The following is a 54,203-nucleotide window of genomic DNA, read 5'->3' as shown; positions in this document are numbered from 1 at the left end:
TTCAGCAGCGCGTTGGCGGCATTCGGATTGAGCTCGTCGACGGTGTCGACGATGCAGACGCGCCAGCCTTCGGCTGTCGCGGTCGAGCCGAAGAAACCGATCGTCTCGCGCGTTTCGTCCACGGTGATCACGGTGCGCATTACGCCGCGGTCGTTGGCGGTGCGCTCCAGCGTCAGCAGGCCACCGTGCGAACTCGCAGCAACCTGCCGTGCCACGGCGTGATCGGGATTGATGGCGAGGTCTTCGGCGCGCTGCACGGAAGGCGCCAGCGGCTGGCCGTGAGCGAGCACGAAGCGCGCCATCCGATACGCCAGCGTCGCCTTGCCGATGCCTTGCGGCCCGCCGATCAGCCAGGCGTGCGGGATGCGCCCGCTGCCATAGGCGGCGAGCAGCGCGGTCTCGGCCTCGCGATGGCCGAACAGAACGCTCGTCTCGCGCGGATGAGACATGGCAGTTTCGCGCTCGGTCTGACGCGGGCTCATATGGACACCACCGTTGCCGGCGTCGGGAGCAGGCGATCACGCATCGCGATCCAGATGCGTCCGGCAACCGTGTCGGGATCGGAATTGGCGTCGATCAGCACGCAGCGCGCGGGATCGTCCGACGCGATCTTGCGATAGGCTTCGCGCAGGCCCTGATGGAAACCGAGCTTCTCGGCCTCGAACCTGTCCGGCGTGCCGCTGCCGCGGCGCGCGGCCGCGCGCTGCAGGCCGATCTCGACCGGCAGGTCGAGGATGATGGTGAGGTCCGGCTTGAGATCGCCGATCGTGACCCGCTCCATCGCGTTGATCAGCGCGGCCGGCACGCGGCCGAGGCTGCCCTGATAGGCCCGCGTCGAGTCGGCGAAGCGGTCGCACAGCACCCACGTGCCCTGGTTGAGCGCTGGCTGGATCACGGTGTGGACATGATCGTCGCGGGCGGCCGCGAACAGCAGCGTCTCGGCTTCGGGTCCGAGCAGCTTGCCCATGCCTGACAGCACCAGATGGCGCATGATCTCGGCGCCCGGCGAGCCGCCCGGCTCGCGCGTGACGAGGATACGCATCCTGGCGGCCTTGAGACGGTCGGCGAGCTTCTTGATCTGGGTCGACTTGCCCGTCCCCTCGCCGCCTTCAAAGGTGACGAAACGCCCGCGTCCGGACGGCCACTTTACCGCGCTTTCACTCATGATCAGAGCTTCTCGGCGCCCGCACGGAACATGCCGATCACCAGCTCGCTGGCGCCGTCGATCGCGCGGCGCACGGTCGAGCCGGTGCCGATCGCGTCAGCGGCATAGACCGGCGTCTCCACTGCGATGTTGCCGCTGCGCCAGACCCTGACCAGCCCGACCTTCTGCCCGGCCTCGACCGGCGCGCGCACCGGGCCGTTATAGACGACGCGCGCGATCAGCTTGTCGCTGCCGTTCTTGTGCACCATCACCTTCACGGGCGTCTTGGCGACCAGTTTGACCGAGCGGCTCTCGCCGCCGAACACCTTGGCGTAGCCGACCGGCTGATCGGCCGCGATCAGGGTGCGGGTCTCGAAATTGCGAAAACCCCATTCAAGCATCTTCTTGGCTTCGGTCGCGCGATCGTCGGGGTCTTCCAGCCCGTTAATGACGACGATCAGCCGCGTGCCGTTCTGCACCGCCGAGCCGACCATGCCGTAGCCGCCTTCCTTGGTGTAGCCGGTCTTCAGACCGTCGGCGCCTTCCATCGAATTGAGCAGCGGATTGCGGTTGGGCTGGCGGATCTTGTTCCAGGTGTATTCCTTCTCGCCGAACAGTTTGTAGAATTCGGGGAAGTCGAGAATGATGTGCCGGGCGAGAATGCCGAGCTCGCGCACCGTCATCTTGTTGGCGGGGTCCGGCAGGCCGTTGGAATTGCCGAAGGTCGATTTCGTGAGGCCAAGCTCGCGAGCTCGCTTGGTCATGAAGTCGGCGGCGAAAATCCGCTCGCTGCCCGCCATGGCCTCGGCCAGCGCAATGCAGGCGTCGTTGCCGCTCTGGATGATCGCCCCGTGCAGGAGATCGTCGACCGTGACCTTGCTGTTGATGGCGGCGAACATGGTCGAGCCGCCGGAGGGTGCGCCGCCCTTGCGCCAGGCGTTCTCGCTGATCCGGTATTCGTCGGTCAGCTTGATGTCGCCCTTCTTGATGGCGTTGAAGACGACCTCGGCGGTCATCAGCTTCATCATGCTCGAGGGCGCGCGGAGCTCGTCGGCGTTCTTCTCGAACAGCACACTGCCGCTGGAGGCCTCGATCAGGATCGCGGTCGGGGCGTCGCCGTCGAAGCCGGAATCATCTGTTTTCTTGGCGCCCTGGACGCTCTGGTTGGCGGCGTAGAGCGCCCCGCTCCAGCCAATGGCCGCCACCAGAGCCGTCGCGATCAGCCCGCGCGCCAGCGCTCCGGCGGTAAACCGGGTGCGCCTAAACGAGGAAAGATGAAATTCCATGGCCAAGCCCTGAGAGCGGCGTTCTAACAGTTGGAGCCGGTGCAAACAACACGGGGTGGCCGCTTGTCCCGAGATTGCACGATTCTCGTCCCGCCCCTATCGTGGCACCTCAGATTTTCTGACCAAACCCCTGAAACAAGGCGGAAAAGCGATGTCATCCACCCGCGTGATCAAGGCCAACGGGATCGACCTGTTCATCCGCGAAGCCGGTCAGGGGCCGCTGGTGGTGCTGTGCCACGGCTGGCCGGAACTCTCCTACTCCTGGCGCCACCAGATCCCGGCGCTGGCGCAGGCCGGGTTTCGCGTCGTCGCCCCCGACATGCGCGGCTATGGCCAGAGCTCAGCGCCGCCCGAGGCGACGGCCTATTCGATCTTCGACACGGTCGGCGATATCGTCGGCCTCGTGCAGGCGCTTGGCGAGACCAAGGCCATGGTGGTCGGCCACGACTGGGGTGCACCGGTGGCTTGGCACGCGGCGCTGTTCCGGCCCGACATCTTCACGGCGGTCGCCGGCCTGAGCGTGCCACCGCCGTTCCGCGGCCGCGGCAAGCCGCTCGAACTCCTGCGCCACGGCGGCATCACCAATTTCTATTGGCAGTACTTCCAGGCGCCCGGCGTTGCCGAAGCCGAGTTCGAGCGCGACGTCGCGCGCACCATGCGCATCGTGCTCGGCGGGCGCGGCCTTGCCGATCCCTCCGCAGCCATGTTCGTGCTGGAGGGCAAGGGATTCCTCGGCCACGGCAACCCGGAGGAGCCTCTGCCGGCCTGGCTCACCGAGACTGACCTTGCCTATTTCACCGAAACCTTCCGCAAGTCCGGCTTCCGCGGCGGGCTGAACTGGTATCGCAACCTCGATCGCAATTGGGAGCTGACGGCGCCCTGGCAGGACGCGCAAATCCATCAGCCGTCGCTCTTCATTGCCGGTTCGAACGACGCCGTCATCACCGGCCTGATCGGAGCCAAGCGCGTCAACGAACTCGAGCGCGTGCTGCCCAATCTGAAGCGAAAGCTGATCATCGAGGGCGCCGGCCATTGGGTCCAGCAGGAGCGGCCCGACGAGGTGAATGCGGCGCTGATGAGTTTCCTGAAGGAAAGCGCGGCTCAGTAGAGGCCGCGGCCGCTCAGGATGCCGCGGGCCTCGGCAGCGCCGTCCGAGGCGTAGGCGCCGGACGGAGCGCTCTCGGTCGCATAGCGGCCGTCCCCGTCATAGGACACGGCGCGCGCGTTCTGGAGCGCCCGGCCCCGGTTGCGGCTCGAGGCCGACATTTCCGAGGTCGCACTGAGTGAAGCCATGTCGGCGGAGGTGTTGCCGAGATTGTAGGGCCGTCCCTCCGGCGTCGGAACTTCGCCGCGCATGGCGCCGCGGTTCGACGATGGCAGCTCCGGCACGAAGGGTCTCGCGGAGGCGACCCGGACCATCGACGGCGATGGCGCCGGGGTCCCGGTGCGCAAGGTGGCCATCAGCTGGCGGTCGTCGGAGCCTTCCAGCGGCGCCCGGCCAACATACTCGACACGGACCTTGGCGATCCCATTGCCTTTGAATTCAAGCAGTTCGGCGGCCTTGTTCGAGACGTCGATGAGCCGGTTGCCGTGATAGGGCCCGCGGTCATTGACGCGGACGATCAGCGACTTGCCGTTCGAGACGTTGGTCACCCGCGCATAGGACGGCATCGGCAGGGTCGGATGCGCCGCGGTCAGCGAGCCCATGTCGAACACTTCGCCATTGGCGGTCAGGCGGCCATGGAAATCGTCGCCGTACCAGGACGCCATGCCCTCGGCGCGGTAGTTGACGTCCTCTTCGGGCACATAGGTCCGGCCACCCACCACATAGGGCTTGCCGACGCGATAGGCGCCGCCGCCCTTCGGGACCGGATCGCCCAAAGCCACGACCCGGGGGCTCGAGGACACGCCGTATTTCGGATCGACCCGGCTGGCGAATTTGTTGGAGGAGGCGCAATTGGCGAGCGCAAGGCAGGTCGCGGCCATCGCAGCAGCGCGCGCGGCCCGCAAAACCGAATCTGACCGTCGGATCCCCATTCGCCCCAAATACCACTTTGCCGGAGGCGTACCTAACCCGCTTTGGCTACGGGTAGCGCTGTCCGGTCCTTTGCTCCGAGGCGGCCCACCACCGCGTCGGAAGTGGTAACGATAACGCAACCCGAACACGGCGGAAATGGGGAGCGCACGGCGTTCACGCCGGGATGGTAAACAGGGCGTATGCGCTCGCCCCGTTGAACTACGGGGCGCCGGTGCCCTGCTCTGTGCCACGCCTGGACATTCTGTTGCGCCAAATCCTCACTCCACCCCCATTGTCGCGCCGCTCACTGGAATTCTTTTGACTGTGCAAGGCCGCCCGCGTTTTCTCGCGTGCAGGGCGGAATGGAATGAGACGATGATCGAGACGGTTTCGGCACTGATGGGTTTGGTAAGCGCGGGGATCTTCCTGGCCCATGCGTTTGAAGGTTACCGCACGAGGGCCTGAGGCACTCGCGCGGACGGCAAGCATCACCCTTTCAAGACGGCGCGTTCGGACATTTTTAATCGATCCGATCGAGCATCGCAGACGAGAGCGGCAGGTGTCCCATGCGCAACCATGACCTCGTATCCGATGGCTTCCTGGCATTGACCGCCGGTGGTCTGGTCCTGCTGTGCTCCAGCCTCGTGGCATTGGCCTTCGCCTGAGCACCCAGCACTTCCCGAACAATACGCTTACCGCAGTCCAAGCAGCGAACGCCGATAGAGACTGTCACGGGCTTCGCTCAGGCAGACGAAGCTGCCGTCAAAACCCTGGCCGTACCGCTTCTGGCCTTTGCCGTAATAGACACCTTTGCTGAAATCGAGCCAGACAACCCGGTCGTGCGGGCAGTGACGCTGCGCCTGCGCCTCGTAGCGAAATGGCGTCAGCGGCGTGGCCGATACCTCAGCGCCGCAGCAGCCGACCAGGATCGTAGCAGCGAGTGCGATCGCGCCGGCCCATTTGCGGAAGCTGCTCCAAGATACTCCGCAAGATATTCCGCAAGACACCACCCGCCTCCCGATCCCAGCCGTCGAGGGCCGGCCTGCTTTCACTTGTCCGCTTCGAGTTGCTGCAACGCCTGGTGCATGCATTCCTGAAGCCTGGCTGCGACCTGTTCGCGCGCGACGCCTTTGGCGGCAAGATCGCCTGCCACCTTGTCGAGGATCTCGTCCATCGAGTGGTTCTCCAGATGGTCCGTCACCAACGCCGTCGCATAGCCGGCCGCGGCATCGCCGCTGAGGCCGAGCTGGGTTGCGGCCCAGAGCCCGAGCAGCTTGTTGGACCGGGCCGTGGCCTTGAACATGAGCTCCTCGTCGTGGACGAATTTGGCCTCAAAGCCCTGCTCGCGCTTGTCGAACGTGGTCATGGTCAGCTCCATTTCGTTTTTCGCTGATCGGGATCGGACTGGCTGGAAGCGAACGTCTCCGTGGTTCAAATCAGGGTCGTTGGAAGCTTCCGGCGGAAGCCAAACGCCGTCAAGCCCGCTGGGCGTGCCCAAGGCACCCACCAGCTCTACGCCAGCCAACCCGGCTAGGCAGAGATGTTTACTGTTCATTAAGCAGACTCAGCGCCGCATGGCCGGGGACATCGAGAGCTGACGCATGAACAAAGAACTGCGGGAGTTTCGACGGCTTGAACGGGTCTGCCTGGAGCAGGCAGCCCTCTCCACCATGGACCTCGCGCGAGGCGGGTTGCTCAAGGTCGCTGACGATTGTCGCGTCGCAGCCGAAGCGATCGAGGCGCAATCGCCTCGCAGACCTTTCGCAAGTGCCGTTCAGGCGCTGAAGCAGGCGTTGAGCGTGACCCGCATCCCTCACCGGCACTGAGACCGGCGCTCGCGGGCAAGGACATCCTTGACGGGGCGACCGCGTACGGTCAGCCCTTCGCCTCCGTCTGTTCACGTGCCAACCGTTCGGCCCTCAGCCGTTCCTTGTTGGCATAAAACGCCTTCTGCGCAGCTTCATGATCGCGCATGGCTTTTTCGGCTTCGACACGGCGCGTCGCATCGCGCGCCTGCCGCTGCTCGGGAGTCAAGGGCTTGCGCCGGTAGGAAATGTCTTCCGTCATGGCCAGATAATGCTGAGGTGAGGAAAGAGTTCCTCGTGGTCCCGCTGAGCGGCACTGCGGGCCGACTGCATAATGTGCGAAAACAACCCCATGCACAGTAGCCAAGTCCTTCTGCAGACAGCACTTTTTTTATCGCACTTTCGATGCGTTTGACCCCGCAGGGATCTCGATGTCTGCAATAACAGGCAAATGGTCTGAATAGGCCCTCGCGCCTTCGTCGGTCCAAACCTTCCCGATCGGGCTGTCGGACGTCGCATAGATCCGGTCAAGCCGCAGCAGGGGCAAATGCGACGGGAAAGTTCGCAGCCGCGTACGGTTTGGGCAGACCTGCGCGAGCACGCGCCGCACCGATTTGATCCAGAACCAGTCGTTGAAATCCCCGAGGACGACGGTCCTTCCAGGTTTCACCAGGCTCACCAGCGCCTGAGCCTGCGCGTGGCGCTCGTGGATGCTCAGGCCGAGATGCGTGGCCACCACGCGAACATCGCCAACCGGTGTCAGCAGTCCCGCGGCGATCGCTCGGCGCGGCTCCCGCTCACGATACGACACGTCGACGATCTCGGGCGGGCCGGAGAATGGAAAGCGGCTCAGGAGCGTCTGGCCGTAGTCGCCATCGGCCGTGACGATCGACTTGGCGTGAACACCGTGATCGCCGACGACGCTCGCCAGCTTCGCAAACGGATCGTCCGATCGCGATCGCGAATCCACCTCCTGAAGCGCGACGACATCGGGAGCCCATTTGCGAATGATGGAACAGATCCCTTCCAGATCGAACTTCGGATTGAGATTGAAGGTGCCATGCACATTCCACGTCATGAAGCGCATCAGCGCCTCCCGGCGAGCCACGTCGCGACGAATTGCGCGCCGGCGCAGATCGCGAGCCAGCCCAGGAACGCCAGTGCGAGCAGCAACATGTTGACCCAGGACGCGTTCCTGGCGAGATCAGCGATCTGAGCCCCCAAAACTGCCATGGCGAGAATGCCGGGCGTCATGCCGAGCAGCGTTCCGACCAGGAAGTCACGCAGAGGCAGCGTGCTCGCGCCAGCCACGACATTCACCACTGAGAACGGCGCGATCGGGATCATCCGGATGACGACGACAGCCAGAATGCCCTTGCCGACAACACGTTCCTGGATGCGCGCGGTACGTCGTCCGAGCAAACGCTGGAGGCGTTCGCGCCCGAGTGCCCGTCCGATCGCAAACAGGATAAAGGCGCTGAGCACGACCCCCGTCATGGCGGTGACGAAGCCTAGCCATGGTCCCAGTGCGGCAGCAGTCGCCGCAATGAGCACGAGAACCGGAAACACGACCAACCCGCCGACGACGAAAGCTGCAATCGCGAATGGCGGACCCCAGACGGACTGCGAATAGGCAGACAGAAGCGTCGACATCCGGCCCGCGTCGGCGAAATCGCTCAACGACGTGTAGGACCAGGCCATCGCCAGTCCAAAAAGCGCCACGGCGATCGAGACCATCCCGATGATCGTCTTCGTGCTCCACATCCGCGATGCCGCCCGCTCCAGATGAAGAGGCGCCTCAGGGTCTGCCACCGGCTGAACCATCGTGGCCAGAGCGCTGGTCAGGACCGAGGATTCAACGTCCCGCAGCGCCTTCGTCCCGCTTGCGACGTCGTCCAGGAGCGCAAAAAGACGATCTTCGTTTTGCGCGACGGTCTGTTCATCGAGACCGCAGAAATGGGCGATCAGGCGACGGCGGACCGAGGCGATGAACTCCCGATGCTCGTCTGATGCGGCTTCGAAGATCAGGTCACATTCGCTATCGGCACCCATCGATCGATTGTTCAAATTGGCCGAACCGATCCTCAAGATCCGATCGTCGACGATCATGAGCTTGCTGTGCACCATCACGGCCGCTTCCGTATCCCCGTTCCCCGAGACCGGGTAGACGAAGCGGATGCGATCGGCGACGCCGGCCGAACTGAAGCAATCGATGAAAGCGCCCCGGCCGTTCTGCATCGCTTGGGATTCCAGCCATGAGGAGTGCAGTTTTGGGGTGACGATCAGAACCCGAAGCGAAGGCACGCGCAGCATCTGCTCCGCCAATTCGCGCGCGATCTTGGTGGCGCTGGTGAACTGGTTCTCGATGTACACGAATTTCGTCGCGGACCGCATCGCTGCAATCAGCGAGCGTTCGACCTCCCGGAGCGTCGAACCTGCCGGACAGACCACCTCGGTCCTGGCGATACCCACCGGAATATGTTCAGCCTCGACCGGCACAATCGCCGGCCAGCGCAAGCTTTTCAGCGGGCGCCGATCATCAATCTGTTGGCCCGCCGCGCGCCAGCGTTGCTCCACGAGGTCGAACAACTGCGCCGCCGCATCCCCATCGACCACGCATTGAACGTCATGAAACGGCAGGTATGGCTTGCCCTGGGGATCACAGCGCGATGCGTGATCGGCGCGATGATCACTCGTGTCCCAGCGCCTGATCGTCAGATCGAGCCCGCCGACGAACCCCAGTGAACCATCGACACAGACAATCTTCTGGTGTTGGGCCGACCCAAAGGGAAGCGTGGCATCCAGGTGAAACCGGACGCGGCCATCTGTGTCGGCGGTAAATTTGGCCGCGGAATTCCATTCCCTCTCGGAGGCGTAGAACGAGACGAAGTCCCAGACGAGAATGTTGATGTGCAAGGTGGGACGGCGGTGGACCAGCGCGCGCAAGAATGGGCCGAGTTGCTCCGGCAAGCCATCATCCGCTCGCCCGGACTCGCCGACCAGCCTGGTCTCACTATGGATATCCCACCCGACGATATAGACGAGGTCCTGCGCCTGCAGCAGGGTCTGCCGCAGGGCCGCGAAATAAGCGGCAGCATCGTTCAGAACCGCCACACGCCGCGCCTCGCACCGCCGCCAGACGGTGTCGCCGGGGATCAGGGTCGATGAGCTCTGAAGCAGGGAGACCTCGCAATCTGCGTTCGCGTTGAAACGCACTGACCGCGCAACGGGTTCCCCGACTCAGAACCAGAGTGGCCGTTCAGCGTGCGCGGATTCCGGCGCCACAGTCGCCCATTGCCGCTACTTGGTTCGGACAGTCTTCGCACCTGCGCCTTTCAAGGCGTCCGCGATCTTCTCAGGCGCATCGCCGTGAAAATCCACGGAGACCTCGATCCGGCCTTCCAGCTTCTGGTGTCCCTCCGGCGCAGGCGCGGCCTTGGCGTCAGGACCGGCCGCGCGTGTCCCCGACGTGTTCGCGCCACCGACGGGCTGGACGAAGACGTCGCTTCGCGGCACGCCGCATTCCTGCACGACATGCTCAACCGCAAGCTCGGCGCCGCGGCGCGTGTCGAATTCTCCGATGATCGTACTTTCCAAGGGCGCCCTCCATGGCTGGACGAGAGTGCCAACAACGGGTCAGCGAGGGCCAGGTTCCTGAACGCGCGGGCGGTTAGAACCGAACGATCCCGAACAGGACAAGCAGCGCGAGAGTGACCAGCCCGGAGACCAGCAGCGAGCCGAGACATCCCAGCCGGTTCGAGAACAAGAAGAACATGCCTCGCCGATCCTGAAGGTTCGTGCCGGGCTAAGTTCTCCCATTCGACAGCGTTCCTGGAGGCGCTTTGGGGCGCGCGAACGAGGACCAATCCAAGAACCAATCGTTTCGCGGGACGTTAAGTCCACGATGTCAGACGCTTTTGATTATTTCCGAGCGCATGCGGTCCGAGCGCTTTGCAAGGCCAGGGCGATGCCGCGCGGACGAATGAAACATCTGCAAACGGTCGTGGCCCGGATCTATCACCTGCTGACCAAGGAGGCTGCGTATGGGCCCAACCTGCAGCACATGGACGACTTCCGGGCAGCCCAGAAGCTCGAGAAGTCGATCGACTGAACTGCAATGACGGTGACGCTGCACGCCCTCCCCCGACGCGCTCAGCTCCCTTTGGGAGCGGTCCTTGACTGCGACCCTGCAAGCCCGGGATTGATGGCCAGCGACGCGCCGGCGGCGCCGCCGGCTTCATAGGCCGTCATCGACACCATCCGGCTGCTGCTGCGCTGGGTCCGCATCTTCAGGTCGAGCTTGTCGAACTCCGCATCGACCACCGACGTCTTGAGAACCACCAGCCCGCGGCCGGTGCTTTCGTTGATCTGATCGCGACTGGCCTTGATCGCCACCAGCCTGTCCGCGATGGACCCCACCATCCCGAGCGCGAAGGAGGCATTGGCCAGATGCCGCTCCTGGTGCCGGAACCTGCTGTAGTCGACCGAGGTCTTGAAGCGGCCGAGCTCGGCGCGGACGGCGCCGTCGATCAATTCGGCCAGATAATGCGCGACCTCGATGTCCGCGCCGAGGCCGAAGAACACATAGCTGCTCTCGCCGGCCGTGTTCTTCTCGCGCCAGACCCGACAATCGCAGAAACGAGCGATCGCCCCGATGCAGTCGTCCAGGGGAATTCGCTTCTTGCGAAAAGTCTCGTAGACCTTCCGCTCGCACGGCGACGCCCGCAGTTCGACGTCGGACAGCGACAAATCGTGGCGATCCAGCAGTTCGGCGACCTTGGCGGCCGCAGACAGCGCCTCGTCCTCGGTGCAGCCATTGGCGATGGTCTTGGAACGCAACGCCTGAATGCGGAGCTTCAGCTTGTCGAGTGCAGCTGGATTGGATGTCTGATTCACCGATCACCTGTCCGGGTAAACCCGACGGATAGAACCCGGTCGGGTAGACCGGCGGAAGGGGTCTCTTGTCAACTGTATTGATCTTCGACTTTTTTCGAACGGACCTCACTCCTTCTACGTGCGGTGCACGACCTCGCGGCACTGACCATAAAATGCAGAGACGAGGCTTCACTACAATCGCGCTCTCGCTCGATTTCCACCGCAACTGACAAATCACTGTCGGGAGCAGACCACCACAAGCCGAACGGGGTTGCGTGAGCGCCTTGGCTTTGGCGGCGGCGTCGTGTTCACAGTATTTCGAGCTTGCAGCCAGCCGGCTTTGATCCCTGCGCTTGTTGAGGTTAGCCGCAGCAGAGTGGTGGATTGAAGGACGCACTGATCAAGGCCGTCGATCGGTTTTGTGCCGCGACACATAGGGACTGGACCCGCTGTTAAGGTTTAGCGGTCAGGTTAACCCCAGCGAACGTTTGGCTGAGAGCGTCGAACTCGATATGACCCCGAATAGAGGAATATTCGAATGTCCAATAGAACCGCATTTCAAACTGCAGATGCAGACGAGCCCCACAACTTTTTTGATCTCGTCATTCCCCTCACCTTCAGCGCTGTAGCCCTCCTGGCCACAGCTGTTTCGCTGGAGGCGATTGGGTTCATCGCTTGGCAGCCAGCCACCTTTCTGGTTGCCTATATCTTTGACTGACGCGATTGGCTGGCATGAGCGAATTCGAAGGCCTATCTGACCACTTCATTCTGCGGATGCACGAGTTCATTCGCCAAGAGGTTCAAGCAGATAGGCTAGCCGGCGCGCGTTTTGTCGGATTGCCAGCGAGGCTGCGCGCGGAAGCTCTTGCACGGGAAATCGAGCGACGCGGCTTGTTCTGCACGGCAATTGACTGGCCTCAGCATCTTGAGCCTGGAGCGGACAAATACGCACTGACCATTGGACACCGGAAGACGATCTAAAACTCATCGTGCTCACGGCGCGACGCGTCCCGATGACCGGATTGCTCGCCTGCCAGACCGCAATCGCAAATGTCGATCCGCGATCGATTGCGACTCCTGCGGACCTGCATCGTGAACAAGAGAATGCCAAAGCTCCCGCGTAGCGGCCTCGGTCTAACCAGTCCCCGGCCCTTCCGACCCCGGGGCCGTCTGTCCATCAGCCTACCGCCGCGTTGCGCCTCGCGCAGCTAACTCCCGATCCAGATCTTTCAAGCGCTCAAGCAGGTTCTCGACGATCTCCATGCAATCGGAAGGTCCCAACGATTGCACGCCGCGCGCCGCTAGCTCGCGCTCCAACATGGCGGCTATAATGATTTGAATGCTCACGAATTCTCCGCCGACTTCGCCTCCGAGACGGTACGGCTCAACTTAGAAATGGGTTTCGCTAAAGCGAAAGGCCGCAGGGTGGTTCCAGCCCCCACTGCGGCCATCCCGGGCAAATTAGAAACTGGTACTTAAATCTCGCCGGTGTTCTCACAGTAGAACACCGTGTTCCGAAAAAGGATTCCGTAAGACTACCGGAATTCGGGGTGGCCCGGATTGTCACTCGGGTGTGGAAATGGCACCGCTTCCTTACTAGGGCCCATGCTCATTGCGGATGAGAGCGCCGGGAGCGACGCTGGGCTGGTACGTAGACTTCCCAGATTCCGGAGGTCGCTACCGCCACAGCCGGCGCGTGACGTTGAACAACGCCGCAAGCGGGACGCCTACCAACACACCCAGCATGCCGTACGATGTGACCAGCAGCGCAGCGCTAAGCGGCCCTGCGCTTGTCGCAAATCCGTAAGCTGCGCCTAAGCCTCCCAGCGTCACGGCAAAGACGACCATGTTGCGGTCGTTGCGCGCCTCGATGTTATAGACCGGGGGCCTTTTGCGGTGAAGAACGGGAGGACCGAACGGCACCTTCGAGCCGCAATTTGGACAGGCCGACGCACTCGGTGAAACCGGGTGGTCACAGTCGTGGCAATCGATCAGCTTTTTGGTCTGTCCCATGCCGCAAATCGTAGCGGCGGAGCGGCCAGTCCACAAGTTCGGCAGCTACTCCCAGCACACCGTCCTGCATGACCACAGCAGGGCCGCTCTGATCCTCCAGCATTCTCCGCGCTTGACGGCTTGAAAACCTGCGCGCCGCGCGGAAGGTTGACCAGCTCGGGACCTTTCTCGCCCACCATGGCGAGTACACCCGGGGCCGAACTGGTGCCGCTTGCGAACATGGGAATGGAGAGGCCGCCCGCTCCGGCGCCGAGAGCGGCACCAGACCACGTGGGCACGCTGCTGGAGCCCGCGCTGCCACCAAGCCCAAGCAACGAACCCAACCGTTTTAGATCAAGCGCTTCTTCGAAACAGAAAGACGGATTGGGCACTATTGGACTAGGAGGTGGCGGAAGGGGTGCCCGCTCAACCTCGCTGAATCGCTCGTCTTTTCCACCTGCGCCGAGAACAATCTACGGTCCTATCCACGGTTAGTCTCGCAACCTCACGGCCGAAGTTTTCGGCCATCTTAAGCAGCGCGCCGGCCTCGCCTGTCACCCTGCTCTCCTCCACCAGGTCGCGGCACAGTCGCTCCATTGCCGGGAGTTCGTCGGTGTCGTGCTGATCTCGCCCCATGCGGGCGATCAATCATGAACGTATTCGTCGGCGCAGCAGCAGCCTCCGTAGCCAGCATGCCTCTAGAAGCGCTGGCCTCGCCGCTTCCAGCCAGCGTGCCAAAGCTTGCCTTCGATGGCTCCCAATGCGGCGACGCAATGCGCGAGGCCTATTACAAGCTCGATGAAGCGAACGAGGCCTTGAAGCTGACGGCTGCGGACTTCCAAAGGGTATGGAAGGCTTGCGGCGAATGGCAAAAAGCCAATCCGCAGCCGGGCGCCCACCGCGCTCACAAGAAGTATTGCCGGCGCTACGATAAGCACATGGACGAGATCAACTATGATGCGGTCTTCGATGCGCATCAGAAGGCGCGCGACGCCTTCAAGGCCGCACAACTTGCCTTGGCGAACGTCAAGGTCCGCGACCTTGCCGAATTGTGCCTCAAAGCTTGCATGATCTATGTCTTTGAGGACGTCAGGCAGCCGCACCTACGCCATGTCGATCCGGTGATTTCAGTTTCCGTCGCGATGGATCTGGCCGCAATGGCTGCCCCGACGAAGGGCGAAGCCTGAGCCTCCAGGCCCGCCGGTTCACGGCGGGCCCGTTGTTCTCCGGGCGAGAACAGATTGCGCTAATAATAAATCTTCGTTTGTTCCTTGCGCGTGTATTTATAAGCGGAACACGTAGAAGTACGTTGCCTTAGTTGGCGGCCGTATGCGCCGGTTCACGCTGGCGGGCCTTTGCGAACCCATCGTTACGTTGGCTTTCGCAAGCTCGTGGAGCTCAGCCATTGCTGAATATGCAGCGCGTTCTCACTGAGCTGCGCCGCCTTCAAAAGAGCTTCCCGCTTTGGCCCCGGAGGCGTTGCTTCGGCCCGGGTTCGAGCGGCGCTCGCCATTTGAGTTAGGCGTTCAGTGAGAGAAGGGATGAGCTTGACCATAGATGGCTCCGCGTATTTGGCGGGAGCACGTGGCTCTCAGTCACCGATATATGCCGTGATGGGCCGGTGATCGAATTACTAGGCGCCGGTTCCGCAAGAATAGATAGTCAATTCGCCGTAGGTTCTCGGCCCTTCAGAGGACCCCTGTTGCCTCACCTGGCGGCCCTTCGCGCCGCCTCAACATGGCGGGGCTTTCCTGTAGTTGCCGGCGATCTCCAGCAGCGCCGCGCGCTCTACCGGATCGTCAGTCTGGGCCGCCAACGTGCGGCAGATTGACTCAATGTCGGGCTCGCGATAGCGCGCGCTGATTGTACGTTCGATTGTGCGCTGGAGCCAATCTACAAGTCTAAGTAGCTGATTTTGCTGGTGTTTTGGCGGAAGGGGTGGGATTCGAACCCACGGTACCCTTGCGGGCACGCCGGTTTTCAAGACCGGTGCCTTAAACCACTCGGCCACCCTTCCAAGTTCGGAATTGCTGTCGCTTAACGCAGTCGACGGCGCATGGCAACGCGAAGTTGGCGCCCGCCCCTTCCCCGGCATCGGATCTGTCAGGCGAGCGTCAGCCTGTTCCCTTACCCTATGCCCTCTCGGCGATCCCGGACACTGGCGACATCTCCCAGGGCGTCGCCGGTTGCGAGGCCCGGTTTGGAGTCGCCTCCGTTTCCGGGCCTCGTTTGCTGGCTGCAAAGAAAAGCGGCGCTCCCGTTGGGAGCGCCGCTTGAATTCTTCGTAAGCTAGCTTGGCTCAGTACCCGCAGGAGGCACAGTTCATCTGCACCGGGGCGTAATAGGAATAGCCCGGCTGGACCATCTCGACGCGCTGGCGCGTGGCGTATTGCGGCGGGATGCGCTCGTACTGGACGCTCGGCGGCGCCACCATCACGGTCTGCGGCACCATCACGGTGCGGTACTGCGCCGGTGCGCGGTGCGCCACGACGGAGCCGGGCGACACCATCACGGTCTCGTCGACGGTGCGGTATTGCGGCTGCACGTATTGCTGCTGGTAGCAGGTCGTGCACGGCGGCGGCGTGTAGCAATTGTAGCAGCCGGCGGAAGCCGCGCCGGTCATTGAAATCGCAGCGACGACTGTTGAGAAAACGACAGCGAGAGTGCGAGACATTATTGTGGTGCCCCAATTGCCCGAAACGGATTTGCGAAGATCGATGGCAGTATACGCCGCAAAATTCTGAGCTGCCGAAGTTCATCGGGGCATCCTTAATGCAAACGGCCGGCTTGCGCCGGCCGTTCAGAACTTGTTGACCATGCGCGATGCGTGATGCTTGCGATCACACCCGCACGTGACGCACTTACTTCGAGCGCCGCTTCACCTCGCGCACCGCGCCGCGCGCGGCGCTGGTGGTGAGCGCGGCGTAGGCCTGAAGCGCGGTCGAGACGTTGCGCTTGCGGCCGATCGCCTGCCATGCGGCATCGCCCTTCGCCTCTTCCACGGCGCGGCGCCTGGCGAGCTCCTCGTCGAAGACCTCCAGCGTGATGCTGCGGTTCGGGATGTCGATGGCGATGCGATCGCCGGTCCTGACCAGACCGATGTTGCCACCTTCGGCCGCTTCCGGCGACAGATGGCCGATCGACAGGCCCGACGAGCCGCCCGAGAAGCGTCCGTCGGTGACGAGCGCGCAGGCTTTGCCGAGGCCCATCGATTTCAGATAGCTGGTCGGATACAGCATCTCCTGCATGCCGGGACCGCCGCGCGGGCCTTCATAGATGATCACCACGACCTCGCCGGCAACGACCTTGCCGCCCAGAATGCCTTCCACGGCGGCGTCCTGGCTTTCGAATACGCGGGCGGGGCCGGAGAATTTCAGGATCGAGGCGTCGACGCCGGCGGTCTTCACAATGCAGCCGTCCTGCGCGAGATTGCCGTAGAGCACGGCGAGGCCGCCGTCCTTGCTGAAGGCGTGCTCGAGGTTGCGGACCACGCCCTTCTCGCGGTCGGTATCGAGCTCGTCGTAGCGGCGCTCCTGGCTGAAGGCGACCTGGGTCGGGATGCCGCCGGGCGACGCCCGGAAGAAGGTGCGGACAGACTCGCTCCTGGAGCGCTTGATGTCCCAGCGCTCCAGCGCGTCGCTCATGGTCGGCGCGTGCACGGTCGAGACCGACGTGTCGATCAGGCCGGCGCGGTCGAGCTCGCCCAGGATGCCCATGATGCCGCCGGCACGATGCACGTCCTCGACATGCACGTCGGCAACCGACGGCGCGACCTTGCAAAGGACAGGCACGCGGCGCGACAGCCGGTCGATATCCTGCATGGTGAACTTGACCTCGCCTTCATGGGCGGCGGCGAGCAGATGCAGCACCGTGTTGGTCGAACCGCCCATCGCGATGTCGAGCGTCATCGCGTTCTCGAACGCCTTGAAGTTCGCGACATTGCGCGGCAGCACGCTAGCGTCGTCCTGCTCGTAGTGGCGGCGCACGATATCGACGATGGTGTGGCCGGCCTCGACGAACAAGCGTTTGCGATCGGCGTGGGTTGCGACCACCGTGCCGTTGCCGGGGAGCGCAAGGCCAAGGGCTTCAGTGAGGCAGTTCATCGAATTGGCCGTGAACATGCCCGAGCACGAGCCGCAGGTCGGGCACGCCGAGCGCTCGATCACCTTGACGTCCTCGTCGCTGACCTTGGAGTCGGCGGCTGCGACCATGGCATCGATCAGGTCGACCGCCTTGGTCTTGCCCTGCAGCGTGACCTTGCCGGCCTCCATCGGTCCGCCCGAGACGAACACGGCGGGGATGTTGAGCCGCAGCGCCGCCATCAGCATGCCGGGGGTGATCTTGTCGCAGTTCGAAATGCAGACCATGCCGTCGGCGCAATGGGCATTGACCATGTACTCGACGCTGTCGGCGATCAGCTCGCGCGACGGCAGGCTGTAGAGCATGCCGTCATGGCCCATGGCGATGCCGTCGTCGACCGCGATGGTGTTGAACTCCTTCGCCACGCCGCCGGCCTGCTCGATCTCGCGGGCGACGAGCTGGCCGAGGTCCTTGAGATGGACGTGGCCGGGCACGAACTGGGTGAAGGAATTGACCACCGCGATGATCGGCTTGCCGAAATCGCCGTCCTTCATGCCGGTCGCGCGCCAGAGGCCGCGGGCGCCCGCCATGTTGCGGCCGTGGGTGGTGGTGCGGGAGCGATAGGCTGGCATGGCGGTTTCCGTCCTCGGGTTTGGCTGGCCGGGCGCGGCAAAATTTCGAAGCCGCCTCAGGCCTTTCCGGCCGGATAGCGCACGGGGGGAACGCGCGCAACGGGAACTTGGGCCGGACAGGGCTCCCCTGCTCCCGGCGCGTGGGCACCGGCGGATCTGCGCCGTCATGCCCGGGCTTGTCCCGGGCATCCACGTTCTTGATGCGGAAAGGTCGTGGATGGCCGGGACAAGCCCGGCCATGACGGAATTATTGCAGTTCGGGATCGAGCCGGTCGGCGATCACGGAGACCGGCAGCGTGGTCACGACGATGGTGGTCGCCGGTGCCGGCATGATGAGGGCCACATGCGCTCGCGCGCTTGCATTGGTTTCAGGCAACCGCGCGTGCAGGCGCATGCGCCGCGAAAATTCAAGCGCGATGAAATCCGTAGTGATCCGGAATGGAATCCTATTCCGATGTCGCGTACATCGCGGTACATCGATCGGCGGCCTTCCAAGGGCATCACCCTCTGATCGCGCACCACGGGGTTGGGGGACCACATGGGGCGGGGGGATCAAAGGCTGGGGCAAGGTTACGAGGTCCGGACTCCTAGGCACTCCGGACCTCGGGACTTTCTAGTTTGAACGTGATTTCGCGCCGCCGGTTTGATCAGCCTTGCGGCGCGAAGTCGTTTTGGCGTCGTTATGCCGACACGGCGCTAGCGTGTCTGCGGCTCGATCGTCACCGTGCAGTCGCCCTGCCCTTGCGTCGCGACCACGATGTTGCCCGCGGGAGCGCCGAGGGCGATCGGCGCGGATGAGCCGCCGCCGGGCATCTGGACAGTCACGCTCAGGGAGTCCGTTCGCGCGGTCGAGCCCACGGTCGAGGGTTCTGCCTGGGCCACATTACCCGAGGCGTCACGCCGCATGATCTGGCAGTTCACATTGCTGCCCCCGGCGGCCGCCATGCTCGATGAGGTGCCGCCGCTCATCTGGGCGCGGGCTCGTGAGGGATCGCGGGGCACCTGGCTGACGATGCGATGCGTCCGCGGCTCCACAATGACGACGTCGTCGCCCGTCGAAAAATATTCGTAGTCCCGATACTCGGGCTCGATCGCGACGATCTCGGGCGGAAGCCTGTGGAGGCGCACGCGCGAGGGAATGGTTTCACCGACCCGGATCGAGATGTTCAGATTACGCTCCGGCTCCGCCAGGCGTGCGCGGCTCACCGTTTCGGAGATCCGCACCTGCTTCTCGGACGTCACCTGGGTCTGCTGATTGGCCTGCGTGTTGGTCTGGGGCGTCTGATTGGCTTGATTGGTCTGCGTGCCTGAAGTGGCAGGCGCGGTCTGCGCATTGTTGGTCGGGGCCGTCCGGTTCGTGTCGGTCGCTGTGGCCGGTCGGTTGTTCTGTTGCGCCGGCTGCTGCTGCTCGGCCGCGTTGCGCGGCGGCTGGGTCTGGTTGCGCTCGTTCTGGTTGGCCGCAGCTCCCGTGCGCTCGTTCTGCTGGCCAGACGTGCCGGACTTGGACTTCTCGGACTCGGCCGTTGATTTCTGCGGCGCGGACTTGTCCTGCTTCGTCTCGGCGCTGTTCTTGCCGTCGCGTCCCGGTTTCGGGCTCTCCGCCTCACGGTTGCGATCGCGCGAAGGCTCACGAGATTCCTGGGCCTGATCCTTCGACTTCGGCTGGCTGCGCTCGGCAGAACTGGCCGGCTGGCGCTTGTCGTCACTCGCGTCCTGCTTGGCAGCGCCGCCCTTCTCCTCGCGGCCCGCACCCTGCAATCGCTCCTGGGCGCCCTGCGCGCGCTCTTGAACCCGTTCTTGGGCGCCGCCGCGTTGCGGCCCGGCACCTTTCGCCGGCTCCTCGGTCCGTCTCGGCTCGTCCCTTCGCTCACCGGGCGCCTGGGCGTAGGCGAAGCCGGAAGCAAGCATCAGTCCGATAGCCGCGATCGATAACATCAAGTGCTTGCGCATGGTCCCTCTCCTGGAAATTCGCAACGACAGACGCGAACGTTCTGTGGGTGCGAAGGTTCCTGATCAGGAACGAGGGCTGATCACGCGGGTCTCACATCGGGTCCTTCAGCGTGAGCCGCGCCGTGAATGTCACGCTGGTCTTGCCAACCAGCGCCATGCCTTCGACTTCGGCGCCGTCGGCGGAATAGTCGCCGGAAAAGCCGCAGGTCACTTCCCTGCCGCCGAACGCGAGCGGCTTGCCGACGGCCTCGGTGTGCTGATTGACGGTCATGTCGCCGCGCCATTTCCCGTTCCGGAAGGTGTAGCTGCCGGTGTAGTAGAAATAGCTGTCGCCGCCCATGATGCGGCCATCGCAGAGCACGACGACGCCTTTGGCCTGGCCGCGCTTGCCGTCGCGCATCTCGATCTCAAAGATGTAGAGGCCGTTGAGGACCTTCTGTGGGTTGCCGCCCTGCTCGGGCCCATCGCCGGCCGACATCGCTCATCTCCCGTTCAAACCGGCACATTCCGCTCGAGATCTTCAAGCCACGCCGCAGCGCTCGAATCCGACGGCGCACGCCAGTCGCCGCGCGGCGACAACGAGCCGCCGGCCGAAACCTTGGGTCCGTTCGGCATCGCCGAGCGCTTGAACTGGCTGAAAGCGAAGAAGCGGCGCAAGAACACCTCCAGCCAGCGGCGTATTTCCTTGAGATCGTAGGCCTTGCGCTTGTCGGTCGGAAATGCCGGCGGCCACTCGCCCTGGGCAACGTCTTTCCAGGCCTGCAGCGCCATAAAGGCGATCTTGGACGGCCGCATGCCGAACCGCAGCGTGTAGAACAGGTTGAAATCCTGGAGCTCGTAGGGGCCGACCGAAGCTTCCGTGCTCTGCGGCTTCTCGCCCGGCTCAGCCGGAACCAGCTCCGGCGAGATTTCGGCCGACAGGATCGATCCAAGCGTTTGGTTGACGTCGTCGCTGAACTGCTTGGAAGCAATCACCCAGCGGATCAGATGCTGGATCAGCGTCTTCGGCACTCCGGCATTGACGTTATAGTGCGCCATCTGATCGCCGACGCCGTAGGTGCACCAGCCCAGTGCGAGCTCGGAAAGATCGCCGGTGCCGATCACGAGGCCACCATGATGGTTGGCGAGCCGGAACAGATAGTCCGTGCGCAGGCCCGCCTGCACGTTCTCGAATGTGACGTCGTAGACCTTCTCGCCCTTGCCGAAGGGATGGCCGATGTCCTTCAGCATCTGCGTCGCCGTGGTGCGAATGTCGAGTTCCTGCCAACTCGTCTGCAGCGCCGTCATTAGCCCCAGCGCATTGGTCTTGCTGTCGCTGCCGGTGGCAAAGCCCGGCATGGTGTAGGCGAGAATGTTCTCTCGCGGCAGGCCAAGAAGGTCGACGGCCTTGGCGGCGACGATCAAGGCGTGGGTAGAATCGAGTCCGCCAGAGACGCCGATAACGACGCGCTTGGTACCGGTCGCACGCATGCGCTGGACAAGGCCCGCGACCTGAATGTTGTAGGCCTCATAGCAGTCCTGCTCGAGCAGGCTCTCGTCGCTCGGCACGAACGGAAAGCGCTCGACCTTGCGCAGGAAGCCGATATCGGCGGCCGGGGGCTTCAAGGCGAAGCCGACTTTTCGGAAGAAGGCTTCGCGCTGCCGGCGATTGTCATCGAACGTACCCATCAGCGCGCGTTCCTGCCTGAGCAGGTCGAGATCGACGTCGGCCAGCGTGATCTGGCCGCCCTGCCGGAACCGCTCGCCCTCGGCCAGCAGCACGCCGTTCTCGTAGATCGAGGTCTGGCCGTCCCAGGCCAAATCCGTGGTCGATTCCCCTGCCCCTGCGGCGGAATAGACGTAAGCCGCGAGGCAGCGGGCTGAAGTCGATTGGCACAAGAGCGCGCGCGAGCGGGCGCGGCCGATCGTGATCGGGCTGCCCGAGAGATTGATCAGCACGCTCGCACCCGCGAGCGCGAGCTCGGAGGCCGGCGTCACCGGGATCCACATGTCCTCGCAGATCTCGACGCCGATGGTCAGGCCCGGAACGTCCTCGGCTGCGAACAGGAGGTCGACGCCGAACGGGGCATGCAGCCCGCCAAAGGCGACCATCTCTCCGACGATGCCGGCGCCGGAGGCGAAATGCCGCCCCTCGTAGAATTCGCGATAGGTCGGCAGGTAGCTCTTGGGCACCACGCCGAGGATCTTGCCGCGATGGATGACGACCGCGCAATTGTAGATCCGATTGCCAAAGCGCAGCGGCGCGCCAACGATCAGGACGGTCATCAGGGACGAGGATGCCTCGACGACGGCCACAAGCCCGCGCTCGACCGCATCGAGCAGCGGATCCTGCTTCACGAGATCTTCGATTGCATAGCCGGACAGGCCGAGCTCGGGAAACACGGCAACTGCCACCGACTGCGCGTGGCAGTCCTTCGCCGCCGCCAGAACCGCAGCTGCGTTGGCCGTCGGATCAGCCACATGAGAGGTGGTGACGCAGGCCGCCACGCGCGCAAATCCGTGGGCATAGATCGAGTGGAAACTCATCGAGCAAAGTCCCTTTGTCTCGTCGCGACCGGCCTCCGCCAGCTCTGGACTCCATTTAACCCATCGACATGGCCCCGTGCAGGTCATTCAACGGCATGCATAACGGATTTGCAGCTTCGCTGCCCGGCCGTGCCCTTGAGGCAGTCTCAGGCTCTGCGCGCCAGCATGCCGGGCAGATCGTCGCGCAGCCACTCGGCGATCCGGGGCCAGGCATGGGCGTGGGTCCGCGCGCCCATGAACAGGCCAAGATGGTTGCTGGGCTGGGAGGCCGCCGCAATGAAGGCCGGCGGTGTGCCGAGCAAGCCGGCGGTGGCGAGCGCCTGCGCAGCCGGCACGACGTCGTCATCGAGTCCGGCCAAAAGGAAGACCGGCGCCTTCACGTCCTTCAGATCAATCCCGCGGCCGAGTGCCGTGAACTGGCCGCGCGCGATCCGGTTCTCCCGGAAAATCCAGTTGACGATCTCGAGATAATAGGTGCCGGGCAGATTGAGGGGCTCGGCATTCCAGCGCTCGAAGCGCGCCAGCAGCGCCGCACCGTCCTCGCCGGAGAGGTCGCTCTGCAGCGCCGTCGCGATGTCGTCGCGGCTCGGTGCCTTCGACCAGACCCGCAGCATCTCTTCGCCGCTGACATTGCCGCCGCCGCGGGCGACGAGCTGGTCGTAGACCATCTCCGGCGCGTTGCGGGCGAGCTGCGACAGCCTGGAGTCAATGGAGAGGTCGACGGGCGCGCCAGCCAGTACCAGCCGCCGCACCTTGGCGGGAAAGCGCGCCGCATAGAGCAGCGAGAGCCAGCCACCCTGGCACAGGCCGACGAGATCGACCGGCGCGCCGATTTCGTCGATGGCGACGTTGAGATCACCGAGATAGCTGTCGATCGAGAGATAGCGCATGTCGGGTGCGGCCGAGCGCCAGTCGGTGAGATAGACCCGGTCGATGCCGCCATTTTGCAGGGACTGCACAACGCTGTGGCCGGGCGCGAAGTCGGCGATCAGGGCCCGGTGCAGCGCATAGGGCGCGCAGACCAGTGCCGGCTGGCCGGCCCCCGTCCGCGCGCAATTACGCAGGCGCATGGTCGCAAGCTCCAGCGCGACGGAGTTGGGCGTGGTCCAAGGCAGGCTGCTGTCGGCCAGCTCCGACGGGCCGCGCTCGAGCCATCCAAAGCAGGCGTCCATGGCAATCCGCGCCGCAGCGAACGGCCACAGCAGCGGGTCATCCGGGACCGGCTCCGGTGCGCGCAGCTGTTTGCCGGTCTTCTCCGCCATGGCTATCCCACGGTCCTCACAGGAAGGCCTCGAAGCTGACGAGCGAAATACCGCGCTCGCGAAAACTCTGATGGGTCGCGGCCACCGAGCCGTCGAGATCGATGCCGCGGCAGGCGTCCTCGATGACGGCGACCTCGAACCCGGCCTTGCGGGCATCGTCCGCCGAGAAGCGAACGCAGAAGTCGAACGCGAGGCCGGCGACGAAGACGGTGTTCAACTCGCGTTCGCGCAAATATCCGAGCAGGCCGGTCGGCGTTGTCCTGTCGTTCTCGAACAGCGCCGAATAGGAATCGATGCCGCGCCGAAATCCCTTCCGCACCACCAGATTTGCGCGGGTGACGTCGAGATCGCGATGAAATTCGGCGCCTGCGGTGCCCTGCACGCAATGGCTCGGCCACAGCACCTGGACGCCGTAGTCGAGCACGATGGTCTGGAACGGCTGTTTGCCCGCATGGTTCGGCGCAAAGGAGACATGATCGCGGGGATGCCAGTCCTGGGTCAGCACCACATTGGCGAATTTTTGGGCGATCCGATTGATGGCGGGGACGACCTTCTCGCCGCCGGGCACGGCGAGCGCCCCGCCCGTGCAAAAATCGTTCTGCACGTCGATGACCAGCAGCACGTCGCGGTCGGAAATCTTCATCGCAAGGTCCATTCCAGGCCATCCGCGCGAGCGGCGCCGAAGGCACGTCTGCAGTGTCGATCTTCCCGGGCTGCTTCGCAACCAACGAGAAGGTGCGGCGATCTGCGCGAATGCGCCCCGTCGGTCCCGGGATGCAACGGTTTGGGCTGATGCGTGTTGACTAGATCCACCCGGGGACGGATTCTGACAGCCGTTCGCGTCTTGCGATCGGATAGAGCGGAGGAAGCGGTTCCCGCAGCCGGAAAGGCTGCGGCAGCCATACGCACATGACCATCGGCAAGACAGGACAGATTCTTCTCGCCGATATCGGCGGCACCAATGCGCGCTTCGCGCTCAGTCAGGGCGATCAGACCGGACCGATCGACTACGTCAAAGTGGCAGACTTCCCGACCGTCCGGGAAGCCATTGCCGATGTTCTCGCGCGTCGCTGCCACGGCCAACCGCCCCCAAGGGCCGTGCTGGCCGTCGCAGGACCGGTGACCAACAACCGCTGCGTCATGACCAACAGCCCATGGGTCATCGACGGCAACGAGCTTCAGCCGGCCCTCGGCTTCGACAGCGTCCATGTTCTTAACGATTTCGAGGTGGTGGCCTGGTCCCTGCCCGCCCTGCAGCCCGCCGACCTGATCCCGCTCGGCGGACAGGATGGCCTTCCCGGAGAGCCGTTGCTGGTGGTTGGCCCTGGAACCGGCTTTGGCGTGTCCTGCCTGGTCGAGCGCCACGGCTCACGGCTGGCCGTCGTCACCGAGGCAGGCCACGCGACCCTGCCGGCGGAGGACGAGCGCGAGGAACGCGTGATCGCGTGCATGCGCCGACGCCTCGGCCATGTCTCCATCGAGCGTGGCGCGTTGTCCGGTTCGGGCCTGCAAAGCCTGTACGAGGCGCTGGCCGAGGTGGAAGGCGCTCAGGTGCCGCATCGCGATGCTGCCGCCATCACGAAGGCCGCCCTGGAAGGCAGTTGCGAGCTCAGCCGCAAGACGCTGGAGATGTTTTGCGCCATCCTCGGCTCGGTCGCGGGCAATCTCGCGGTGACCTTCGGCGCACGCGGCGGCGTTTATATCGCCGGCGGAATCGTGCCGCGCTTTCCTGACTTCCTCGCAGCCTCCGCATTCCGGGCGCGCTTCGAAGCCAAGGGACGCTTCCAGGACTATCTGCGCGACATCCCGACCAGACTGGTCACGAAACCTGATGCGAGTTTCCTCGGCCTGACGATGTTCGCGGAGCACAACCAGCCTTAAACGGCGCGCGCCTCCGTCCGCGGGTTCCAGTCATGCACAGCTGATTGCGCGGCACGCGCGCGCGACGCGGGATCGTGCTTGCGCGCACGTCCCGGATGAGAAACAATCCTAGCTTGTGCGTGGCGTAGTTGCGGGGGCGTGACATGCGTAAGCAGGATCTGGGTTTCGACTATCACCGCTATCACCGCCTGCTGCTCGAGGCGGACGACGAGGGCAAGCGGCTGGCCCTGATCGAGCTCTTGATCGAGGAAAAGGCGCGTGACCGCCTCGCAGCCCAGCGCGCTTCGGACCGCGCCGCCATGACGGCCCACACCATCGCCACGGTGCTGAAGAACGGGCGCCACTGAAACGCGTGATCGCACTCCAGTGCCCGAAAATGCGGTATCGATTGCGATTTCGTTAACGATCCCTCGAAAGCTCGCGTCAAACTTTTTGCTCTAGGAGTTCCCCACCTGATCCAATTCAGGGGCAACAAAGGGGGGAATGAACATGAGCATGATTTCGATCGCCGCGATGCCGGCCACCAGCGAAACGCGTTTGGCCGATTCTTCGTTTTCTTCGTTCAAGACCATCTTGCTGTTTTGCTGCACGGGCCTGGTCGCCTCGTTCGGCCTGATGGCGCGCGGCATCGATCTCGGCGCCGGCCTGATGTGAAGCCGCGACGAATTCCGTCGCGAAATGGCCGCCCCTGTGGGCGGCCATTTTCATTTTGGTCTCAGTTCGGCGTCTTCGCTGCCGCTTCCGGAAACATCGAATCGATCATCGCCTTGAGCTGATCGATCGAAATCGGCTTGCGCAGGATCGGCCGGCGCCTGAGCAAGGACGGCAGCAGCTCCGGACCGTAGCCCGTGGCGAACAAAAACGGCTTCCCGCGACGCTCGATCAGATCGGCGACCGGATCGACGTAGAGGCCCTTGAGATTGATGTCGAGGATCGCAAGATCGTACTGCGCGGTCATGGCGAAAGCGCTGGCGTCCCGAACATTATCCGCTTCCGCGATGACGTGGTGGCCGAGTTCCTCCACCATGTCCGTCATCATCATCCGGATCAACGTCTCGTCTTCGACCAGGAAAACGGAGAGTCCGTCCGCCATATCAACCCCGCCCATCAGCTTCCCAAGCTAATCATAACCGAATCGCGAAGAGGATTCACGAATTCGTGGCGGGGTCCGTTAATTCGACCCGCCCGATCCGATTCCACTTGATCAATCCAATCCTCGTTCGTGGCTGAGCCGCACCATCTCCTGCACGAACACCTGCTTTTGTTTGTCATCGAGGCTCGAATAGAGGGGCTCGGCGGCGTCGGCGACATTGCGCTGGTCGGCAGCGCGGTCGATCAGGAATTGGGCCTCGTTGCGCATCTGCTCGACGATGTCGTCGGGAGGATCCCGCTTGGCGCGCGCAACCCGCAGGTTGAGCCGCTCGGCACCGTTATGCCCGAGGTAGTGCATGGCGCTCGAGAAACCGTACCAGTGCTTCTCCTGCTCGGGCGTGAGGTTCAGCTCGGTCTTGATCCGCTCGATATAGGAGTCGCTGTTGGTGACGATCTGGTCGGCGGTCAATTGCGGCGCGCCGGTCTGGGTGAGGACCGTGACATCCTTGTCCTGCGGCGCGTTCTTCGCCTCCTTGCTCGCCTTGGCGCCCTTGCCCGCCTTGGCGCTCTTGGCATCTTTGTCCTTGCCGGCGCCCTGCTTGGCGTCCTTGGCCGCATCCTTGCTTGCATCCTTGCTCGGATCTCTGGCGGCAGGCGCCTGATTGCCATTATTGCCAACGCCGAGCACGCCGGTGAAAACACCGACCACGCCGCCGATCGCGCCGCCAAGCACGCCGCCGACCGGACCCGCCGCCTTGTTCCCGGCCGCCGCTCCTTCCTGAACCCCTTTGACCAGGCCTTGAGCGTTCGCCACCGCGGCTGCGCCGAGCAGCAACACGAAAACGGACCCCAGCGCGAACCATCGTCGCAGGTAAAGCCGCGCGGGCGGCGCCGGGTTGATCATTCTGGTCTCCATCTCGATCTGATTAGGCTCTTGGGGATGAGAACCACCCGCCAGCTGCAACTCTATCGTTTTCACCGCTTCGAGGTCTAGGCGCCGACAAATGCTATCCACGCCCGAAAAGTGTTTGCCGCGAGGTGCTTATGCAGGCTCCTTGGAAACTGCGGCGTAATTGCGCACATGTCGGTCGGGCGCGCCAGCGCCAAGTGTGCGTCGCAAAACAACCGGCCGTGGTTCATGGTCCGCGCATGAGGTCGAGGGCGCTGCCGCGTTCCCGGACACAACGTTAGTTCTAGGCGCAAGCCGTTCGGTTTTCTCGACAGACGCAATCAATCATGATCTGATCGCGCTACCAATTTGCCTTCGAAGCCGACGGCATCAACAAGAAACGTCGAACAAGAAACTTTCGAAAAGAAAATCAAAAGCAGAACTCGGAAGAGTTCAGAGGAACGCCAGAACAATAAAACACCCAAGCGAGGAAACGAGATGTCACGCAAGACACTGACGCGACGTCAATTTGTGGCTGCCACTGCAATGTCCTCCGCGGCGCTGATCACGGCGCCCTATGTCCGAGGCGCTTACGCCGCCGGCAAGCTCTCGATCGGCTTCTGGGACCACTGGGTGCCCGGCGCCAACGATGCCTCCACCGCGCTCGTCAAGGAATGGGGCGAGAAGGAGAAGGTCGAAGTCTCGATCGACTACATCACCAGCAACAACAAGAAGATCGAGCTGACGGCAGCGGCCGAAGCCCAGGCCAAGTCCGGTCACGACATTCTCCAGATGCCGAGCTGGTGGCCGCACGCCTATTCCGAGAATCTCGAACCGCTCAACGACGTCATGGAGCCGCTCATCAAGCAGAACGGCGAGGTGAACGACACCGTCAAATATCTCGGGCGGTCGGGCGGCAAATGGCTCGCAGTGCCCGCGACGCCGGGAAGCCAGATCAAGGGCCCCTGCTCCCGCATAGATCTCATGAAGAAACACGCCGGCATCGACGTGCAGGAGATGTATCCAGTCGGCGCTCCGCCGAAAGCAGACAACTGGACCATGGAGACGTTCCTGAAGGCGGCCGAGGCCTGCCACAAGGCCGGCTTCCCCTTCGGCATCGGTCTCGGCGAGACCACCGACAGCGTCGACACCGCCGGCGCGATCTTCCAGTCGTTCGGCGCCGAGCTCGTCAACGCCAAGGGCGATATCACCGTCAAGACCGATGCAGTGCGGCAGGCGCTCGAATTCTACAAGAAGCTGATCGCCGTCCTGCCCACCGACGCGCCGTCCTGGGACGATGCCTCCAACAACAAATGGCTGATCTCGGGCCGCGGGGCGATGATCCTGAATCCGCCGAGTGCCTGGGCGGTCGCCAAGCGCGACGCACCGCAAGTCGCCGAACAGTGCTGGACGCACGGCTTCCCGTCCGGTCCGAAGGGACGTTTTGCGCCCTTCCTGCCGTACTTCTGGGGCGTCTGGGCCTTTGGCAAGAACAAGGAAGCGGCCAAGAGCTTGCTTGTTCACCTGTCCTCGCCGGCGGCGATCGAGAAGTTCGTCGCGGCAAGCGGCGGGTACGATCTCCCGGCCTACGCGAACATGACGAAGTTCAAGACCTGGGCCGAGGAAGGGCCGCCGAAGGGCACGCTCTTCCACTATCCGGATCCCTACAAGCAGCAGACGATGTCGATCGCCGCGTCTCCGGCGCCGCCGAAGATCGCCCAGCAGATCTACTTCCAGGCGACGCTGACCAAGATGGCGCTGCGCTTTGCGCAAGGAGAGAAGTTGGAAACCGCGCTCGCCTGGGCCGAAGGCGAGTGCGAAGGCTTCATGCGAACCTGAGCCGGGTATGTGCCATGGCGGTTCACGCTTCGCGCGTGAGCCGCCGAGGCCCCACTCGCTCGATCCGCTTGCCGAATGAAGCCGACGGCTGCGCCGGCTTCGCCGTCCTACATGTCCTGCTACGTGTCCTGCAAAAGAGGCTAACGTCATGGCCGATGTCGTCGTTGAGCAAGGCCGTCCCGCTCGAGCTGCGAGCCCGCGCAAACGGGCGAGCCTGCGCAATGCAATGGGACGGAAATCGACCGTCGCGTTCTTCCTGACGCTGCCGCTGATCCTCCTGATCGCCCTGCTCGTGCTCTATCCCGCCTTCTATTCGGTCTACCTGGCGACGCTGAACAAGGCGATGACGAAGTTCGTCGGTCTCAGCAACTTCACCTTCCTGTTCAAGCGCGAAACGTTCTGGATGGTGGTGAGACAGTCCTGCATTTTTGCGATTACCGCCGTGGTCTTCAAGGCGCTGATCGGCTTCATCGTCGCGCATTTCGTCCACAACATTCCCGGCAAGAAGCAACGTAAATGGCGCGGCATGCTGCTGGTGCCTTGGGTGATCCCACCGGCGATGAGCACGCTGGCATGGCTGTGGCTGTTCGATCCCTCCTACAGCGCCTTCAACTATACGCTGTCGTTCTTCGGCATCGGTCCGATCCCGTGGCTCGGTGACACCTTCTGGGCGCGTTTCTCCGTCATCCTCGTCAACGTCTGGTACGGCGCGCCGTTCTTCCTGATCATGTACCTGGCCGCCTTGAAATCCGTACCCGACCAGCTCTACGAAGCCGCAGCGATCGACGGCGCCAATTGGTGGCAGAAGATCTGGCACATCACCCTGCCGATGATGCGCAACATCATCGCCATCACCACGCTGTTCTCGCTGATCGTCACTTTCGCCAATTTCGACATCGTGCGCATCCTCACCTCCGGCGGTCCGCTGGACCGGACGCATTTGTTCGCCACCTGGGCGTTCCAGGTCGGCATCCAGAGCAGCGACATTCCGCTCGGCGCCTGCGTCTCGCTGTTCATGGTGCCGATCCTCGCCGTCGCAGCGGTCTTCATCCTGCGCGATGTCAACAAACGTGGGAACGAAGCCTGATGAGCACGCTCGCAATCGACAAGGCCGGACCGACACGCAAGGTCAAGCTTCGAAGCATGAGCCGCGACCGCACCTGGGCGTTGCGCTGGTCCTACTTTTTCCTGGTGCTGTTTGCGATCTTCTTCCTGATCCCGCCGATCTACATGCTGATCACCTCGCTCAAGAGCAGCGCGGAGATCTCGGCCGCCACCAATCCGTGGTGGGTATTTCATCCGACGCTGTCGAACTATGTGGAGCTATTGACCTCGAACCAGTTCCTGCGATTCTTCTGGAATTCGTCGATGATCTCGATCGTGGTCGTGATCGTGACGATGCTGATCAGCATTCCGGCGGCGTTTGCATTGGCGCGGATGAAGTTCTGGGGCTCGGCGACGCTCGCGACCGGGGTCTTTCTCACCTATCTGATCCCGGACAGCCTCCTGTTCATTCCCTTGTTCAAGATGCTCGCGGTGGTCCAGGACGTCACCGGCATCACCCTTCTCAACCGCTGGTACGTGCTGGTGTTCATCTATCCGACGCTGACCGTGCCGTTCTGCACCTGGATCATGATCGGTTATTTCGCCTCGATCCCGAAGGAGCTGGACGAGGCGGCTCTCATCGACGGCGCCTCCTGGCTCCAGACCCTGACGCGGATTTTCATTCCGGTTGCCCTCCCTGGCCTGATCGCAGCGACCATCTTCGCCTTCACCGTGTCCTGGGCGCAGTTCCTCTATCCGCTGGTGTTCACGACATCCATCGACCAGCTCGTGCTGCCGGTCGGCATCACCACCACGCTGATCAAGGGCGACGTCTTCAACTGGGGGCAGATCATGACCGGCGCGCTGCTTGGCGCTGCCCCGCCGCTGGTCATCTACGCCTTCCTGATGGACTATTACATTGCCGGCCTGACCGCCGGCGCCACAAAGGGTTGATGTCTTATGGCTGAGGTTGCGTTGCGGAAGGTGGTCAAGCGTTACGACGACGTCGAGGCGGTGCGCGGCATCGATCTCGACATCTCTGACCATGAGTTCATCGTGCTCGTCGGCCCCTCCGGCTGCGGCAAGTCGACGACCTTGCGGATGATCGCGGGACTCGAGGACATCACCGACGGCGACATCATGATCGGCGGGGACGTCGTCAACGACGTGCCGCCGAAGGACCGCGACATCGCGATGGTGTTTCAGAACTACGCGCTCTACCCGCACATGACGGTCGCGGAGAACATGTCGTTCGGGCTGCGGCTCAAGCACTATCCCAAGGCCGAGATCAAGGCGCGGGTGACGGAAGCCGCCCGCCTCCTCGACATCACCGACCTGATCGACCGCAAGCCGAAGCAGCTCTCCGGCGGCCAGCGCCAGCGCGTCGCCATGGGGCGGGCCATCGTGCGCAACCCAAAGGTCTTCCTGTTCGACGAACCGCTGTCCAATCTCGACGCCAAGCTGCGCGTGCAGATGCGGATCGAGATCAAGAAGGTGCACCAGAAAGTGCGCACCACGACGGTCTACGTCACCCACGACCAGGTCGAGGCGATGACGCTGGCTGATCGCGTCGTGGTGATGAACAAGGGTCGGATCGAGCAGATCGGCACCCCGAACGAGCTCTACCACAAGCCGGCGACGCGCTTCGTCGCGGGCTTCATTGGCTCGCCGGCGATGAACTTCATTCCGTGCCGTCTCGAGGACGTCGGCGGCAAGCTCAACGTCCGCCTGACGGATCGCATCTCATTCCCGTTGCCGCCGGCCCGCGCCGCCCGTTACAGCGCGCTGCCCCGATCTGAAAACCTGTTGCTCGGCATCCGTCCCGAACATCTCACGGAATCGCATGCGCATCTCGAGCCGGGTGTCGAGACCTTCGACACCGTGCTTGATGTCACCGAGCCGATGGGAATGGAGACGCTGGTCTATTTCGGACTGGAAGGCACGCCCGTCTGCGGCCGTGTCGATCCCAATGCGGGCGCCAAGGACGGAGCACCCATGCGTTTGGCGATGGACCTCAACAATATGCACCTGCTAAACGAGGCGACCGGCGCCGTCTTGTGACGGCCGGCCAAGAAACTCGCGCAGGTAGGGACGATGTCGACCAACAAGAAGAAAATTTTTGTCACGCAAACTTTGTCGCAAGGGGCGCGCGCCCTCCTCACCCAGCGAGATGATATCGAGCTCATCGAGTTTCCGAACCTGATCTCCGCCAGGGATTTCGAGGCCTTGCTGAAGAGCCACGCGCCGGTCCATGGCGTGGCGCTCGGCGCCACCGCTTTCGGCGAGACCGAGCTCGAAGCCTCGAAGGACATGAAGGTGGTGACCCGGATCGGCGTCGGTTACGACGCCGTCGACGTCCCCGCCCTCTCCCGCCGCAAGGTGCCGCTGATGGTCGCCGGCAGCGCGAACTCGCCCTCGGTCGCCGAACAGGCGCTGTTCATGATGCTGACACTGGCAAAACGCGCGCAGGAGATGCACGCCTGCGTGAAAGACGGCAAATGGGCGGACCGTCTCGGCATGCTGCCGTTCGATCTCTACGGCAAGACCGTCCTCATCATCGGCTTCGGCCGCATCGGCACCCGCACCGCCAAGCGCTGCCTGGCGATGGACATGAATGTGCAGGTCTATGATCCCTACAAGGCAGCCGCAGAGATCAAGGCAGCAGGCTGCGAGCCGGTCGCCGATCTCGATGCCGCGCTGCCTCACGCCGATTTCGTCACCATCCACTGCCCGAAGACGCCGGAGACAGTCGGCCTGTTCGATGCGGCGCGGATCGGCCGGATGAAGCCGAAATCCTACCTCATCAACACCGCACGCGGCGGCATCGTGAAGGAGGCGGCGCTGTACGACGCGCTGGTCTCGGGCAAGCTCGCCGGTGCCGGCATCGACGTGTTCGAGGTGGAGCCGCCACCGGTCAGCAACGCGCTGTTCGCGCTGCCCAACGTCATCATGGCTCCCCACGTCGCCGGCGTGACGGTCGAGGCGGTGAGCCGGATGAGCGAGCAGACCGCGCGCAACATCCTGAGTGTGCTGGACGGCGATCCTATCCGGCAGAACATCATCAATCAGGATGTCCTGGGCTGAGCGCATCTCCGGGCTAGGCGGTTCTCTTGGGCGGGCGGCTGCCCCCCGCCTTCGGAACGCCAGAATGAGTCCCATTTTGGTGCAGATCGAGCCCTCACTCAGCCTTAATCAAACCCGCGTAATAGGTCCGGCCGCGGCGGCGGTGGGACAGACTTGCCGGCCGCGTCGAGCTGGAGGATGGACCCTTGTCAGAGATCGACCCGACCGACCACGCGTTGGCGACCATCGCCAGCATCCTGGAGCATCCTGAACCCGTCCTCGTCGTGCGCGAGACCGAGACTGTCACCGTGACTGAAATGGTGGTTGCTGGTGAGCATGGGGTCGCGGACGAGCACCCGATGGTCGACGAGCATCCGGTGGTCGAGGAGCAGCCGCTGGTGCCGGAGCACGCCGACGCCGACGGCTACAGCAAGGTCGGCCCCGGGCCGATGGTGGCGATCCGTCTGAAATGGACGGTCCATCGCGGCGATGACGGCCAGTTCTACGTCCACGAGACCATCGGCGAGCAGTCCGTGCCCGTGGTCAGCGGCCCGATGACCGGCGAAGCCGCGGTGCATTTCGTCGACGCGCATGAGGACGAGGCGCATCGGCGCTTCGAAGAGCTGCGCAGCGAGATCGCCGGCCGCAGCTCGCTCGCCGATTACGAGCGCAAGGGCGAAGCCTAGCGCGCTCTCGCGCGAAGTGGATGCCGGTTCGGCTTATCGTCGTCCGAGATAATCCTTCTTCACGAGCTCGACGCCTGCGTGCCGTAACAGGTCGTAGGCGGTCGTGACGTGAAAGAAGAACTGCGGAACGCTGAAGGTCAGCAGCAGCGTCCGCCCGGTGAAGGGCAACTCGGTCCCGTTCTTCAGCCTGAAGAAGACATTCCGCTCCGCCGCAGCATTGATCTCTGCGCGCGGCAGGCTTTCGATGAACTCGATTGACGTCGCGATGCGGGCCTGGAGCCCGGCCATGTCGTGCTCCAGCACCGGCAGCGCCACCGGCTCGCGGTCGGCGAGCAAGGCCGCGGCGACCGTGGCGTGGCGACAGGCCTCGCCGATCTGTTGCGCCAGATCGTACATGTCGGGCGCCATGCGCATGCCGAGCAGGACGGCCGGGTTGAACTTCCGGGCCTCGGCATAGGCAACGCCCTTGTCGAGCAATGCGGAGAGGTTGCGCAGATACGGCACGAAGAGTCCGACCGAGGCGTCATACATTGAGATCGTCACTTCAAAATTCCCTTCAATTCCGCCTCGCCAGAGACGGGCATCTGGTCTAAATCCAGGCCTCAAGACAGGCCTCGAGAGCTGCACAATGACAGCTTGGACATGGGTGGAAAAGAGATGATCGTTCGAATGACCATTCGAATTCTGGCGACTTTGGCCGTGGTCCTGCTGGCAAACCTTTCGGCCCACGCACAGCAGACGGCGCCGTCCCGCCTCGACGAGATAGTCAAGCGCGGCACTTTGCGCGTCGGCATGACCGGCGACTACAAGCCCTTCACCTATCTCGACAAGACGACGCAGCAATTCAGTGGCTTCGATGTCGACATGGCGGAGGCACTCGGCAAGGCGCTCGGCGTCAAGGTCGAATTCGTGCCGACGGCCTGGCCGAAGCTGATGAAGGATTTCGAGGCCGATCAGTTCGACATCGCCATGGGCGGCGTCTCGGTCACGCTCGACCGGCAGAAGAAGGGCTTCTTCTCCACGCCGATCATGCGCGAGGGCAAGACGCCGATCGCGCGCTGTGCCGATGTCGGCAAATACCAGAGCATCACCGACATCGACAAGAAGGGCACCCGCGTGATCGTCAATCCCGGCGGCACCAACGAGCGCTTCGCGCGTGCCAACATCAAGGACGCCGACATCACCGTCTTCCCGGACAATACCGTGATCTTCGACGAGATCGCCAAGGGCAATGCCGACCTGATGATGACCGACGCCTCGGAGACGCGCTACCAGCAGAAGCAGCATCAAGGCGTGCTCTGCGCGGTGCATCCCGACAAGCCGTTCGATTTTTCCGAGAAGGCCTATTGGCTCCAGCGCGACATGGCGCTGAAGGCCTTCGTCGATCAATGGCTGCATATTTCGATGCAGGACGGCAGCTACAAGAAGATCTACGCCGCCTGGTTCGATTAGGGCCGCGTCCTCCTGTCGCTTGTGCCGGCCAAACTTTGGACCGGCTCCGGTGTTATTGAACCCGAAACGCAGAAGCCACGACTCATACGGTGACAGTGATCTAGATCACTTTTTGCGATCGAACCGGGGCGTAAGCGTCGGTGCGGGGACCACCTGTTTCAGGAGATGCGAAATGAGGAAGCTGTTGGCCACGGCCGCATTCCTTTTGGCGAGCACCGCTGCGCAGGCGCAGTACACCTTCGACTATGGCGGGCGCACCATCCGCATTGATCCCGACCGCGGCACGGTGCAAATCCCCGGCGTCTACGACAACACCGGCCAGGGCAAGGCGAAGAAAGCCAAGAACGATGCCAAGGGGGCTCCCAAAGCGGACCCGCAGGCACCGCAACAGGCCAAGGCTGATCCGCAGCCGCCTGCCGATCCGGCGCCGGCCCCAACACCTGTCACGGCGCCGCCGGCGGCCGAGCAGGCCCCTGTCCAAGCTCCCGTCCAAGCCCCCGTGGCCGTGGCGCCTCCTGCCCCGCCAGCGCCTCCGGCCACCACGGCTAACAAGGCTCCGGCCGAAGAGGCGCTTGTGCCGCCGCCTCAGCCGACCCCAAGTGCTGCCCCGACGGTGGCAGTCGCGCCGCCGGCGCCATCTCCGCCTCCCGTCCCGGCGCCTGCTCCCGTTCAGTCGGCCGCCGTCGCGCCGCCGGCTCCCGCAACCGCGGCCACGCGCGACCTCAATTCACCGCTCGGCGTCTGGCTCACCGAGGAGAAGGAAGGCAAGGTCCGCATCGAGCAATGCGGCAGCAATCTCTGCGGCTACTCGGTCGATTCGAAATCGAACCAGAATGGCGAGCAGGTTCTGATCAACATGAAGCCCGGCAAGGACCAGAACAAGGACCCAAAATGGTCCGGCCGGATCCTCGATCCGAACTCCGGCTCGACCTACGATTCAACCATCGCGCTGAAGGGCACCGATCGCCTGCGCGTGCAGGGCTGCGCCTTCGGCGGCATGTTCTGCGGCGGCCAGACCTGGACGCGGGTGAACTGACTTCCCGCGACACTCTGACCGAGACAAAGGGCCCGCAATGCGGGCCCTTTTGCTTTTGCCCCTCGTTTTCGGGGATGTGCGCGACATCACAGAGCCCGTCGCGCGCGTGACAGCCCTCACATCGCCGGTTCCGCGTCCGTGACACGATCCCCGCATGATCAACCCTAGGGGCGTGTCATGAACGGATTTCGCAAGTCTCTCTTCGCCACAATCATAGTCATCGCGTTGCCGGCCGCGCAGGCCAGCGCCAGCACATTCGACGGCGCATGGAATGTCCGCATCTCGTCATCGAGCGAGACCTGCGGCAACGGCTCGACCGTCGCCATCGGCATCAACAACGGTCAGATCGCCTCGAGCAGCGCAATGGTGACGGCGTCGGGCCGCGTCGCGGATGCCGGCAGCATCAATGTCACCTTGAGCACCGGCATCAAGCGCGCCGTCGGCTTCGGCCGCCTCAGCGGCACCTCCGGCTCCGGCACGTGGCGCGGCAGCATGTGCACGGGAACGTGGACCGCCGAGCGGATGTAAGGTGTCGTGCCCCGGACAAGCAGCGACGAGAAGCGTTGCTGCGCAGAGCCGGGACTCAGCAGTCCTGATGCCGTCAAAAGTTTTGGGCCCCGGATCGGCGACGCATCGCCGCGGGGCGATGCGTCTTGTCCGGGGCACGAGAGCTAGCCCAACGCGGCCCCATACTCCGCGTCGCTCACCGGCTCCAGCCACGTCGAATAGACGCCGTCGAGCGCTTCTTGCATGGCGATATGGCACATGCCGTTGGTCGGCGATCCGCCGTGCCAGTGCACCTCACCCGGCGGAATCCAGACGGTGTCGCCGGGACGGATCTCCCTGACGGGCCCGCCTTTGGTCTGAACGCGGCCGACACCGGAGATGACGTAGAGGGTCTGCCCGAGCGGATGATGATGCCAGTTGGTGCGTGCGCCAGGCTCGAACGAGACACGCGAGCAGTTCAGCCGTGCCGGCGCGGGCGCCATGATCACCGGGTCCTGCCAGACGGTGCCGGTGAAATTTTCCTTGGGCGCGCGGCGGGTCAGCCGCGTGCCTGCAACAGTGATCTCCATTGGGATTACCTCGCTTCTTTCCCGATTACTTCTTGCTTGCTGCGTAGCGCGCCTTGGTCTCGGCGTTCATGGGATAGAGGCCCGGGAGCACCGCGCCATTGTTCACCTCGTTGACGATCCAGGCTTCCATCCGCTCCTGCTCGACACCCTCGTTGAGCACTTGTTCGAGCATCGCCTGCGGGATCAGCACGCAGCCGTCCTGGTCGGCAACAACGATGTCGTTCGGGAACACCGCAACGCCGCCGCAGCCGATCGGCTCGCCCCAGCCGACGAAGGTCAGACCGGCGACTGACGGCGGCGCGGCATAGCCGTCGCACCAGACCGGCAGGTTGGTGCCGAGCACGCCCTCGACGTCACGCACGACACCGTCGGTGACGAGTGCGGTGACGCCGCGCTTCATCATGCGCGCGCATAGGATGTCGCCAAAGATGCCGGCGTCGGTGATGCCCATGGCGTCGACCACGGCGATGCAGCCCTCCGGCATTGCCTCGATCGCGGTGCGGGTCGAGATCGGCGACGACCATGACTCCGGCGTCGCCAGATCCTCCCGCGCCGGCACGAAGCGCAGCGTGAAGGCCGGTCCCACCAGGCGCGGCAGACCCGGACGCAGCGGACGCGCGCCGCGCATCCAGATGTTGCGCAGGCCCTTCTTCAGCAGGACCGTGGTGATGGTGGCAGTGGTGATGCCGGCGAGGGTCTTGCGGGCTTCGGGGGACAGCGACATGGAAACAGACGAGCTCCGGATGGGCGGGAAAGAACGCGCGCATCTTGCGGGGTGCGGGCCTTGCGTCAAGGGCCAATAGGATACCAATCATGCAGGGCCGCAGCGCAGTTATGCGTCGCGATAACAAGGGTTTATCGCCTCCCCCTGCATTAATTTATTGGACTTGCGGGCGCATTTACGCGAAGCAGGGACAAGCGGAGCTCAAGGCCGAGCCCGCGTATCTCCAGAAGCCCGATTTCGACAGCCCATGTCCGCGACGCTTCCCCCGCCCCGCCTGCTGCCCAGTGGCGACAGCGCCGTCACGGTCGAGTTCAGCCGTACCATCGACGACGACGCCAACCAGCGCGTGCTGGCGCTCGACAAGGCGCTCGCAGCGAGTCCGATCGATGGCATCACCGAGTCCGTGCCGACCTATCGCTCGCTGCTGGTGCATTACGATCCCGGCAAGATCGGCTTTGATGAACTTGGCGAAAAGCTGCTCGCGCTCGCCAGCCAGCCGCTGCCGCCGGCCACCAAGGCCCGCCGATGGCGAATTCCCGTCGCCTATGGCGGCGAGCACGGCATCGACCTCGAGGACGTCGCGAAGGCGCTGAACACCACACCCGACGACATCGTCGCGCGCCACGTCGCCGGCGACTACAAGGTTGCCATGATCGGCTTCACGCCGGGCTGGTCCTATCTCAGCGGCCTCGACAAATCCCTGCAGATGTCGCGGCGGCAGAATCCACGGCTGCTGACGCCTGCCGGCACGATCTCGATCGGCGGCATCCAGGCCGGAATCCAGTGCCTGGCGGCCCCGAGCGGCTGGCACCTGCTCGGCCGCACGCCGGTGCGGACCTATCAGCTCCACCGCAATCCGACCTTCCTCACCGAACCCGGCGATCGCGTGACGTTTTTCGCGATCGACCACAAGACATTCGAGGAACAGGACCGCGCTGCCGAGGCCGGCGAGATCATTGCCGAGCAGGTGGTGGCATGAGCCGGCTCGTGATCGCCAGCATCGGGCCGGCAAGCTCGGTCCAGGACGGCGGACGCCATGGCGCGCAACGCTATGGCCTGACGGTCAGCGGAGCGATGGACCGCCTGTCGCTCGCGGCGGCGAACACGCTTGTCGGCAACGAACCGTTCGCAGCCGCTGTCGAGGTCGGCCCGTTCGGCGCCGCGTTCACCGCGCGCGACGGTGCCGTGCGCGTTGCGATCTCAGGCGCGCCGCGCAATGCGGACATCGCCGGCAGTCCGGTCGCCACGGACACATCGGTGACGCTGAAAGACGGCGAGACGCTGACGCTGGGTTTTGCTCGCGGCGGTGCGTTCACCTATCTGGCGATCGAAGGCGGGATCAAGGGCGAGCCGGTGTTCGGCAGTCTCGCAGTCAACGCCCGTGCCGGTCTCGGCAGCCCCTACCCGCGCCCGCTGCAGGCCGACGACGAATTCAGCGTCGATGCCGCAAGCGGTGCACCGGAACAGCGCATCGAACTGCCGAAGCCGTCGAGCGGTCCGATCCGCGTCCTGCTGGGTCCGCAGGACGACGAGTTCGACGACGCCAACAAGGCGCTGTTCCTCGACAGCGAGTGGAAGATCTCGGCGACCTCCGATCGCATGGGCTACCGGCTGGAAGGTCCCGCGATCAAGCATCTGCACGGCCACAACATCGTCTCCGACGGCACGGTCAACGGCAGCATCCAGGTGCCCGGCAACGGCGCGCCGATCGCGCTGATGATGGATCGCGGCACCTCCGGCGGCTACCCGAAGATCGCGACCGTGATCACGGCCGACGTCGGCCGTCTCGCGCAGACCTCAGCGGGAACGGCGTTCCGCTTCAAGGCGGTCAGCATGGCCGAGGCGCAGGACGAGGCGAAGAAATTTGCGCAGCTGATCCGCAACCTGCCCGATCGCCTGCGTTCTGCCGACACCGTGGCGCTCAACATCGAAGCGCTCAGCGATGCCAACGTCGCGGGCTATGCTGTCAGTGCCGTCGACGCCGGGACCTGGCAGGTCGCGGCCGAGCCGTAAACGACAAGACGACCAGAGACGGAGAGCAACCCATGAAGACGATCGATCTGAATTGCGATCTCGGCGAAGGTTTTGGCGCTTGGGAGATGGGCAATGATGCCGCCATGATCGAGCTGGCGAGCTCGGTCAACGTCGCCTGCGGCTTCCACGCGGGCGACCCCGACATCATGCGCCGAACGGTCGAGCTGGCGAAGGCGCGCGGCGTCTCGGTCGGCGCGCATCCTGGCTATCGCGACCTGCACGGCTTCGGCCGCCATCCGATCGCGGGCCTGAAGGCCTCCGAGATCGAGAACCTCGTCGCCTACCAGATCGGCGCGCTGCAGGCGATCGCGACCGCGGCCGGCCACAAGGTAACGCATGTGAAGGCGCATGGCGCGCTCTCCAACGTCGCCTGCGAGGACGACATGACGGCGAAGGCGATCGCCGCCGGCATCAAGGCGGTCGACCCGAGCCTGATTTTCGTCGTGCTCGCCAATTCCAAGCTGGTGAAGGCCGGCGAAGCCGCCAATCTGCCGATGGTGCACGAGGTGTTCGCCGACCGCGCCTATGAGGACGACGGCAATCTCGTCTCGCGCAAGAAGCCCGGTGCAGTGCTGCATGACGCCAAGGCCATCGCCGACCGCGTGGTGCGCATGGTGCAGGACGGCGCGGTGGTCTCGGTCACCGGCAAGGTCATCAAGATGCGCACCGACACGGTCTGCATCCACGGCGATACGCCGGGCGCCGTCGACATCGCGCGCGGTCTGCGGCAGGCTTTGAAGGATGCAGGGATCGAGGTCGCGCCGTTCAAGCGCGGAGCGTGATCAGAACGGGTGTACCGACAGCGTGCCGAACACGATCGCGGCGATGACGGCGAAGGCGCTGTACATTGCGGCATGATGCACGCTCGCACCGGTCCGCCGCGAGAGCGAGCGGGCGTAGAAGTGCAGCCTGGCTTCCGCCGATAGTTCGCGCATGGTCGATCTCCAACGCCCCATTCGGACGATTATGAAGGATCAACCGGGGTGGCGGGCAAGAGACCGGCGGAAATAGCGATGCGGGTTCTCTGAAAACCCCGCATCGCAGGAGCAAATTCTCCTCGCCCGCCACTTCCGAGAATCTTATTCGCTCAAATCCGAGCCAGTTGGAACCGGCTCGGATGACCGTAGGATGACAACTAGTAGACGTCAGCCTGGAAGCGGCCCGTCTTCTTGAGTTCTGCGACAAAACTGACGGCTTCGTCGGTCGAACGCGCCCCGAATTGGGCGACGATATCGACCAGTGCACGCTCGACGTCCTTGGCCATGCGTTTGGCATCGCCGCAGATGTAGAAATGCGCCCCCTCGGCGAGCCACGTCCACACCTCGCGGCCGACCTCGCGCATGCGGTCCTGCACATAGAACTTCTTCTCGCCGTCGCGCGACCAGGCCAGCGACATACGCGTGAGCAGGCCCGAGGTCTTCATCGCGTTGAGCTCCTCCTGGTAGAAGAAGTCGCAATCGCTGCGCTGATGGCCGAAGAACAGCCAGTTCTTGCCAGGCGCACCGGTCGCCTTGCGGTCGAACAGGAAGGCGCGGAACGGCGCAATGCCGGTGCCGGGGCCGATCATGATGATCGGCGTCTTCGGATCCTGCGGCAGGCCGAAATTGTGCGCCTTCTGCACATAGACCTTGAGCTTCTCGCCCTCAGCGATGCGCTCGCCGAGGAAGGTCGAGGCAACGCCGATGCGCTTGCGTTTGCCGATCACGTAGCGCACGGAATCGACCGTCAGCGACAGCTTTCCAGGCGTCGCATTGTGCGAGGACGAGATCGAATAGAGCCGCGGCTGCAGCGGCTCGAGCGCCTCCACGAAGGCTTCGGGATGCGGCCGCGTGCCCGAGAACTTCTGCAGCGCCGCCATGACGTCGAGCGTTGCGGCATCGCCATCGGGATCCTCGCCCTGTGCCAGCGCCCGCGCCTTCTCGCGCTGCGCGCCGCCGGTGATGAAGGAGAGCAGTTCGAATAGCGTGTCGGGCGCCGGCGACAACGAGACGTCGTCGATCAGCACCTCGCGCAGCGTCTTGCCGTTGACCTTCGTGGTGTGGGAGGCACCGAGCAACGCGATGACCTGGTCGACGAGGCCGAGCTCGTTCCGCGCGAACACGCCAAAACTGTCACCGACGACGTAGTCGAGTTTGCTCTCGGAGAGATCGAACTCGACGTGATAGGTTTCCTTCTCGGACTTTCCCTTGTTGAGAAGACGGCGCGACAGGAAGGTCGCCGCAACGGGGTTGTCCCGCGAGCGGCCGGGCTCGGCGATCGTCACGGTCACGGCGGGGGCCGCCACCGCGTCTTGCTTGTCAGCCGGCTTTGCCGCCGGCGCCTTGTCCAGCTCTTCGTGCAACGACTTCAGCATCCGTGCGGTTTCCTTGCCACCGGGGACGCAGAGGTTGAGGCGCGCTTCACTGCGGCTCGCGATCGCCTCCGAATAGTCGTGGCAATTGTAGCCGCACTGCCCGCAATCCTGCTGCGCCATCGCCGCCATCATCTTGCGCCGCACGGGACGGCCTTCGGCGAGCTTCATCCGATCGGCGATCGGCATGGTCTGGTCGTGCCACGGCGCTTCACCGTCGTCACCGTCACCAGCCTGCATGACCGCGGCGCCCTGCTCCGCCGACAGCGGCGTGGCCGCCTCAGGCGACAGCAGCCCGGCAAAGAAGCCGTTCAGCCAGGAGCGTTGCGCGTCGGAGAACGGGGCGCTCGTGGGAATAATGTCGAGTTTGGGTGGAGGGCTAATCTGGTTCATGAGGACACCTCGGCATCGGCAAGCTTGCGCAGCGTCTCGCCGTCGTGGCGGCGCGCAAAGGACAGGAAGGTTTCGTCAGGAGACGAGCGATGGGCGATATAGGCCTTGAGCAGCCCTTCGACCGTCTTCGGCGCGTCCTCGGCCTTGAGGTCGTGATAGACCTCCTGACCGACGTCGGCGTCAGGACCGAACCCGCCGCCGGTGAAGAGATGATAGCCCTCCACCGTGTCCTCCTCGTTGACAGGCACGCGCGCCCCGATCAGACCGATGTCGCTGATGTAGTGCTGGGCACAGGAATGGTGGCAGCCGGTGACGTGGATGTTGACCGGCTTGTCCATCTCGACGCGCGGCTCGCACCATTCGCCGATCTCGGCGGCGTGACGCTTGGTGTTGGAGGCGGCAAAGCGGCAACCGGCATTGCCGGTGCAGGCGATCAGGCCGGCGCGGATGTGCGAGGCCTCGGCCGCGAGCCCGATCTGCTTGATCGCCGCAACGGCAAGCTCGACATTCTCGTCACGCACCCCTGATATCAGCAGGTTCTGCCAGACGGTCAGACGGATCTCGCCGTCACCGAGGTCCAGCGCCACCTTGGCGAGACCCCGCATCTGATCGCAGCTGATCTTGCCGAGCGTCAGCGACACGCCGATCCAGTTCAAGCCGTCCTGCTTCTGCTTGTGCACGCCGATATGCGCCATGCGGTCCGCGGCCGGCCGCGGCGCAAACGCCTCTTCCGTCACGCGCGTGAACGGCGTCTTCAGCCGCTCTTCGACCAGCTTGAGAAAGCCGTCATGGCCCATGGCGTCGAGCACGTATTTCAACCGCGCCTTGTTGCGGTTGGTGCGGTCGCCGTGCTCGATGAAGACGCGCACGATGGCGTCGGCAACGGCGGTAGCGTCTTCAGGCTTGACGACGATGCCGGAATATTTCGCAAAGTCCTTGTGGCCGGTGATGCCGCCGAGGCCGAGGCGGAACCAGATCCCGGGTTCGACGCCGAACCCATCCTTCACCTCATACGCCGTGAAGGCGATGTCGTTGGTCTCCTCGAGCACCGCGATCTTGCCGGCGCCGTCGAAGGCGACGTTGAACTTGCGCGGCAAGCCATACAACGAGCGATCGTTCAGGATGTGGTAGTGCCACTCGCGCGCATAAGGCCGCGTGTCGATCAGCTCCTGCGGATCGATGCCCGCCGTCGGCGTTCCCGTCACGTTGCGGATGTTGTCGGCGCCGGAGCCGCGCGAGCACAGGCCGAGATCCTGTATGCCCTCGATCAGCTTCACGGCGTTCTTCGGCGGGATCTCGCGAAGCTGGAGATTGGCACGCGTCGTGACGTGGCTGTAGGGCCCGCAGGTTTCATCGGCGAGGTCGGCAAGGCCGGACAGTTGCCAGTGCTTCATGATGCCGTTCGGAATGCGCAGACGGCACATGTAGGAGTCCTGCGTCGGCGCGACGTAGAAGATGCCGTAATAGCGCCAGCGGAAATTATCCGCCGGGCTCGGCGGCGTATTGTCGAGCGCCTGCTGGCGGAGACGCGGATAGGCATCGAAGGGATGCTCGTCGCGCTTGACCTTCTCCTGGTCGGCGAGCTTCTTGCCCGCGGCGATCACCTTGTCCTGCGCCTTGATGTGCACGGCATCGGGACCGGTCGGCTCGGCGTTCGCCTTGCCGGCGCCGCCGCCGAGACCGCGACCGACCCGGCTGATCTGCAGACCGGTCGTGAAGCCTTCAAGGTAGCGTTTCTGGTCGTCGGTAAAGTCGACTGAGACGGTGTCGAGTTTCATGGTCAGTAACGAAGCTCCTGCGGCCACCTGAGTGGTTTCGACGGAAAGTGCACGACCCACGAGGAGCTCGGCTGGCTCGAGAGCCGGCTGTGCACCCAGCGGTCCGATCAGCTTCGTTGCTGGGGACTGGCGCAGCAGGCATCTGTGACAGGCTGGCCGCACTGCAACATTCAAGTTGCGTGCCAGCTTCGATGAAATGAAAATGTGTGAGGTATCAGGTAATTAAGAGCGCGCCGGGGAACTCTGGGCTCCGGAACTCTTATGAAATTCGAGCAGTCGGCCTAAAATTTAGACTCGGATCTCCAGCGCTCAAAAACGATGCAGACCCGAATCACACCTTCCAGCGGCCCACCTCGAAGGCCTCGAGATGCCCCCGAATATTGGCGGGATCGAAGGCGGGGCCGGCGAATGCGCCGAATGCCGCGGGGGCTTGGGCGGGCGGCCGGCGCCCGAGGGCGCCGTCGTAGAGATCGGGCCTGAACACGGCCATCGCCGTCTTGACGCCGTCGGGCGTCAGCGTCGTCTGCCCCCAGCGCACCATCTGCGCATAGAGCCAGGCGGCCTGGACCGGATCGGGGCGCCCTGCTTCCTCGCGTCCCACCAGGAGGTAGCTGCCGCTCTCGCGAAAGGTGCCGTCCGGCGAAATCTTGAGGCGCCCCGTGAGGGTGCGCTGGATGACTTCGGCATCGACGCCGATCCGCTCCGGCTGCGCCAGGATCTGCGCCGCTTCGGTCCGGTTTTCGGGATGCTCGATGAACTCGGCGGCTTTCACCGCCGCGCGCACCAGGCTGGCTACCACGTCGGGATTCTTGTCAGCCCAGACCTGGCGGAGCGCCAGCACCTTCTCGGCCGCATGGGCCAGGATGTCGGAGACGAAATGCAGGATGTGGCCGATCCCGAGATCGACCGCGATCGAATTCCAGGGCGCACCGACGCAGAACGCATCGACATGCCCATTGGCAAGACTGTCGACCATATAGGGCGGCGGCAGCACGACCAGCCGCACGTCCTCGTCGGGATCGACGCCGGCCGCCGCCATCCAGAACCGCAATTGATAATTGTGGGTCGAGAACGGGAAGGTCATGCCGAAGGTCAACGGATCGGCCCCAGCCTTGCGCCGCTTGGTGACCACGCGCGCCAACGCTTTTGCCGTGGCGAGCGGATCGAAGCGGTCGCCGTCGATCTCCTCCATCAGCGCGGTATGAAGCGCCGGCGAGACCGTGATCGCGTTGCCGTTGATGCCGAGATTGAAGGGCGCCGCGATCGGCACCTTGACGTGGCCGAGCCCGAGCGAGGACGCAATCGCGACGGGAGCGAGCAGATGCGCGGCGTCGAACAAGCCGATATTGAGCTTGTCGCGGACGTTGGACCAGGAGACCTCGCGGACCAGTTCGACCTCGAGCCCTTCAGCCGCGGCAAATCCCTTGTCGACGGCAACGATCAGCGCTGCGGCATCGACCAGCGGAATGAACCCGATGCGGAGGGGAGCGGTCATTTCAGCATCTCCGACGCGGTGATGATCGACTGGGCGATCTCGCCGATTTTCTTCTTCTCGCGCATCGCAGTGGAGCGCAGCAGCACATAGGCCTCGTCCTCGGTGAGGCCTTTCACCTTCATCAGGATGCCCTTGGCCTTCTCGATGACCTTGCGATCCTCGAGCTGCGACTTGGTACGCTCCAGTTCCTCCTGGAGTTTTGCGAAGGCATTGAAGCGCGACACGCAGAGGTCGAGGATCGGCTTGATGCGCTCCTTCCTCAGCCCGTCGACGATATAGGCGGAGACCCCCGCCTCGACCGAGGCCTGGATCGAGGATGAATCGCTCTGGTCGACGAACATCGCGATCGGCCGCTTCACGGCGCGGCTGACCTGGAACATCGCTTCCAGCACGTCGCGGCTGGGGTTTTCCAGATCGATCAGGATGATGTCGGGATCGACCGCATAAATCCGGGCGAGCAGGCTCTGCATCTCGCGGATATGGACGATCTGCGTAAATCCGGCCTCCCGCAACCCTTCTTCGAGGATCGCAGCCCGGATCGGGCTTTCGTCGACGATCACGATTTTGGGCGACTGTTCGGCGCTCATTGCTCACTCACCACCAGTGATTCATCCATAGCATGCCCGCGAGCCATGCAAAGGGTTGTAATTATGGGCAATTGGGACTAGCTCAACCCTGTCAATCAGGCAGATTTGGATATGGATCAGACGGCTGCGCCGAAGGTCAGCTTCGTGTCGCTCGGGTGCCCCAAGGCTTTGGTGGATTCCGAGCGCATCATCACGCGTCTGCGCGCCGAGGGCTACGAGCTCGCCCGCAAGCATGACGGGGCCGACATCGTCATCGTCAACACCTGCGGCTTCCTCGACAGCGCCAAGCAGGAATCGCTCTCGGCGATCGGCGAGGCCATGGCCGAGAACGGCAAGGTGATCGTGACCGGTTGCATGGGGGCGGAACCCGAGCAGATCGAGCAGGCCTATCCCGGCGTGCTCTCCATCACCGGCCCGCAGCAATATGAGAGCGTGCTGGACGCCGTGCATCGCGCGCTGCCGCCCGCCCACAATCCGCATCTCGATCTGGTGCCGCCGCAAGGCATCAAGCTGACGCCGCGGCACTATGCCTATCTGAAAATCTCCGAGGGCTGCAACAACCGCTGCACCTTCTGCATCATCCCGAAGCTGCGCGGCGACCTGGTCTCGCGACCGGCCAACGACGTGCTGCGCGAGGCCGAGCGCCTGGTCGACGCCGGCGTGAAAGAGCTGCTGGTGATCTCGCAGGACACTTCGGCCTATGGCGTCGATCTGAAATACGCCGAGAGCCCGTGGAAGGATCGCCAGGTCCGCGCCAAATTCATCGACCTCGCGCGCGAGCTCGGCGAGCTCGGCGCCTGGGTCCGGCTGCAATATGTCTACCCCTACCCGCATGTCGACGAGGTCATCGCGCTGATGAACGAGGGCAAGGTGCTGCCCTATCTCGACATCCCGTTCCAGCATGCGAGCCCCGAAGTACTGAAGGCCATGAAGCGCCCGGCGGCGCAGGACAAGACGCTGGCGCGCATCAAGCGCTGGCGCGAGCAATGTCCTGATCTCGCTTTGCGCTCGACCTTCATCGTCGGCTTCCCCGGCGAGACCGATGCGGACTTTGCCTATCTCCTCGACTGGCTGGACGAAGCCGAGATCGATCGGCTCGGCTGCTTCAAGTACGAGCCGGTCGCCGGCGCCACGGCGAATGCGATCGAGAACCCCGTGCCGGAAGAGATCAAGCAGGAGCGCTACAATGCACTGATGGCGCGCCAGCAGAAAATCTCTGCGCGCAGGCTGAAGCGCAAGGTCGGCACGCGCCAGCAGATCATCATCGACGAGGTCGGCCCGACCGTCGCAAGGGGCCGCTCCAAGGCCGATGCGCCCGAGATCGACGGCGCCGTCTACCTGTCGAGCCGCCGCCCCTTGCGCGTCGGCGAGATCGTCACCGCCAAGATCGAGCGCGCGGACCAGTACGACCTCCACGGCAGCGTCGCGGGATTCTGAGATTCCGGTCGCGGCACGCCGGCAAGACCGGCGCGCCTTAGGCATTTTCCACCAGCCGGCGTTCAGGCTGGGCGTGCCCGAACTACGAGGTCATGTCGCTTCTCCCGACGCCTGCTGTTCGTCGCGTGCGGCGAACACTTCCTTGGCTGCGAACAGCCCGTTCAGCGCCGCCGGGAAGCCCGCATAGACGGCCATCTGCATCATGATCTCCACGATCTCGTCGCGAGACAGGCCGACGTTCAGACCCGCCTCGAGATGCACTTTGAGCTGAGGCGCGGCATTTCCGAGCGCCGTCAGCGCGGCGATCGTGGCGATCTCTCGATCGCGCAGGCCGAGGTCCGGGCGGCAGTAAATGTCGCCGAACGGAAACTCGATCACGTATCGTGCGAAATCCGGAGCTATGTCGGCGAGTGAGGCGACGACCTTTTCGCCGGCACTGCCGTCAATGCGCGACAGGGCCCGCTGGCCGCGATCGAAGCGGCTTTCGTCTTGTGTTTGGGCGTGCGTCATTTTCCTTCGTCCTCTGTTCGTCGCTGGCATAGCCGGCGATCTTGGTATCAAGGACGAGCAGGCATTCCTGGAGTTCGGCAATTTGCGTGCGCACCTGTTCCCGGTGGACTTCCAGCATCTGCCGCCGGGCTGGCCCGGTGGCTTCGCCTTCATCCCGAAGCGCCGCATAACGCAACATGCCCCGGATCGGCATTCCCGTGGTCTTGAGCCGACCGAGAAATTCGATCCATGTGAGGATCGATGCGTCAAAGTCGCGCTGGCCGGAGCGATCCCGGTCGGCGTATGGCAGCAGCCCGATGCGCTCATAGTAGCGCAGCGTGTGTGTCGACAGGCCGGTCCGTTTTGCGAGGTCGCCGATCTTCATGTGTGCCCGTTCTCGTACTGACGCACGTACAGATACCCCTTCGAGCGCGCTCTAAGTCAAGGGGGATCGAAGGTGCCGTTCCCGCGAGGTCATGATGACGCGACAGCGGAAGATTTCGGCGCCGGCTGGGCGGCGGCATCGCTGGATGCCCAGCTTCAAGATTCCGCCAGCCATTTCGGCACCCAGCGCTCCGGGCGCGGGGCGCGGGCAAGATCGGCTTGCGCCTCCGACAGCTTCGCGGGCTCGCCCTCGATGGTCGGGCGCACATCATATTCGAAGTTCGGCATGACGCGGCCGTCGGCATAGAGATCGAATTTCATGGCGTACCACAGCCCGAGCTCGGGCTGTGCGCGGCGCATCTCCTCACGCAGATCGCGCAGCAGGGATTCGATCGAGGCGGCTTCCTCGAACGGCTGCGGCCCGCGCGAGAGGACGCGCGCCTCGTACTGCTTGCCGACGATCGCGACCTCGAAATGCGTCTTGTCCCAGGCGTTCTTGCCCTTGGGGAGATGCGCGGCCAGGCGCCAGCCGAGCTCGGCCATCAGGCGATGATTGGCCCAATAGTCTTCGCGACCCCGGCTCCATCTTTCCATGAAGCCGCGAAAGTCGGGCAGCTCCGACGGATCGTCATCGGACGCCGCCATATCCCTGCCCAGCCGTCCGGTGAGCCATTGCGCGAGCTCGACCGTCTGACATTTGACTTCGTCGTGCGGCTTCAGATCGCTCCAAGCGTTGTCGAATTGTTGCGACGTCAGTTTCGCGAGCAGGCCATCGAGGCTCGGCGCCAGCAGCTCGTAATCGCCCTCGGAGCCAAGCCCCACGATCGGCGGATTGTCGCGGTCAAGACCCGCGCCGTACCAGCCGCCAACAGCCGAGCCATCCGGCAGCCGCATGAACAGCGAAAACCTGTCGCGCAAGGGACTGCCGTCAACAATAGGCGCCTGATCCGAAAACTGGCCCTGCAGCGAGAAACACCCGACACTGCCCCAGGGCCGTCCCTTCAGCCAGCCGGCAAAATCCAGTAACAGCGGCGGCGCCTCCATGCCTGGCGGAAACGCGCCGCGAATGCTGTCGAGGTCGATCGAATAAGGCGTGTCGGACAAGGCTTAAAACTATCTGGTTGGTCCCGCCCCTCTTGGTCCGAACCGTCAGGCGTTCGGTTCGAGCCAATTCGCGTTCGCTGATCACAAACGCGCTAGAGACGTAATGGTTTCCCGGCGCGCATCTCTCTCCTGCCCCATGCACGCTGGGCGTGTGGTCTGCAAGGCGGCGCTTGACAAGCCCGGCCATTCGCATGTATTGCCGCGCCCCATGATCAACGCTCGGACCCATCAGCGCACCGAAATGCTCCGCCGTCGCTTCCGCGACGATGAGAGGGTGCGCCATGTCCGACGACGCCGCTGAAGCACTGAATTCAGCGTAGGTTTTCGAGAAGGCCGCACCCGCAAGGTGCGGCCTTCTTGCTTTTCGCGCCCCCTTTTCCACCCGCCTCCAGAGGAGTTCGACATGACCACCGCCACCCATCCGTATGACGCGTTGATGGACATCACCGCTCGGCCCAAGGCCGTGTTCGTTCGCGGCGCCGGCTCCTACCTCTGGGACGACAGCCGCAAGCGCTATCTCGATTTCGTACAGGGCTGGGCGGTCAACTGCCTCGGCCACTCCCCGCCCGCGATCGCCAACGCGCTTGCCGTGCAGGCCAAGCGGCTGCTGACGCCAAGCCCCGCCTTCTACAACGAGCCAAGCCTGAAGCTCGCGCAGGCGCTGGTTGCAGACAGCGCGTTCGACCAGGTGTTCTTTGCCAATTCCGGCGCGGAAGCCAACGAGGGCGCGATCAAGCTCGCGCGCAAATATGGCAGCCTGCATCGAGGTGGCGCGTACGAGATCATCAGCTTCGAAGGCGGCTTTCACGGCCGCACCTTGGCGACGATGTCGGCCTCGGGCAAGAAGGCCTTTGAGCCGCTGTTCGAGCCAAAGGTCGCCGGCTTCAAGAAGGCGAAGCTCAACGACATCGCCTCGGTCGAAAAGCTGATCAACGACAACTCCGTCGCCGTGATGATCGAGCCGATCCAGGGGGAATCAGGCGTATGGCCGGCGACCGATCAGTTCTTGCAGGAGTTGCGCGCCCTCACCGACGCGCACGGCCTCCTCCTGATCTTCGACGAGATCCAGACCGGGATGGGCCGGACCGGCAAGCTCTTCCACTACGAGCACACCGGCATCGCGCCCGACATCATGACGCTCGGCAAGGGCATCGGCGGCGGCGTGCCGCTCGCGGCGCTGCTCGCGACCGAACGCGCGGCCTGCTTCGAGCACGGCGACCAGGGCGGCACGTTCAACGGCAACCCGATCATGTGCGCGGCGGGGCTTGCGGTGCTCGACGAGGTCAGCAAGCCGGAGTTCCTGAAGACGGCGACCGAAACCGGGCTGCTGCTCGAAAGCGAGCTGCAGAAGGTCTCGGCGCGGCATGGGCTCGGGGAAGTGCGAGGTCGCGGGCTCCTGCTCGCGCTCGACCTCAAGCTGCCGATCGCGCCCGGCATCGTCGCGCAGGCGTTCGAGGCCGGCGTCCTCCTCAACGCGCCGCAGGTCGACACGTTGCGCTTCATGCCGGCGCTGAACGTCACGCGGGCCGAGATCGCCGAGATGATCGATTGTCTCGACGGTATCTTGACCAGAGCCGGCGCGGCACGGCGAGTGGCGTAGACGGCTCGCTCTCTCTCCGTCATGGCCGGCTTGTCCCGGCCATGTACGCCTTGAGGCGCGGCACGAACAACGTGGATGCCCGGGACAAGCCCGGGCATGACGACTTCGGCAAGACGTTCTCTACGGCTTCAAGATCGACGCGCCCGTGGTCTTGCGACTCTCGAGATCGATATGCGCCTTGGCGGCGTCTTTGAGCGCGTAGGCATGGTTGATCGGCACGTGGAGCTTGCCGTTAATGACGGCGGCGAACAGCGTGTCAGCGCCTTCCAGCAACTCCTTGCGCGTTCCGATATAGTCGTTGAGCTTGGGCCGGGTCGCAAACAGCGAGCCGTGGGTGTTGAGCTCGGCGATCGAGAACGGCGGCACCGGGCCTGAGGCATTGCCGAAGGAGACGAACATCCCGCGCGGCTTCAGGCAGGACAGCGAGCCTGGGAACGTCGCCTTGCCGACACCGTCATAAACCACGTCGCAGCCCTCGTTGCGGCTGATCTGTTTGACGCGCGCAACGAAGTCTTCCTCGTTGTAGAGGATCACATGGTCGCAGCCATTGGCCTCGGCAAGCGCAGCCTTCTCGCGCGAGCCGACGGTGCCGATGACGTGGGCACCCATTGCCCTCGCCCATTGGCAGGCAAGCAGGCCGATGCCGCCGGCCGCGGCGTGGATCAGCACGCGATGATGCGGCTCGACCTTGAAGGTCTTGTGCAGGAGATACCACACCGTCAGCCCCTTCAGCATCAGCACGGCGCCCTGCTCGTGGGTGATGTGGTCGGGCAGCTTGACCAGCCGCTCCCAGGGGATGTTGCGCTCGCCGGTATAGGCGCCGAGATTGTGGTAGTAGGCGACGCGGTCGCCGGGATGGAAATTCGTCACGCCCGGCCCGACCGCGACGACCTCGCCCGAGGCTTCGTTGCCGGCGATGAAGGGCAGCCCCGGCGCCTTGTAGAGGCCGGTGCGGTAATAGACGTCGATGAAGTTCAGGCCGACGGCATGCTGGACGATGCGCACCTCGCCGGGCCCGGGCGCCGGAACATCGACGCTCTCATAGACCAGGGCTTCGGGGCCTCCGACCTTGTGCACACGGACGGCTTTGGTCATCACCTGACCTCCTTTTCTCGCGGGCCAGCGAAAGACATCGCGCCCGCCTTGTCAACTCGACGCGGGCTGGAACGCCTAGACCGACGGCTTGCCGGTCTTCCTGCGGTTGCGTTTCGCTAGCACGTTGAAAAACTCGACCGCTGCCGAGAACGCAATCGCGAAATAGATGTAGCCGCGCGGGATGTGGAATTGGAATCCGTCCGCAACCAGCGCGACGCCGATCAGCACCAGGAAGGCCAGAGCCAGCATTTTCGTGGTCGGATGCTCCGCGACGAACCGCGACACCGGTCCGGCCGAAATGTACATGATGAGACAGGCGATCACGACGGCCGCGATCATGATTTCGAGGTCCTGCGCCATGCCGATCGCCGTGATGATCGAGTCCAGCGAGAACACGATGTCGATGATCACGATCTGGACGATGACCCAGAAGAAAGCGTTACGAGGTGACTTCTCGCCGCCCTCGCCGTCATCGGCTTCGACCTCGCCATGAATCTCGTGCGTCGCCTTCGCAATCAGGAACAGACCGCCGCCGATCAGGATGAGGTCGCGCCAGGAGAAGCCGTAACCGGAAAACGAAAACACCGGCGCGGTCAGGCCGATCAGCCAGACCAGGAGGCTGAGCAGGATGATGCGGAAGATCAGCGCCAGCGCGAGCCCGATCTGGCGGGCGCGGTGCGCCTGCTTCTCGGGAATGCGCGAGACGATCACCGACAGGAAGATGACGTTGTCGATGCCGAGCACGATCTCGAGCGCGGTCAAGGTGAGGAGCGCGGCCCAGGCTTCGGGGCTGGTCAACAGGTGCATCATGCGAAGGATCTTGTCAGCCGTATCAATGCGTCGCTGAAGCTGATCCAGAGCGCGATCGCGCAGAGCGCGACAGTCACACCGGTGCCGACGCGAAAGTCCATCTGCAGCGTGTAGAAGGAGAGCAGAGCCCAGATGGCGATCAGCGACATCGTCAGCCAGCGCAGCCGCACGACGCGCACCGGATGCAGCACGTGGAACGGCACGAAGGTCAGCACCACCAGGGCCGCTACTAGCAGCGTCGAGAGCAGCGGCGGCCAGTGCAGCAGAAACAGATAGAACGCCGCCGCATTCCACAG

General features: G+C 64.0%; 59 protein-coding genes and 1 tRNA gene (2 of these 60 cut by a window edge). 23 read left to right on the top strand and 37 right to left on the bottom strand.

All coding sequences use genetic code 11. From position 1 onward, the window contains the following. The 3 genes in view from AC0L3B_RS23305 to AC0L3B_RS23295 are tightly spaced (at most 2 nt apart) and all read right to left on the bottom strand, a layout consistent with a single transcriptional unit that may run on beyond the window. Positions 1-482, bottom strand: the beginning of a protein-coding gene (locus AC0L3B_RS23305; RefSeq protein WP_377790870.1) for a DNA polymerase III subunit delta'. 565 nt of this gene lie to the left of the window's left edge; 482 of the gene's 1,047 nt are visible here — the first part of the coding sequence; its start codon is at positions 480-482; its stop codon lies beyond the left edge, outside the window. Beyond that, the gene (tmk, locus tag AC0L3B_RS23300) at positions 479-1,165 is read right to left on the bottom strand and encodes a dTMP kinase (RefSeq protein ID WP_247390674.1); all 687 of its coding nucleotides are present in this window, start codon (positions 1,163-1,165) and stop codon (positions 479-481) included. The genes AC0L3B_RS23305 and tmk overlap by 4 nt, the downstream gene beginning before the upstream one ends. Positions 1,166-1,167: 2 nt before the next feature. After that, the gene (locus tag AC0L3B_RS23295; RefSeq protein ID WP_204511195.1) at positions 1,168-2,430 is read right to left on the bottom strand and encodes a D-alanyl-D-alanine carboxypeptidase family protein; all 1,263 of its coding nucleotides are present in this window, start codon (positions 2,428-2,430) and stop codon (positions 1,168-1,170) included. A 151-nt stretch (positions 2,431-2,581) separates the two neighbouring features. On the opposite strand from AC0L3B_RS23295, the gene AC0L3B_RS23290 reads away from it, so the two are divergent. Then, entirely contained in the window at positions 2,582-3,538 is a 957-nt protein-coding gene (locus AC0L3B_RS23290) for an alpha/beta fold hydrolase (protein WP_085349804.1), read from the top strand. Here the strand turns inward: AC0L3B_RS23290 and AC0L3B_RS23285 are convergent. The 3 genes from AC0L3B_RS23285 to AC0L3B_RS23275 all read right to left on the bottom strand — a co-directional run bounded on the left by AC0L3B_RS23285 (position 3,532) and on the right by AC0L3B_RS23275 (position 5,813). Continuing rightward, entirely contained in the window at positions 3,532-4,467 is a 936-nt protein-coding gene (locus AC0L3B_RS23285) for a septal ring lytic transglycosylase RlpA family protein (protein WP_083926497.1), read from the bottom strand. The two genes, AC0L3B_RS23290 and AC0L3B_RS23285, sit on opposite strands and share 7 nt — an antisense overlap. Positions 4,468-5,139: 672 nt before the next feature. Then, complete coding sequence (locus AC0L3B_RS23280) at positions 5,140-5,454, bottom strand: hypothetical protein (protein ID WP_085349855.1); 315 nt, start codon at positions 5,452-5,454, stop codon at positions 5,140-5,142. Between the two features lie 41 nt (positions 5,455-5,495). Beyond that, positions 5,496-5,813 (bottom strand): DUF1476 domain-containing protein, encoded by a 318-nt coding sequence (locus AC0L3B_RS23275; protein WP_162847233.1) that lies wholly within the window; start codon positions 5,811-5,813, stop codon positions 5,496-5,498. A gap of 235 nt (positions 5,814-6,048) precedes the next feature. Here AC0L3B_RS23275 and AC0L3B_RS23270 point away from each other — a divergent pair, with 235 nt between their 5' ends. After that, positions 6,049-6,273, top strand: a complete 225-nt coding sequence (locus tag AC0L3B_RS23270) for a hypothetical protein (RefSeq protein WP_018457864.1) — start codon at positions 6,049-6,051, stop codon at positions 6,271-6,273. 49 nt (positions 6,274-6,322) lie between these two features. On the opposite strand, the gene AC0L3B_RS23265 is transcribed toward AC0L3B_RS23270, so the two are convergent. The 4 genes from AC0L3B_RS23265 to AC0L3B_RS23250 form a co-directional block, all read right to left on the bottom strand. Continuing rightward, the gene (locus AC0L3B_RS23265; protein WP_018457865.1) at positions 6,323-6,514 is read right to left on the bottom strand and encodes a hypothetical protein; all 192 of its coding nucleotides are present in this window, start codon (positions 6,512-6,514) and stop codon (positions 6,323-6,325) included. Between the two features lie 129 nt (positions 6,515-6,643). After that, complete coding sequence (locus AC0L3B_RS23260) at positions 6,644-7,339, bottom strand: endonuclease/exonuclease/phosphatase family protein (protein WP_039800285.1); 696 nt, start codon at positions 7,337-7,339, stop codon at positions 6,644-6,646. Continuing rightward, entirely contained in the window at positions 7,339-9,366 is a 2,028-nt protein-coding gene (locus AC0L3B_RS23255; RefSeq protein ID WP_473381107.1) for a VTT domain-containing protein, read from the bottom strand. Before AC0L3B_RS23255 ends, AC0L3B_RS23260 begins: the two co-directional genes overlap by 1 nt. 186 nt (positions 9,367-9,552) lie before the next feature. Next, the gene (locus AC0L3B_RS23250) at positions 9,553-9,849 is read right to left on the bottom strand and encodes a hypothetical protein (protein WP_473381106.1); all 297 of its coding nucleotides are present in this window, start codon (positions 9,847-9,849) and stop codon (positions 9,553-9,555) included. A gap of 307 nt (positions 9,850-10,156) precedes the next feature. Between AC0L3B_RS23250 and AC0L3B_RS23245 the strand changes: the two genes are divergently transcribed. Continuing rightward, positions 10,157-10,363 carry a hypothetical protein gene (locus tag AC0L3B_RS23245; protein WP_007591053.1) on the top strand — a complete coding sequence of 69 codons (207 nt, stop codon included), beginning with the start codon at positions 10,157-10,159 and terminating at the stop codon, positions 10,361-10,363. 41 nt (positions 10,364-10,404) lie between these two features. Here the strand turns inward: AC0L3B_RS23245 and AC0L3B_RS23240 are convergent, their stop codons facing one another. Next, positions 10,405-11,148, bottom strand: a complete 744-nt coding sequence (locus tag AC0L3B_RS23240; RefSeq protein ID WP_018457870.1) for a DUF7168 domain-containing protein — start codon at positions 11,146-11,148, stop codon at positions 10,405-10,407. A 517-nt stretch (positions 11,149-11,665) separates the two neighbouring features. Here AC0L3B_RS23240 and AC0L3B_RS23235 point away from each other — a divergent pair. Together AC0L3B_RS23235 and AC0L3B_RS23230 are read left to right on the top strand one after the other, a co-directional pair. Then, positions 11,666-11,845: a hypothetical protein gene (locus AC0L3B_RS23235; RefSeq protein ID WP_446481389.1), complete on the top strand. Its 180-nt coding sequence runs from the start codon at positions 11,666-11,668 to the stop codon at positions 11,843-11,845. A gap of 14 nt (positions 11,846-11,859) precedes the next feature. Then, positions 11,860-12,108 carry a hypothetical protein gene (locus AC0L3B_RS23230; protein WP_018457872.1) on the top strand — a complete coding sequence of 83 codons (249 nt, stop codon included), beginning with the start codon at positions 11,860-11,862 and terminating at the stop codon, positions 12,106-12,108. Positions 12,109-12,309: 201 nt separating this feature from the next. Here the strand turns inward: AC0L3B_RS23230 and AC0L3B_RS23225 are convergent, their stop codons facing one another. After that, positions 12,310-12,474: a hypothetical protein gene (locus tag AC0L3B_RS23225; protein ID WP_198957648.1), complete on the bottom strand. Its 165-nt coding sequence runs from the start codon at positions 12,472-12,474 to the stop codon at positions 12,310-12,312. A gap of 330 nt (positions 12,475-12,804) precedes the next feature. Next, the gene (locus tag AC0L3B_RS23220) at positions 12,805-13,140 is read right to left on the bottom strand and encodes a hypothetical protein (RefSeq protein WP_018457874.1); all 336 of its coding nucleotides are present in this window, start codon (positions 13,138-13,140) and stop codon (positions 12,805-12,807) included. A 629-nt stretch (positions 13,141-13,769) separates the two neighbouring features. Between AC0L3B_RS23220 and AC0L3B_RS23215 the strand changes: the two genes are divergently transcribed. Beyond that, positions 13,770-14,306, top strand: a complete 537-nt coding sequence (locus AC0L3B_RS23215) for a hypothetical protein (protein WP_085358631.1) — start codon at positions 13,770-13,772, stop codon at positions 14,304-14,306. Positions 14,307-15,046: 740 nt separating this feature from the next. Here the strand turns inward: AC0L3B_RS23215 and AC0L3B_RS23210 are convergent. From AC0L3B_RS23210 to pncA, 8 genes are all read right to left on the bottom strand, one after another. Then, positions 15,047-15,136, bottom strand: a tRNA-Ser gene (locus AC0L3B_RS23210). Between the two features lie 282 nt (positions 15,137-15,418). Beyond that, positions 15,419-15,742, bottom strand: coding sequence for a hypothetical protein (locus AC0L3B_RS23205; RefSeq protein WP_085385228.1), 324 nt, complete (start codon positions 15,740-15,742; stop codon positions 15,419-15,421). Between the two features lie 238 nt (positions 15,743-15,980). After that, positions 15,981-17,831: a dihydroxy-acid dehydratase gene (gene ilvD / locus AC0L3B_RS23200; protein WP_204511243.1), complete on the bottom strand. Its 1,851-nt coding sequence runs from the start codon at positions 17,829-17,831 to the stop codon at positions 15,981-15,983. A 696-nt stretch (positions 17,832-18,527) separates the two neighbouring features. Further along, positions 18,528-19,781 carry a DUF1236 domain-containing protein gene (locus AC0L3B_RS23195; RefSeq protein WP_473381105.1) on the bottom strand — a complete coding sequence of 418 codons (1,254 nt, stop codon included), beginning with the start codon at positions 19,779-19,781 and terminating at the stop codon, positions 18,528-18,530. Positions 19,782-19,872: 91 nt separating this feature from the next. Next, positions 19,873-20,259, bottom strand: a complete 387-nt coding sequence (locus AC0L3B_RS23190; protein WP_204511245.1) for a GrlR family regulatory protein — start codon at positions 20,257-20,259, stop codon at positions 19,873-19,875. Positions 20,260-20,273: 14 nt separating this feature from the next. Next, positions 20,274-22,307: an NAD(+) synthase gene (locus tag AC0L3B_RS23185; RefSeq protein WP_204511246.1), complete on the bottom strand. Its 2,034-nt coding sequence runs from the start codon at positions 22,305-22,307 to the stop codon at positions 20,274-20,276. Positions 22,308-22,453: 146 nt separating this feature from the next. Then, the gene (locus tag AC0L3B_RS23180) at positions 22,454-23,569 is read right to left on the bottom strand and encodes an alpha/beta fold hydrolase (RefSeq protein ID WP_247336697.1); all 1,116 of its coding nucleotides are present in this window, start codon (positions 23,567-23,569) and stop codon (positions 22,454-22,456) included. Between the two features lie 16 nt (positions 23,570-23,585). Next, positions 23,586-24,224 (bottom strand): bifunctional nicotinamidase/pyrazinamidase, encoded by a 639-nt coding sequence (pncA, locus tag AC0L3B_RS23175; protein ID WP_018457894.1) that lies wholly within the window; start codon positions 24,222-24,224, stop codon positions 23,586-23,588. A gap of 254 nt (positions 24,225-24,478) precedes the next feature. Here pncA and glk point away from each other — a divergent pair, with 254 nt between their 5' ends. From glk to AC0L3B_RS23160, 3 genes are all read left to right on the top strand, one after another. Further along, on the top strand, positions 24,479-25,450 hold the full coding sequence (gene glk, locus AC0L3B_RS23170) for a glucokinase (RefSeq protein WP_018457895.1): 972 nt from the start codon (positions 24,479-24,481) through the stop codon (positions 25,448-25,450). 143 nt (positions 25,451-25,593) lie between these two features. Continuing rightward, on the top strand, positions 25,594-25,797 hold the full coding sequence (locus AC0L3B_RS23165; RefSeq protein ID WP_018457896.1) for a hypothetical protein: 204 nt from the start codon (positions 25,594-25,596) through the stop codon (positions 25,795-25,797). 142 nt (positions 25,798-25,939) lie between these two features. Next, positions 25,940-26,104 (top strand): hypothetical protein, encoded by a 165-nt coding sequence (locus AC0L3B_RS23160; RefSeq protein ID WP_162847220.1) that lies wholly within the window; start codon positions 25,940-25,942, stop codon positions 26,102-26,104. A gap of 61 nt (positions 26,105-26,165) precedes the next feature. Here AC0L3B_RS23160 and AC0L3B_RS23155 read toward each other — a convergent pair whose 3' ends face one another. Then, positions 26,166-26,543: a response regulator gene (locus AC0L3B_RS23155; protein ID WP_026233459.1), complete on the bottom strand. Its 378-nt coding sequence runs from the start codon at positions 26,541-26,543 to the stop codon at positions 26,166-26,168. Between the two features lie 111 nt (positions 26,544-26,654). After that, entirely contained in the window at positions 26,655-27,446 is a 792-nt protein-coding gene (locus AC0L3B_RS23150; RefSeq protein WP_018457899.1) for a Spy/CpxP family protein refolding chaperone, read from the bottom strand. 483 nt (positions 27,447-27,929) lie between these two features. Here AC0L3B_RS23150 and AC0L3B_RS23145 point away from each other — a divergent pair, with 483 nt between their 5' ends. The 6 genes from AC0L3B_RS23145 (at position 27,930) to AC0L3B_RS23120 (ending at position 34,063) form a co-directional block, all read left to right on the top strand. Beyond that, a complete protein-coding gene (locus AC0L3B_RS23145; protein ID WP_026233460.1) occupies positions 27,930-29,270 on the top strand; it encodes an ABC transporter substrate-binding protein in 1,341 nt (446 codons plus the stop codon). Positions 29,271-29,418: 148 nt separating this feature from the next. Further along, the gene (locus AC0L3B_RS23140) at positions 29,419-30,357 is read left to right on the top strand and encodes a carbohydrate ABC transporter permease (protein ID WP_007590928.1); all 939 of its coding nucleotides are present in this window, start codon (positions 29,419-29,421) and stop codon (positions 30,355-30,357) included. Continuing rightward, complete coding sequence (locus AC0L3B_RS23135) at positions 30,357-31,268, top strand: carbohydrate ABC transporter permease (RefSeq protein ID WP_018457902.1); 912 nt, start codon at positions 30,357-30,359, stop codon at positions 31,266-31,268. Before AC0L3B_RS23140 ends, AC0L3B_RS23135 begins: the two co-directional genes overlap by 1 nt. Positions 31,269-31,274: 6 nt before the next feature. After that, positions 31,275-32,375, top strand: coding sequence for an ABC transporter ATP-binding protein (locus tag AC0L3B_RS23130; protein WP_247336700.1), 1,101 nt, complete (start codon positions 31,275-31,277; stop codon positions 32,373-32,375). A gap of 33 nt (positions 32,376-32,408) precedes the next feature. Continuing rightward, positions 32,409-33,398 (top strand): hydroxyacid dehydrogenase, encoded by a 990-nt coding sequence (locus AC0L3B_RS23125; RefSeq protein WP_018457904.1) that lies wholly within the window; start codon positions 32,409-32,411, stop codon positions 33,396-33,398. A 185-nt stretch (positions 33,399-33,583) separates the two neighbouring features. Next, positions 33,584-34,063: a hypothetical protein gene (locus tag AC0L3B_RS23120; RefSeq protein ID WP_247336703.1), complete on the top strand. Its 480-nt coding sequence runs from the start codon at positions 33,584-33,586 to the stop codon at positions 34,061-34,063. 33 nt (positions 34,064-34,096) lie between these two features. Here AC0L3B_RS23120 and AC0L3B_RS23115 read toward each other — a convergent pair whose 3' ends face one another. Then, on the bottom strand, positions 34,097-34,594 hold the full coding sequence (locus AC0L3B_RS23115; protein ID WP_018457906.1) for a DUF1993 domain-containing protein: 498 nt from the start codon (positions 34,592-34,594) through the stop codon (positions 34,097-34,099). A gap of 138 nt (positions 34,595-34,732) precedes the next feature. Here AC0L3B_RS23115 and AC0L3B_RS23110 point away from each other — a divergent pair, with 138 nt between their 5' ends. The 3 genes from AC0L3B_RS23110 to AC0L3B_RS23100 all read left to right on the top strand — a co-directional run bounded on the left by AC0L3B_RS23110 (position 34,733) and on the right by AC0L3B_RS23100 (position 37,079). Continuing rightward, positions 34,733-35,515, top strand: a complete 783-nt coding sequence (locus tag AC0L3B_RS23110) for a transporter substrate-binding domain-containing protein (protein WP_018457907.1) — start codon at positions 34,733-34,735, stop codon at positions 35,513-35,515. A 172-nt stretch (positions 35,516-35,687) separates the two neighbouring features. Then, entirely contained in the window at positions 35,688-36,551 is an 864-nt protein-coding gene (locus AC0L3B_RS23105) for a DUF2147 domain-containing protein (protein ID WP_204511250.1), read from the top strand. Positions 36,552-36,728: 177 nt separating this feature from the next. Then, complete coding sequence (locus tag AC0L3B_RS23100; protein ID WP_473381104.1) at positions 36,729-37,079, top strand: hypothetical protein; 351 nt, start codon at positions 36,729-36,731, stop codon at positions 37,077-37,079. Between the two features lie 143 nt (positions 37,080-37,222). On the opposite strand, the gene AC0L3B_RS23095 is transcribed toward AC0L3B_RS23100, so the two are convergent. Together AC0L3B_RS23095 and AC0L3B_RS23090 are read right to left on the bottom strand one after the other, a co-directional pair. Next, the gene (locus tag AC0L3B_RS23095; protein WP_018457909.1) at positions 37,223-37,627 is read right to left on the bottom strand and encodes a (R)-mandelonitrile lyase; all 405 of its coding nucleotides are present in this window, start codon (positions 37,625-37,627) and stop codon (positions 37,223-37,225) included. A 25-nt stretch (positions 37,628-37,652) separates the two neighbouring features. Next, positions 37,653-38,351: a ribonuclease activity regulator RraA gene (locus tag AC0L3B_RS23090; RefSeq protein ID WP_018457910.1), complete on the bottom strand. Its 699-nt coding sequence runs from the start codon at positions 38,349-38,351 to the stop codon at positions 37,653-37,655. A 247-nt stretch (positions 38,352-38,598) separates the two neighbouring features. Between AC0L3B_RS23090 and pxpB the strand changes: the two genes are divergently transcribed. The 3 genes from pxpB to AC0L3B_RS23075 are packed head-to-tail and all read left to right on the top strand — an operon-like array spanning position 38,599 to position 41,167. Next, positions 38,599-39,330, top strand: coding sequence for a 5-oxoprolinase subunit PxpB (gene pxpB, locus AC0L3B_RS23085; RefSeq protein WP_085353084.1), 732 nt, complete (start codon positions 38,599-38,601; stop codon positions 39,328-39,330). Then, positions 39,327-40,364: a 5-oxoprolinase subunit C family protein gene (locus AC0L3B_RS23080; RefSeq protein ID WP_018457912.1), complete on the top strand. Its 1,038-nt coding sequence runs from the start codon at positions 39,327-39,329 to the stop codon at positions 40,362-40,364. The genes pxpB and AC0L3B_RS23080 overlap by 4 nt, the downstream gene beginning before the upstream one ends. Before the next feature lie 32 nt (positions 40,365-40,396). Beyond that, on the top strand, positions 40,397-41,167 hold the full coding sequence (locus AC0L3B_RS23075) for a LamB/YcsF family protein (RefSeq protein ID WP_018457913.1): 771 nt from the start codon (positions 40,397-40,399) through the stop codon (positions 41,165-41,167). On the opposite strand, the gene AC0L3B_RS23070 is transcribed toward AC0L3B_RS23075, so the two are convergent. From AC0L3B_RS23070 to AC0L3B_RS23050, 5 genes are all read right to left on the bottom strand, one after another. Then, the gene (locus tag AC0L3B_RS23070) at positions 41,168-41,320 is read right to left on the bottom strand and encodes a hypothetical protein (RefSeq protein WP_007590908.1); all 153 of its coding nucleotides are present in this window, start codon (positions 41,318-41,320) and stop codon (positions 41,168-41,170) included. 200 nt (positions 41,321-41,520) lie between these two features. Next, positions 41,521-43,128: a sulfite reductase subunit alpha gene (locus tag AC0L3B_RS23065; RefSeq protein ID WP_018457914.1), complete on the bottom strand. Its 1,608-nt coding sequence runs from the start codon at positions 43,126-43,128 to the stop codon at positions 41,521-41,523. After that, on the bottom strand, positions 43,125-44,906 hold the full coding sequence (locus AC0L3B_RS23060) for a NirA family protein (protein ID WP_018457915.1): 1,782 nt from the start codon (positions 44,904-44,906) through the stop codon (positions 43,125-43,127). Before AC0L3B_RS23060 ends, AC0L3B_RS23065 begins: the two co-directional genes overlap by 4 nt. A 331-nt stretch (positions 44,907-45,237) precedes the next feature. Beyond that, positions 45,238-46,401, bottom strand: a complete 1,164-nt coding sequence (locus AC0L3B_RS23055; protein ID WP_018457916.1) for a CmpA/NrtA family ABC transporter substrate-binding protein — start codon at positions 46,399-46,401, stop codon at positions 45,238-45,240. Then, on the bottom strand, positions 46,398-46,988 hold the full coding sequence (locus AC0L3B_RS23050; protein WP_007590901.1) for an ANTAR domain-containing response regulator: 591 nt from the start codon (positions 46,986-46,988) through the stop codon (positions 46,398-46,400). Before AC0L3B_RS23050 ends, AC0L3B_RS23055 begins: the two co-directional genes overlap by 4 nt. A gap of 111 nt (positions 46,989-47,099) precedes the next feature. Here AC0L3B_RS23050 and rimO point away from each other — a divergent pair, with 111 nt between their 5' ends. Continuing rightward, entirely contained in the window at positions 47,100-48,425 is a 1,326-nt protein-coding gene (rimO, locus tag AC0L3B_RS23045) for a 30S ribosomal protein S12 methylthiotransferase RimO (RefSeq protein ID WP_018457917.1), read from the top strand. 90 nt (positions 48,426-48,515) lie between these two features. Here rimO and AC0L3B_RS23040 read toward each other — a convergent pair whose 3' ends face one another. The 3 genes from AC0L3B_RS23040 to AC0L3B_RS23030 all read right to left on the bottom strand — a co-directional run bounded on the left by AC0L3B_RS23040 (position 48,516) and on the right by AC0L3B_RS23030 (position 50,402). After that, positions 48,516-48,935, bottom strand: coding sequence for a carboxymuconolactone decarboxylase family protein (locus AC0L3B_RS23040; protein ID WP_026233462.1), 420 nt, complete (start codon positions 48,933-48,935; stop codon positions 48,516-48,518). Then, positions 48,868-49,299 carry a MerR family transcriptional regulator gene (locus AC0L3B_RS23035; RefSeq protein WP_085353092.1) on the bottom strand — a complete coding sequence of 144 codons (432 nt, stop codon included), beginning with the start codon at positions 49,297-49,299 and terminating at the stop codon, positions 48,868-48,870. Before AC0L3B_RS23035 ends, AC0L3B_RS23040 begins: the two co-directional genes overlap by 68 nt. A gap of 155 nt (positions 49,300-49,454) precedes the next feature. Then, positions 49,455-50,402 carry a hypothetical protein gene (locus tag AC0L3B_RS23030; RefSeq protein WP_473381103.1) on the bottom strand — a complete coding sequence of 316 codons (948 nt, stop codon included), beginning with the start codon at positions 50,400-50,402 and terminating at the stop codon, positions 49,455-49,457. 403 nt (positions 50,403-50,805) lie between these two features. Here AC0L3B_RS23030 and AC0L3B_RS23025 point away from each other — a divergent pair, with 403 nt between their 5' ends. Continuing rightward, positions 50,806-52,002, top strand: a complete 1,197-nt coding sequence (locus AC0L3B_RS23025; protein ID WP_085384082.1) for an acetylornithine transaminase — start codon at positions 50,806-50,808, stop codon at positions 52,000-52,002. 120 nt (positions 52,003-52,122) lie between these two features. Here AC0L3B_RS23025 and AC0L3B_RS23020 read toward each other — a convergent pair whose 3' ends face one another. The 3 genes from AC0L3B_RS23020 to pcsA all read right to left on the bottom strand — a co-directional run. After that, complete coding sequence (locus AC0L3B_RS23020) at positions 52,123-53,097, bottom strand: quinone oxidoreductase family protein (RefSeq protein WP_018457922.1); 975 nt, start codon at positions 53,095-53,097, stop codon at positions 52,123-52,125. 75 nt (positions 53,098-53,172) lie between these two features. Further along, positions 53,173-53,907, bottom strand: a complete 735-nt coding sequence (locus tag AC0L3B_RS23015; protein WP_018457923.1) for a TerC family protein — start codon at positions 53,905-53,907, stop codon at positions 53,173-53,175. After that, on the bottom strand, positions 53,904-54,203 hold the end of the coding sequence (gene pcsA / locus AC0L3B_RS23010; RefSeq protein WP_085353096.1) for a phosphatidylcholine synthase. 468 nt of this gene lie beyond the right edge of the window; only the last 300 of its 768 coding nucleotides appear in the window; its start codon lies beyond the right edge, outside the window; its stop codon occupies positions 53,904-53,906. The genes AC0L3B_RS23015 and pcsA overlap by 4 nt, the downstream gene beginning before the upstream one ends.

The sequence above is a fragment of the Bradyrhizobium sp. Kon56 genome (assembly GCF_055807635.1).
Note: the sequence above shows the minus strand (reverse complement) of the source record. Positions and strands in the feature narration are given on the sequence as shown.

What these genes read in the sequence shown, in the direction of transcription:
- rimO (WP_018457917.1), top strand. Translation starts at nt 47,100, where the DNA reads ATGGATCAGACGGCTGCGCCGAAGGTCAGCTTCGTGTCGCTCGGGTGC.
- AC0L3B_RS23205 (WP_085385228.1), bottom strand. Translation starts at nt 15,742, where the DNA reads ATGACCGGCGCGGCTTCCGCCGGCTGCTACAATTGCTACACGCCGCCG.
- AC0L3B_RS23220 (WP_018457874.1), bottom strand. Translation starts at nt 13,140, where the DNA reads ATGGGACAGACCAAAAAGCTGATCGATTGCCACGACTGTGACCACCCG.
- AC0L3B_RS23050 (WP_007590901.1), bottom strand. Translation starts at nt 46,988, where the DNA reads ATGAGCGCCGAACAGTCGCCCAAAATCGTGATCGTCGACGAAAGCCCG.
- AC0L3B_RS23265 (WP_018457865.1), bottom strand. Translation starts at nt 6,514, where the DNA reads ATGACGGAAGACATTTCCTACCGGCGCAAGCCCTTGACTCCCGAGCAG.
- AC0L3B_RS23245 (WP_007591053.1), top strand. Translation starts at nt 10,157, where the DNA reads ATGTCAGACGCTTTTGATTATTTCCGAGCGCATGCGGTCCGAGCGCTT.
- AC0L3B_RS23040 (WP_026233462.1), bottom strand. Translation starts at nt 48,935, where the DNA reads ATGACGCACGCCCAAACACAAGACGAAAGCCGCTTCGATCGCGGCCAG.
- AC0L3B_RS23215 (WP_085358631.1), top strand. Translation starts at nt 13,770, where the DNA reads ATGAACGTATTCGTCGGCGCAGCAGCAGCCTCCGTAGCCAGCATGCCT.
- AC0L3B_RS23075 (WP_018457913.1), top strand. Translation starts at nt 40,397, where the DNA reads ATGAAGACGATCGATCTGAATTGCGATCTCGGCGAAGGTTTTGGCGCT.
- pxpB (WP_085353084.1), top strand. Translation starts at nt 38,599, where the DNA reads ATGTCCGCGACGCTTCCCCCGCCCCGCCTGCTGCCCAGTGGCGACAGC.
- AC0L3B_RS23145 (WP_026233460.1), top strand. Translation starts at nt 27,930, where the DNA reads ATGTCACGCAAGACACTGACGCGACGTCAATTTGTGGCTGCCACTGCA.
- tmk (WP_247390674.1), bottom strand. Translation starts at nt 1,165, where the DNA reads ATGAGTGAAAGCGCGGTAAAGTGGCCGTCCGGACGCGGGCGTTTCGTC.
- AC0L3B_RS23285 (WP_083926497.1), bottom strand. Translation starts at nt 4,467, where the DNA reads ATGGGGATCCGACGGTCAGATTCGGTTTTGCGGGCCGCGCGCGCTGCT.
- AC0L3B_RS23110 (WP_018457907.1), top strand. Translation starts at nt 34,733, where the DNA reads ATGACCATTCGAATTCTGGCGACTTTGGCCGTGGTCCTGCTGGCAAAC.
- AC0L3B_RS23135 (WP_018457902.1), top strand. Translation starts at nt 30,357, where the DNA reads ATGAGCACGCTCGCAATCGACAAGGCCGGACCGACACGCAAGGTCAAG.
- AC0L3B_RS23140 (WP_007590928.1), top strand. Translation starts at nt 29,419, where the DNA reads ATGGCCGATGTCGTCGTTGAGCAAGGCCGTCCCGCTCGAGCTGCGAGC.
- AC0L3B_RS23125 (WP_018457904.1), top strand. Translation starts at nt 32,409, where the DNA reads ATGTCGACCAACAAGAAGAAAATTTTTGTCACGCAAACTTTGTCGCAA.
- AC0L3B_RS23275 (WP_162847233.1), bottom strand. Translation starts at nt 5,813, where the DNA reads ATGACCACGTTCGACAAGCGCGAGCAGGGCTTTGAGGCCAAATTCGTC.
- AC0L3B_RS23020 (WP_018457922.1), bottom strand. Translation starts at nt 53,097, where the DNA reads ATGACCAAAGCCGTCCGTGTGCACAAGGTCGGAGGCCCCGAAGCCCTG.
- AC0L3B_RS23150 (WP_018457899.1), bottom strand. Translation starts at nt 27,446, where the DNA reads ATGATCAACCCGGCGCCGCCCGCGCGGCTTTACCTGCGACGATGGTTC.
- pncA (WP_018457894.1), bottom strand. Translation starts at nt 24,224, where the DNA reads ATGGACCTTGCGATGAAGATTTCCGACCGCGACGTGCTGCTGGTCATC.
- AC0L3B_RS23095 (WP_018457909.1), bottom strand. Translation starts at nt 37,627, where the DNA reads ATGGAGATCACTGTTGCAGGCACGCGGCTGACCCGCCGCGCGCCCAAG.
- AC0L3B_RS23270 (WP_018457864.1), top strand. Translation starts at nt 6,049, where the DNA reads ATGAACAAAGAACTGCGGGAGTTTCGACGGCTTGAACGGGTCTGCCTG.
- AC0L3B_RS23155 (WP_026233459.1), bottom strand. Translation starts at nt 26,543, where the DNA reads ATGGCGGACGGACTCTCCGTTTTCCTGGTCGAAGACGAGACGTTGATC.
- AC0L3B_RS23130 (WP_247336700.1), top strand. Translation starts at nt 31,275, where the DNA reads ATGGCTGAGGTTGCGTTGCGGAAGGTGGTCAAGCGTTACGACGACGTC.
- AC0L3B_RS23260 (WP_039800285.1), bottom strand. Translation starts at nt 7,339, where the DNA reads ATGCGCTTCATGACGTGGAATGTGCATGGCACCTTCAATCTCAATCCG.
- AC0L3B_RS23230 (WP_018457872.1), top strand. Translation starts at nt 11,860, where the DNA reads ATGAGCGAATTCGAAGGCCTATCTGACCACTTCATTCTGCGGATGCAC.
- AC0L3B_RS23065 (WP_018457914.1), bottom strand. Translation starts at nt 43,128, where the DNA reads ATGAACCAGATTAGCCCTCCACCCAAACTCGACATTATTCCCACGAGC.
- AC0L3B_RS23100 (WP_473381104.1), top strand. Translation starts at nt 36,729, where the DNA reads ATGAACGGATTTCGCAAGTCTCTCTTCGCCACAATCATAGTCATCGCG.
- AC0L3B_RS23055 (WP_018457916.1), bottom strand. Translation starts at nt 46,401, where the DNA reads ATGACCGCTCCCCTCCGCATCGGGTTCATTCCGCTGGTCGATGCCGCA.
- AC0L3B_RS23185 (WP_204511246.1), bottom strand. Translation starts at nt 22,307, where the DNA reads ATGAGTTTCCACTCGATCTATGCCCACGGATTTGCGCGCGTGGCGGCC.
- AC0L3B_RS23290 (WP_085349804.1), top strand. Translation starts at nt 2,582, where the DNA reads ATGTCATCCACCCGCGTGATCAAGGCCAACGGGATCGACCTGTTCATC.
- AC0L3B_RS23165 (WP_018457896.1), top strand. Translation starts at nt 25,594, where the DNA reads ATGCGTAAGCAGGATCTGGGTTTCGACTATCACCGCTATCACCGCCTG.
- AC0L3B_RS23015 (WP_018457923.1), bottom strand. Translation starts at nt 53,907, where the DNA reads ATGATGCACCTGTTGACCAGCCCCGAAGCCTGGGCCGCGCTCCTCACC.
- AC0L3B_RS23080 (WP_018457912.1), top strand. Translation starts at nt 39,327, where the DNA reads ATGAGCCGGCTCGTGATCGCCAGCATCGGGCCGGCAAGCTCGGTCCAG.
- AC0L3B_RS23025 (WP_085384082.1), top strand. Translation starts at nt 50,806, where the DNA reads ATGACCACCGCCACCCATCCGTATGACGCGTTGATGGACATCACCGCT.
- AC0L3B_RS23060 (WP_018457915.1), bottom strand. Translation starts at nt 44,906, where the DNA reads ATGAAACTCGACACCGTCTCAGTCGACTTTACCGACGACCAGAAACGC.
- AC0L3B_RS23035 (WP_085353092.1), bottom strand. Translation starts at nt 49,299, where the DNA reads ATGAAGATCGGCGACCTCGCAAAACGGACCGGCCTGTCGACACACACG.
- AC0L3B_RS23160 (WP_162847220.1), top strand. Translation starts at nt 25,940, where the DNA reads ATGAGCATGATTTCGATCGCCGCGATGCCGGCCACCAGCGAAACGCGT.
- AC0L3B_RS23235 (WP_446481389.1), top strand. Translation starts at nt 11,666, where the DNA reads ATGTCCAATAGAACCGCATTTCAAACTGCAGATGCAGACGAGCCCCAC.
- AC0L3B_RS23180 (WP_247336697.1), bottom strand. Translation starts at nt 23,569, where the DNA reads ATGGCGGAGAAGACCGGCAAACAGCTGCGCGCACCGGAGCCGGTCCCG.
- AC0L3B_RS23090 (WP_018457910.1), bottom strand. Translation starts at nt 38,351, where the DNA reads ATGTCGCTGTCCCCCGAAGCCCGCAAGACCCTCGCCGGCATCACCACT.
- AC0L3B_RS23190 (WP_204511245.1), bottom strand. Translation starts at nt 20,259, where the DNA reads ATGTCGGCCGGCGATGGGCCCGAGCAGGGCGGCAACCCACAGAAGGTC.
- glk (WP_018457895.1), top strand. Translation starts at nt 24,479, where the DNA reads ATGACCATCGGCAAGACAGGACAGATTCTTCTCGCCGATATCGGCGGC.
- AC0L3B_RS23195 (WP_473381105.1), bottom strand. Translation starts at nt 19,781, where the DNA reads ATGCGCAAGCACTTGATGTTATCGATCGCGGCTATCGGACTGATGCTT.
- ilvD (WP_204511243.1), bottom strand. Translation starts at nt 17,831, where the DNA reads ATGCCAGCCTATCGCTCCCGCACCACCACCCACGGCCGCAACATGGCG.
- AC0L3B_RS23115 (WP_018457906.1), bottom strand. Translation starts at nt 34,594, where the DNA reads ATGTATGACGCCTCGGTCGGACTCTTCGTGCCGTATCTGCGCAACCTC.
- AC0L3B_RS23070 (WP_007590908.1), bottom strand. Translation starts at nt 41,320, where the DNA reads ATGCGCGAACTATCGGCGGAAGCCAGGCTGCACTTCTACGCCCGCTCG.
- AC0L3B_RS23105 (WP_204511250.1), top strand. Translation starts at nt 35,688, where the DNA reads ATGAGGAAGCTGTTGGCCACGGCCGCATTCCTTTTGGCGAGCACCGCT.
- AC0L3B_RS23295 (WP_204511195.1), bottom strand. Translation starts at nt 2,430, where the DNA reads ATGGAATTTCATCTTTCCTCGTTTAGGCGCACCCGGTTTACCGCCGGA.